57 protein-coding genes and 1 riboswitch (2 of these 58 only partly in view) are annotated in these 57671 nt (G+C 46.5%); of the genes, 7 read left to right on the top strand and 50 right to left on the bottom strand.

Annotation, left to right across the window (positions count from 1 at the left end; all coding sequences use genetic code 11):
• From GT1_RS06710 to GT1_RS06630, 18 genes are all read right to left on the bottom strand, one after another.
• Positions 1-527 carry the 5' portion of a DUF3662 and FHA domain-containing protein gene (locus GT1_RS06710; protein ID WP_188398072.1) on the bottom strand. 241 nt of this gene lie to the left of the window's left edge, so the window shows 527 of its 768 coding nt (coding positions 1-527); its start codon is at positions 525-527; its stop codon lies off the left edge, out of view.
• 120 nt (positions 528-647) lie between these two features.
• Positions 648-1706, bottom strand: a complete 1059-nt coding sequence (rlmN, locus tag GT1_RS06705; RefSeq protein WP_188398071.1) for a 23S rRNA (adenine(2503)-C(2))-methyltransferase RlmN — start codon at positions 1704-1706, stop codon at positions 648-650.
• Positions 1707-1719: 13 nt separating this feature from the next.
• Positions 1720-3063 (bottom strand): 16S rRNA (cytosine(967)-C(5))-methyltransferase RsmB, encoded by a 1344-nt coding sequence (gene rsmB, locus GT1_RS06700; protein WP_188398177.1) that lies wholly within the window; start codon positions 3061-3063, stop codon positions 1720-1722.
• A gap of 36 nt (positions 3064-3099) precedes the next feature.
• Positions 3100-3876: a DUF116 domain-containing protein gene (locus GT1_RS06695; RefSeq protein WP_188398070.1), complete on the bottom strand. Its 777-nt coding sequence runs from the start codon at positions 3874-3876 to the stop codon at positions 3100-3102.
• Between the two features lie 11 nt (positions 3877-3887).
• Complete coding sequence (gene fmt / locus GT1_RS06690) at positions 3888-4829, bottom strand: methionyl-tRNA formyltransferase (RefSeq protein ID WP_188398069.1); 942 nt, start codon at positions 4827-4829, stop codon at positions 3888-3890.
• Between the two features lie 5 nt (positions 4830-4834).
• Complete coding sequence (gene def, locus GT1_RS06685) at positions 4835-5287, bottom strand: peptide deformylase (protein ID WP_188398068.1); 453 nt, start codon at positions 5285-5287, stop codon at positions 4835-4837.
• A gap of 116 nt (positions 5288-5403) precedes the next feature.
• Complete coding sequence (gene priA / locus GT1_RS06680) at positions 5404-7824, bottom strand: primosomal protein N' (RefSeq protein ID WP_188398067.1); 2421 nt, start codon at positions 7822-7824, stop codon at positions 5404-5406.
• 99 nt (positions 7825-7923) lie between these two features.
• Positions 7924-8052: a hypothetical protein gene (locus GT1_RS22510; RefSeq protein WP_255430413.1), complete on the bottom strand. Its 129-nt coding sequence runs from the start codon at positions 8050-8052 to the stop codon at positions 7924-7926.
• A 12-nt stretch (positions 8053-8064) separates the two neighbouring features.
• Positions 8065-8292 (bottom strand): heavy-metal-associated domain-containing protein, encoded by a 228-nt coding sequence (locus tag GT1_RS06675; protein WP_188398066.1) that lies wholly within the window; start codon positions 8290-8292, stop codon positions 8065-8067.
• Positions 8293-8490: 198 nt separating this feature from the next.
• Positions 8491-9678 carry a methionine adenosyltransferase gene (metK, locus tag GT1_RS06670; protein WP_075755676.1) on the bottom strand — a complete coding sequence of 396 codons (1188 nt, stop codon included), beginning with the start codon at positions 9676-9678 and terminating at the stop codon, positions 8491-8493.
• A 69-nt stretch (positions 9679-9747) separates the two neighbouring features.
• Positions 9748-9856, bottom strand: a riboswitch (SAM riboswitch).
• 52 nt (positions 9857-9908) lie between these two features.
• Complete coding sequence (coaBC, locus tag GT1_RS06665; protein WP_188398065.1) at positions 9909-11111, bottom strand: bifunctional phosphopantothenoylcysteine decarboxylase/phosphopantothenate--cysteine ligase CoaBC; 1203 nt, start codon at positions 11109-11111, stop codon at positions 9909-9911.
• Between the two features lie 9 nt (positions 11112-11120).
• On the bottom strand, positions 11121-11327 hold the full coding sequence (gene rpoZ, locus GT1_RS06660) for a DNA-directed RNA polymerase subunit omega (protein WP_075755678.1): 207 nt from the start codon (positions 11325-11327) through the stop codon (positions 11121-11123).
• A 42-nt stretch (positions 11328-11369) separates the two neighbouring features.
• Entirely contained in the window at positions 11370-11987 is a 618-nt protein-coding gene (gmk, locus tag GT1_RS06655; RefSeq protein WP_188398064.1) for a guanylate kinase, read from the bottom strand.
• 18 nt (positions 11988-12005) lie between these two features.
• Entirely contained in the window at positions 12006-12272 is a 267-nt protein-coding gene (remA, locus tag GT1_RS06650; protein WP_075755680.1) for an extracellular matrix/biofilm regulator RemA, read from the bottom strand.
• Between the two features lie 50 nt (positions 12273-12322).
• Positions 12323-13207 carry a YicC/YloC family endoribonuclease gene (locus tag GT1_RS06645; RefSeq protein ID WP_188398063.1) on the bottom strand — a complete coding sequence of 295 codons (885 nt, stop codon included), beginning with the start codon at positions 13205-13207 and terminating at the stop codon, positions 12323-12325.
• A gap of 105 nt (positions 13208-13312) precedes the next feature.
• A complete protein-coding gene (locus GT1_RS06640) occupies positions 13313-13915 on the bottom strand; it encodes a hypothetical protein (RefSeq protein ID WP_188398062.1) in 603 nt (200 codons plus the stop codon).
• Positions 13916-14130: 215 nt separating this feature from the next.
• Positions 14131-14964, bottom strand: a complete 834-nt coding sequence (gene dapF / locus GT1_RS06635; protein ID WP_188398061.1) for a diaminopimelate epimerase — start codon at positions 14962-14964, stop codon at positions 14131-14133.
• A gap of 62 nt (positions 14965-15026) precedes the next feature.
• The gene (locus GT1_RS06630) at positions 15027-17786 is read right to left on the bottom strand and encodes a calcium-transporting P-type ATPase, PMR1-type (RefSeq protein WP_188398060.1); all 2760 of its coding nucleotides are present in this window, start codon (positions 17784-17786) and stop codon (positions 15027-15029) included.
• A 141-nt stretch (positions 17787-17927) separates the two neighbouring features.
• Here GT1_RS06630 and GT1_RS06625 point away from each other — a divergent pair, with 141 nt between their 5' ends.
• Positions 17928-19676 carry an NFACT family protein gene (locus GT1_RS06625; protein ID WP_188398059.1) on the top strand — a complete coding sequence of 583 codons (1749 nt, stop codon included), beginning with the start codon at positions 17928-17930 and terminating at the stop codon, positions 19674-19676.
• Here the strand turns inward: GT1_RS06625 and pyrR are convergent.
• The 31 genes from pyrR to GT1_RS06470 form a co-directional block, all read right to left on the bottom strand.
• Entirely contained in the window at positions 19663-20226 is a 564-nt protein-coding gene (pyrR, locus tag GT1_RS06620) for a bifunctional pyr operon transcriptional regulator/uracil phosphoribosyltransferase PyrR (RefSeq protein WP_304626362.1), read from the bottom strand. The two genes, GT1_RS06625 and pyrR, sit on opposite strands and share 14 nt — an antisense overlap.
• Positions 20227-20230: 4 nt before the next feature.
• Complete coding sequence (locus tag GT1_RS06615; RefSeq protein WP_223226091.1) at positions 20231-21184, bottom strand: RluA family pseudouridine synthase; 954 nt, start codon at positions 21182-21184, stop codon at positions 20231-20233.
• Positions 21185-21360: 176 nt separating this feature from the next.
• On the bottom strand, positions 21361-21825 hold the full coding sequence (lspA, locus tag GT1_RS06610) for a signal peptidase II (RefSeq protein WP_188398058.1): 465 nt from the start codon (positions 21823-21825) through the stop codon (positions 21361-21363).
• A gap of 180 nt (positions 21826-22005) precedes the next feature.
• Positions 22006-22710: a TVP38/TMEM64 family protein gene (locus GT1_RS06605; protein WP_075755688.1), complete on the bottom strand. Its 705-nt coding sequence runs from the start codon at positions 22708-22710 to the stop codon at positions 22006-22008.
• Positions 22711-22833: 123 nt separating this feature from the next.
• Positions 22834-23508, bottom strand: a complete 675-nt coding sequence (locus GT1_RS06600; RefSeq protein ID WP_188398057.1) for a TraR/DksA C4-type zinc finger protein — start codon at positions 23506-23508, stop codon at positions 22834-22836.
• A gap of 15 nt (positions 23509-23523) precedes the next feature.
• A complete protein-coding gene (locus tag GT1_RS06595; RefSeq protein WP_188398056.1) occupies positions 23524-24051 on the bottom strand; it encodes a nitroreductase family protein in 528 nt (175 codons plus the stop codon).
• A gap of 25 nt (positions 24052-24076) precedes the next feature.
• Positions 24077-24403 carry a DUF5665 domain-containing protein gene (locus GT1_RS06590; protein WP_223226090.1) on the bottom strand — a complete coding sequence of 109 codons (327 nt, stop codon included), beginning with the start codon at positions 24401-24403 and terminating at the stop codon, positions 24077-24079.
• 73 nt (positions 24404-24476) lie between these two features.
• Complete coding sequence (gene ileS / locus GT1_RS06585; RefSeq protein ID WP_188398055.1) at positions 24477-27269, bottom strand: isoleucine--tRNA ligase; 2793 nt, start codon at positions 27267-27269, stop codon at positions 24477-24479.
• Between the two features lie 327 nt (positions 27270-27596).
• Complete coding sequence (locus GT1_RS06580) at positions 27597-27920, bottom strand: DUF167 domain-containing protein (RefSeq protein ID WP_188398054.1); 324 nt, start codon at positions 27918-27920, stop codon at positions 27597-27599.
• Positions 27910-28362 (bottom strand): DivIVA domain-containing protein, encoded by a 453-nt coding sequence (locus GT1_RS06575; RefSeq protein WP_075755693.1) that lies wholly within the window; start codon positions 28360-28362, stop codon positions 27910-27912. Before GT1_RS06575 ends, GT1_RS06580 begins: the two co-directional genes overlap by 11 nt.
• 18 nt (positions 28363-28380) lie before the next feature.
• The gene (locus tag GT1_RS06570) at positions 28381-29175 is read right to left on the bottom strand and encodes an RNA-binding protein (RefSeq protein WP_188398053.1); all 795 of its coding nucleotides are present in this window, start codon (positions 29173-29175) and stop codon (positions 28381-28383) included.
• Complete coding sequence (gene proC, locus GT1_RS06565) at positions 29175-29987, bottom strand: pyrroline-5-carboxylate reductase (protein WP_188398052.1); 813 nt, start codon at positions 29985-29987, stop codon at positions 29175-29177. Before proC ends, GT1_RS06570 begins: the two co-directional genes overlap by 1 nt.
• A 23-nt stretch (positions 29988-30010) precedes the next feature.
• Positions 30011-30460, bottom strand: a complete 450-nt coding sequence (locus tag GT1_RS06560) for a cell division protein SepF (protein WP_188398051.1) — start codon at positions 30458-30460, stop codon at positions 30011-30013.
• A 17-nt stretch (positions 30461-30477) separates the two neighbouring features.
• The gene (locus GT1_RS06555; protein WP_188398050.1) at positions 30478-31149 is read right to left on the bottom strand and encodes a YggS family pyridoxal phosphate-dependent enzyme; all 672 of its coding nucleotides are present in this window, start codon (positions 31147-31149) and stop codon (positions 30478-30480) included.
• Between the two features lie 128 nt (positions 31150-31277).
• Complete coding sequence (locus GT1_RS06550; protein ID WP_188398049.1) at positions 31278-32444, bottom strand: ABC transporter substrate-binding protein; 1167 nt, start codon at positions 32442-32444, stop codon at positions 31278-31280.
• Positions 32445-32706: 262 nt separating this feature from the next.
• Positions 32707-34254, bottom strand: a complete 1548-nt coding sequence (gene pruA / locus GT1_RS06545; protein WP_188398048.1) for an L-glutamate gamma-semialdehyde dehydrogenase — start codon at positions 34252-34254, stop codon at positions 32707-32709.
• Between the two features lie 32 nt (positions 34255-34286).
• The gene (locus tag GT1_RS06540; RefSeq protein WP_188398047.1) at positions 34287-35435 is read right to left on the bottom strand and encodes an FAD-binding oxidoreductase; all 1149 of its coding nucleotides are present in this window, start codon (positions 35433-35435) and stop codon (positions 34287-34289) included.
• On the bottom strand, positions 35428-35703 hold the full coding sequence (locus tag GT1_RS06535) for a (2Fe-2S)-binding protein (RefSeq protein WP_188398046.1): 276 nt from the start codon (positions 35701-35703) through the stop codon (positions 35428-35430). Before GT1_RS06535 ends, GT1_RS06540 begins: the two co-directional genes overlap by 8 nt.
• A complete protein-coding gene (locus GT1_RS06530; protein WP_188398045.1) occupies positions 35696-36196 on the bottom strand; it encodes a 4Fe-4S dicluster domain-containing protein in 501 nt (166 codons plus the stop codon). Before GT1_RS06530 ends, GT1_RS06535 begins: the two co-directional genes overlap by 8 nt.
• A gap of 5 nt (positions 36197-36201) precedes the next feature.
• Positions 36202-37305 carry an NAD(P)/FAD-dependent oxidoreductase gene (locus GT1_RS06525; protein WP_188398044.1) on the bottom strand — a complete coding sequence of 368 codons (1104 nt, stop codon included), beginning with the start codon at positions 37303-37305 and terminating at the stop codon, positions 36202-36204.
• Entirely contained in the window at positions 37296-37607 is a 312-nt protein-coding gene (locus GT1_RS06520; protein WP_188398043.1) for a (2Fe-2S)-binding protein, read from the bottom strand. Before GT1_RS06520 ends, GT1_RS06525 begins: the two co-directional genes overlap by 10 nt.
• A 170-nt stretch (positions 37608-37777) precedes the next feature.
• A complete protein-coding gene (locus GT1_RS06515; protein ID WP_223226089.1) occupies positions 37778-39538 on the bottom strand; it encodes a sigma-54-dependent Fis family transcriptional regulator in 1761 nt (586 codons plus the stop codon).
• 257 nt (positions 39539-39795) lie between these two features.
• On the bottom strand, positions 39796-40608 hold the full coding sequence (gene pgeF / locus GT1_RS06510) for a peptidoglycan editing factor PgeF (RefSeq protein WP_188398042.1): 813 nt from the start codon (positions 40606-40608) through the stop codon (positions 39796-39798).
• A gap of 259 nt (positions 40609-40867) precedes the next feature.
• Positions 40868-42949, bottom strand: coding sequence for an elongation factor G (fusA, locus tag GT1_RS06505; protein WP_188398041.1), 2082 nt, complete (start codon positions 42947-42949; stop codon positions 40868-40870).
• 472 nt (positions 42950-43421) lie between these two features.
• Positions 43422-43937 carry a cob(I)yrinic acid a,c-diamide adenosyltransferase gene (locus tag GT1_RS06500; RefSeq protein WP_188398040.1) on the bottom strand — a complete coding sequence of 172 codons (516 nt, stop codon included), beginning with the start codon at positions 43935-43937 and terminating at the stop codon, positions 43422-43424.
• A 16-nt stretch (positions 43938-43953) separates the two neighbouring features.
• Positions 43954-44382 (bottom strand): nucleoside-diphosphate kinase, encoded by a 429-nt coding sequence (ndk, locus tag GT1_RS06495; RefSeq protein ID WP_223226088.1) that lies wholly within the window; start codon positions 44380-44382, stop codon positions 43954-43956.
• Positions 44383-44393: 11 nt separating this feature from the next.
• Positions 44394-44909 (bottom strand): gamma carbonic anhydrase family protein, encoded by a 516-nt coding sequence (locus tag GT1_RS06490; protein ID WP_188398171.1) that lies wholly within the window; start codon positions 44907-44909, stop codon positions 44394-44396.
• A gap of 16 nt (positions 44910-44925) precedes the next feature.
• A complete protein-coding gene (locus tag GT1_RS06485; RefSeq protein ID WP_188398039.1) occupies positions 44926-45690 on the bottom strand; it encodes a fumarylacetoacetate hydrolase family protein in 765 nt (254 codons plus the stop codon).
• Positions 45691-45806: 116 nt separating this feature from the next.
• Positions 45807-46673, bottom strand: coding sequence for a zinc metalloprotease HtpX (locus GT1_RS06480; RefSeq protein WP_075755711.1), 867 nt, complete (start codon positions 46671-46673; stop codon positions 45807-45809).
• Between the two features lie 154 nt (positions 46674-46827).
• Positions 46828-47268 (bottom strand): type II toxin-antitoxin system RatA family toxin, encoded by a 441-nt coding sequence (locus tag GT1_RS06475; protein WP_075755712.1) that lies wholly within the window; start codon positions 47266-47268, stop codon positions 46828-46830.
• A gap of 34 nt (positions 47269-47302) precedes the next feature.
• A complete protein-coding gene (locus GT1_RS06470) occupies positions 47303-48559 on the bottom strand; it encodes an acetylornithine/succinylornithine family transaminase (protein WP_188398038.1) in 1257 nt (418 codons plus the stop codon).
• A 195-nt stretch (positions 48560-48754) separates the two neighbouring features.
• Here GT1_RS06470 and GT1_RS06465 point away from each other — a divergent pair, with 195 nt between their 5' ends.
• The 5 genes from GT1_RS06465 to GT1_RS06445 all read left to right on the top strand — a co-directional run bounded on the left by GT1_RS06465 (position 48755) and on the right by GT1_RS06445 (position 54697).
• The gene (locus GT1_RS06465) at positions 48755-50032 is read left to right on the top strand and encodes a DNA recombination protein RmuC (protein WP_188398037.1); all 1278 of its coding nucleotides are present in this window, start codon (positions 48755-48757) and stop codon (positions 50030-50032) included.
• Positions 50033-50315: 283 nt separating this feature from the next.
• Positions 50316-52193, top strand: a complete 1878-nt coding sequence (locus tag GT1_RS06460) for a spore germination protein (RefSeq protein WP_188398036.1) — start codon at positions 50316-50318, stop codon at positions 52191-52193.
• A complete protein-coding gene (locus GT1_RS06455; RefSeq protein ID WP_188398035.1) occupies positions 52190-53299 on the top strand; it encodes a GerAB/ArcD/ProY family transporter in 1110 nt (369 codons plus the stop codon). Before GT1_RS06460 ends, GT1_RS06455 begins: the two co-directional genes overlap by 4 nt.
• A 35-nt stretch (positions 53300-53334) precedes the next feature.
• Positions 53335-54525 (top strand): Ger(x)C family spore germination protein, encoded by a 1191-nt coding sequence (locus tag GT1_RS06450; RefSeq protein ID WP_188398034.1) that lies wholly within the window; start codon positions 53335-53337, stop codon positions 54523-54525.
• Positions 54526-54532: 7 nt separating this feature from the next.
• On the top strand, positions 54533-54697 hold the full coding sequence (locus GT1_RS06445) for a hypothetical protein (RefSeq protein WP_188398033.1): 165 nt from the start codon (positions 54533-54535) through the stop codon (positions 54695-54697).
• 131 nt (positions 54698-54828) lie between these two features.
• Here GT1_RS06445 and GT1_RS06440 read toward each other — a convergent pair whose 3' ends face one another.
• Entirely contained in the window at positions 54829-55527 is a 699-nt protein-coding gene (locus GT1_RS06440; protein WP_075755718.1) for a TerC family protein, read from the bottom strand.
• A gap of 581 nt (positions 55528-56108) precedes the next feature.
• On the opposite strand from GT1_RS06440, the gene htpG reads away from it, so the two are divergent.
• A protein-coding gene (gene htpG / locus GT1_RS06435) for a molecular chaperone HtpG (protein ID WP_188398032.1) crosses the window boundary here: on the top strand, positions 56109-57671 show its 5' portion. The gene runs 396 nt beyond the window's last position; the window shows 1563 of its 1959 coding nt (coding positions 1-1563); the start codon lies at positions 56109-56111; its stop codon lies off the right edge, out of view.

Below are 57671 nucleotides of genomic sequence, written 5' to 3'. Positions count from 1 at the left end.
ATTTTTAACCCGGCATCCAAGCCGTCAATTACGGTCAATAAGCCATGTAAAAGCTGCTGTGGCGGGCGGGTTAGGAGCATGGGCTCCATTTTGTCGAATATCCTGGTATCGCCGGCATCAGGGATAACGTCAAGCTGGTTGTCACTTTCTTCGGCGGGAGCTTCGGTGAAACTTGACGTAATCCTGAACTCCTGTTTGCTTAATTGTTCATCAGCAAAGAGTTCGATTTGAGGGCAGCCAGCCATAGTATAACCTTTACTGCGGCTTTCTTGGCTCAAATACATCGATAATTCACCACACACGGCTGGCGCACAAGGCTCCAGCCGTTCGTAGTCTTCCTGGTTTATATAGACCGCGTAGTGGTTTGGCACATAAACGCAGGATACGCCAACCGTACGCTCATCTTCCATTTTCCTGGCCAATTGCTTGGCAATTTCAGCCGGTTGCAGGCTGCTGGAAAACTGCTTATTAAAGAACCCTTCGATATATTTTTCAAAAAAATTTTCGATATTGCGAACAATTTTCAAATATAACACTCCTGCTAAGCACTTAAATCTTTCATTCTGCTCCGGCATCCGCTTTTGCTAAAATTCAGCGTACAGGACGCATTTCCTTTATTATACGCGATATTGCTGAGCTAGTCAAAATTAACCATTATTTAAAATTATTTTGTGGCGCAATTGGCCGCAAGCGGCATCAATATCTGTTCCCATCTCGCGTCTGACAGTTACATTAATATGCTGCGCCTTTAACAGTTGCTCAAATCTAACAACCTCAGCCGGCGAAGGACGGAGTAATCCCCGTTCAGGTACCGGGTTAATGGGAATTAGATTGACGTTAGCCAACCTGCCTTTTAACAGAACCGCCAATTCGGCAGCCTGTGACGGCTGGTCATTAATGCCGGCAATCAAAGTATATTCATAAGTGGCACGTCTGCCTGTGGCGGCAGAATAGCGGTCACCTGCCGCCAGCACTTGTTCGAGCGGATAACGCTTATTAATCGGCATAAGTCTGGTTCGCAGTTCATTCGTAGGTGCATGTAATGAGATTGACAGCGTGAGCGGCAATGACTCCTGGGCTAATCTGTCAATTTCAGGAACAAGTCCGGATGTTGACAAGGTTATACTGCGGTAACTCAGATTCAGACAGTAGGCTTCATGGATAAGCCGAATAAAACGCAGCACGTTATCATAATTTGCCAAAGGCTCTCCTGAACCCATAATAACAATAGAGTCTACCTTTTGTTGTTCAAGTGTTAACAGCTCCTGGATGTACAGCACCTGAGCGAGTATTTCTCCGCCGGTAAGGTTTCGGGCTAACCCTCCCAAGGTGGATGCACAAAAAGTACAGCCCATAGCACAGCCAACCTGAGTGGATATACAAACGCTATTGCCATAAGGTTGACGCATGAGAACTGTTTCGACAGCCATATCATCAGGAAAGGCCAGCAAAAACTTGCTTGTCCGGCCATCGCCCGAGTGTTGAACCGCCTTTTGCCGAAGCTGGGTAATGGTAAATTGGTCATCAAGCTTAACTCGCTGGTCTTTGGACAAATTAGTCATGGCACTAAAGTCACGGACATTGTGCTTATACAACCATTCGGCAATTTGCCTGGCGCGGTATGCTTCTAATCCCAAAGGCCGTATGGCCTCTGCAATCTCAGCGGCAAACAGCCCGAACAATTCTAATTTTGCTGTAGTTGTCATATTACTTACCGCCTTACTGTTGACGCGCTATACGAGCGATGAAAAAACCATCAATACTGTCGGTGTGCGGCCAGAGCTGCAGCAGCTTGTCAGGACGCTTCAGGGCCGGCAGGTACTGACCTGTGGGCTCAAGACTAAAGTCAGGATGTGCACGTAAAAAATCACAAACAATATCCTGATTTTCTTCAGGCTCGGTTGTGCAGGTGCTGTATACCAGAACGCCGCCGGGCTTTACACATTGAGCGGCGCTGGCTAAGATAGCAGCTTGTAATTTAGGCAGGTCGCGCAATATTTCGGGTGATTTGCGCCAGCGGGAATCAGGTTTTCGCCGGAGCACCCCCAGACCGGAGCAAGGAGCGTCTACCAGTACTCTATCTGCCTTAAGCGGGAACATGCTGCCTAAATTGACGGCATCCAGTGCCCTGGTTTCTATATTAGTCAATGCCAGACGGGCGGCATTTTCCCGGATAAGTGCCAGTTTATGCTCATAAATATCGGTGGATAATATTTTCCCGGCATTATTCATCAGGGCCGCAATATGTGTAGTTTTGCCGCCAGGTGCGCCACAGGCATCGATGATAAATTCGCCGGGTTTTGGGTCTAAGATGTGCGCGACCAGCATGGAGCTTTCGTCCTGGACCTGAAGCAGACCTTCCTGCAAGGAGGTAAGAGTACCCAGGCCCGGATGTTCCTGACAGACAATTCCTTCAGGCGTCCAGGCTGACGCCTGACAGGCTACGCCTTCGCCGGCTAAGCGCTGCAGGAGTCTGTCGCGATTGATTTTGATAGTATTGGTGCGTAAGGAAAGCGGCGGTATGGTATTGTTAGTCTGGCACAAAGCTTCACAAGCGGTTACACCCAGGCGTTCCACCCACCGTTCAACCAGCCATTCAGGGTGGAAATATTTTAATGCAAGATATTTTACCGGTTGACTGTCCCGGTCGGGATACACAACTTTTTCCGGACTGCGGGCGGCATTGCGCAGCACGCCGTTAACAAATTTAACGGTACCGGCATGACCATATTTCTTTGCTAATTCTACCGACTGGTTGCAAGCGGCGGAAGCCGGTACTTTTTCAAGAAAAAACAGTTGATAGATACCCAGGCGCAGGATGTTTCTAATAACAGGTGCTACTTTGGTGAGTGAACGGTTCAGATAGAGGCCGAGCAGCCAGTCCAAAGTCGCGCCTGCTTTGACAGTACCGTAAACCAGTTCGGTAATAAACCGCCGGTCCTGATCAGAAAGCTGTCCCTGGGCCGTACGCCGGTTTATTTCTTTAGCAAGGGCAATGTTGGCATAGGCGCCGTTAGTTTCAACCTCATTAATTATTTTCAGCGCCACTTCCCTGGCGTCAATTTTTTTTGCGGTCATTGCTGCCACCATCTTTATTTATTATTTATGCTTCTTATTCGCAACAAAGCTTTGGAGCGCTTGTTCGACCTTTTCAAGGTTGACTTGTGTGTTGCAGCAGGGACCATGTGGTCTGCTGTTAAGTACACCAATGACAGGGATGGGAAAAACATCCTGAATGCCGCTTGTCAGGTCGCGTTCACAGGCAATGGCCAGTACGGCGTGCGGGCGGATTGTTTTGATTACTTTTCGCGCCAGAGTACCACCGGTTACCACTGCGATGTGAACCCCATAGTTTTCGGCAAGTGTGGTCAGGTCACCAATGGGACAAAGGCCGCAGCGGCGGCAATTGGCAACATTGCGGGTAATTTTATGCGGGCAGTCTTCATGCTGCAGGCAATGCGGGGTCATAATCAGCAGCTTACCGGACTCTACGACGATGTTCTTGTGTTTGATTAAATGGTTGCTGACCTCAATAAACGAGCGTTCAATACGTTCTTTTTCAACGTCAAAAAGCTTGCCCACACATATGGCAAGAGGAAATAACAGATTAATGGCCGACCAGGCCACTCCCTGGAACATTCCCAGGGTATTAAACCCCAAAATAGCCAGGATGATGCCGATAACACCAAAGGCAGCGGCCAAAATTACCGCAGCCAAAACTACGCCGAGAATCATGGGTAAATAGCTGCTGATGTTAGCCAGACCGGGCAGACTGACGATCCATAAACCATAACTTGAGATGGTTGCAATACATAAACTGATGAGAATAAGTATTAAAAACAGACGTTTGCGAGGACGATGAGCTACTTCAATCATACTTTCACCTTCTACTCCAATAGGTTGCCTACGGTAAGACAATAGCCGCAAACACAGTCGCTTGCTTTCATCCGTCGTTTGGATTCAGGCTGTACTTCCAATAATTCAATTGTCCCTTTACCTGTTTCAACAACCAATCCTGTTTTGGTTATCTGGATAATTTGTCCCGGAACTGAACAGGATTGTGAATCGTCATGTACTCTAGTCTGCCAGATTTTCAGTGATTTATTTTGATAGTTACAATATGCTCCCGGCCAGGGATTCAGGCCTCGTACGAGGTTATGTATGGCTGTTGCCGGCAAATGCCAGTCAATACGTTCCGTAGTTCTGCACAACATCCGGGCATAGGTTGCTTCAGACTCTTGTTGTACTGCGCGCGGTGCGCTGTTTGCCGCTAGTTGCCGGAGAGTATCTGATAATACGTCTGCACCAAGATCCTTTAATTTATCATGCAGGCTGCCGGTCGTATCTGTCGGGAGGATGGGTATTTCGGCTTTGGCAATCATATCCCCGGTATCCATGCCGACATCCATATACATGGTGGTAATACCGGTGGCGGTTTCTCCGTTGATAATAGCCCAGTGAATGGGTGCTGAGCCACGATATTTGGGTAACAGCGAGGCATGTACATTAATACAGCCGTAGGCCGGCAGTTCTAACAGCTTTTTGGGCAAAAGTTGTCCAAAAGCAACAACAATAATAATATCAGGGTTAAGGGCGGCAATCTGGTTGTAGCTGTCATCAGTTTTGATGCTGGCAGGCTGCAGAACAGGCAGATTGTATGCCAGCGCAGCTTCTTTAACCGGTGAGTAGGCCAGTTTCTGACCGCGCCCCTTAGGGCGGTCAGGCTGCGTGATGACCCCGGCTACCGGATAACCTTCTTTTATAAGCATATCCAGACAAGGTACCGCAAAGTCGGGTGTGCCCATAAATACCGTACGCAATTTTCCCATTACAACTACCCCTTATGTATGGTTTTTGCCAGTTCGATAAACAAAATGCCGTTAAGATGGTCTATTTCATGTTGCAGAGCACGTGCCAGCAGGCCGGAACCGGAAATCCGGATTTTTTTGCCGCTGCGATTCAGCGCATCCACCGTTACTGTCCCATACCTTTCTACTTCCCCATACATGCCTGGGACACTCAGACAGCCTTCTGTACCATTTTCACAGCCCTCTTTGTTAATGATTTCCGGATTAATCAGTTCGATAATGCCGTCACCAATGTCGATAACTACCACTCGCATGGATACTCCCACTTGCGGAGCAGCCAGTCCTATCCCGTCGGCGGCATACATGGTTTCAGCCATATCGTCAAGCAATTGTTTAATTTTGCGGTCAATCTTTTCTACAGGCGCAGCAATATCTTTAAGCACTTTGTCGCCTGCCTTTTTAATTTCCATTACTGGCATGGTTTTGTACCTCCCTCTTTCCTTTCAGGCCATTAGACAAATTTTATCACAGTTTAGCAGGTGACGAAAGTGTCAAATACACGAGTCAAGTCTTGACAAAATAATTCAATGTGAGGTTAGATGACATTTACAGGGTCTACGTCAATAACCACATCTTTGCGGCTGCTAATGTGCAAAGATGTGAACAGGCTGGTCACGGCAGCTGGATCCTCTGTTTTGATTAGAATATTAATGCGAAAGACGTCTTTTATTTTATGAACCGATGCCGGAAACGGTCCAATAATGTCGGCAGCTATTCCCGCCATTGCTTGAGCCAGTTCGCCTGCCAATTTGTTAGCACTCTGGTGCACCATGATTTCGTCGGCAGCCTGTACTGTTATTTTTATCAAATTAGCAAACGGTGGATAGTTCAGTTGACGACGGAAGGTAATCTCATGTTCATAAAATGCCGGATAATTATGTTCTGCTCCGGCAGTTATCGCATAGTGCTCGGGATTATATGTCTGCATTACTACCTGCCCGCTCTTTGCGCCGCGTCCCGCTCTCCCTGCCGCTTGCGTCAAGAGCGCAAATGTCCGTTCGGCTGCCCGGAAGTCGGGCAGATTAAGCGCAGTATCTGCCGAGATAATTCCAACTGCCGTTACATTAGGAATGTCGTGACCTTTGGCTACCATTTGTGTGCCTAACAAAATATCATACGTTCCGGCGGCGAAAGCCGCTAATATTTTATCATGTGCCATTTTGCCTCTGGTGGTGTCCTGATCCATACGCACAATTTTTGCCGCCGGAAATAATGCGGTAAGTGCCTCTTCCACCTTCTGGGTACCGGCGCCAAAATAACGGATATACCGGCTGCCGCATTCAGGACAAGTATCAGGCACAGTATGGCGTTCCTGACAGTAATGGCAGCGAAGGCTATTGCCGGGGGTGTGATATACCAGTGAAATATCACAATGTCTGCATTTGAGCACATGGCCGCATTCGCGGCACAGGACAAAGGTAGAATAGCCGCGCCGGTTAAGCAGGATAACGGCTTGCTCCTTTTTTGCCAGGGCTCTGGCTAACATCTCCTGCAGCGGCAGTGAAATGACGCTGCGGCGTCCTTGTGCCAATTCCTGGCGCATATCAACAAGCGTAACTTCCGGCATTGGCACATCATCAACCCGTTTATTCATAGAGATTAATGTATGGGTGCCGTTAAGTGCCTGGAAGTAAGTTTCTATCGCCGGGGTAGCGCTGCCCAGTACCAGGGCTGCACCGGCCAGTCTGGCCCGGATTAAGGCAACCTGCCGGGCATGGTAACGGGGAGATTCTTCCTGTTTGTAAGTAAACTCATGTTCTTCATCGATAATTATTATGCCCAGATCGCGGGCAGGTGCAAATAAGGCCGAACGTGCACCAACAACAATGCCAGCCTGGCCGGACTGGAGGCGGCGCCAGGCATCGTGCCGTTCGCCGACTGATAGTTTGCTGTGGATAACAACAACATCATTACCAAACGCTGCCCGAAAACGGGCGACAAGCTGACTTGTCAAAGCAATTTCCGGCACCAGGACAATGGCTTGGCGATTATGTCGCCGGGCTTCAGCGACAGCCTTGATATAAATAAGAGTCTTGCCGCTGCCGGTAACGCCGTGAATCAAAAAAGATTTATGCGTCCCGGCTTTAATGGCTGGAATTATTAGCTGTAAGGCGTGCTGCTGCGGTTGTGTCAATGATACCTCGGCAGCCTGCTGACAGACGCTGTCATAGCTGTTGCGGAGCACCGGTACACTGCGGCTGGTAATGAGCCCTTGTTCTGCTAATTTTTTCACAGTGGCTTGCGTAATATTAAGGTGGCGCAACTGGGGCAAGGCAAGTTCATTATTCTGCAGGAGTGCCTGCAAAAGCCGGCGCTGGGCTGCCCTGGTTTTGGGCAGCATTTGCTCAGCTTGAGCAGCAGTTTCCTTGCTGACAGCCAAGTTAATAATTGTCGTTGTACTGGCTTTGCCGCGTGTATTGACAGTATCTGCATGAATAATTAGTTTATGTTGTAAAAAAAATTTTATCATAGCATCTATGTTACCGGGAAGTTTGGCAAGATCTTTGAGACTAACCGGACCATGAGCATAAATATAGGTGAGTGCCTGGCGGTATTCCTCCGGCTTGTTGGCGAGCAGAATGGCTGCCGCTTCATAATCCATTGCGGCAGATGCCTGATAGGCTTTTTGCGTTTTTACTCCCGACAGGCCGGGAACGAACAGACGCATGGCTTCGGCCAGTGAACTGAGATAATACTGGCTTATCCATTTGGCTGTTTTCAACATATTGTCATCAAACCAGGGGTAATCATCAAGTATAGCAAGGATGGCTTTTAAGCCTTCCGTACATTCGGGTTCCAGACCGACAACGAACCCTTCTACCTTCCTGTTGCCGAACGGAACTAGTACGCGCCAGCCGATAGTGATCTCAGGTAAGTGAGCTGGAATAATGTAGGAAAAAGGCTTAGTAATGCTGCGGGCAGGGATATTTACAATAATTTGAGCGGTGTTTGCCATTTTTTCTACACCTGGCTTTCTTTTCTTAAGGATAAAGAGAAGGGGACTATGCAGTCCCCTTTGTTAGCTAACATATATATTTATATTCGCTTTTCAGTGTCAAATACCTGCTACCGGTTTTTCGGGATCATGAGCGGCCATTTCCCAATCTAGCCCGGTGTCCATTGGCAAACGTTTAAAAAAACGCTTAATCCGGCGCTTTTTCAGCGGTGAAAAATGGAGCTTCATATGTCAGACTCCTCAACCTTGAATTGAATAACCGAGTGATTGTAAGGTTTCTTCAATATATCCGCTAGAAGTCACCGATGCATCATGGCTGACAGCAATTTGCTTAGAAGCTAAGTCTACTTTTACGGAAGAAACACCATGAAGGTGGGACAACGTATGCTCAATACGGTTCCGGCAATGGTCGCCTTTGAGGCCCCCAACACGGTAAACGGATTGTGTGGTATTTTTCTGTGTGGCCAATGGAATACCTCCCTTTTTACTGAATTGAGTCTCCAGCAATATTAGTATTACCATTGGCCACTAATTAATTAATATTTATCCGATGACTAAGATTCAGATGGGGTTAAAACTTCATCTGAATCAAGTCTCCATTTATCCGCTGACTGCCCTGTCTAAGATTCTCAACCTCTTTTAGTTGAATCCCAAGAACGGTTACTCTTATATATTGGCTTCTTTGCGAAGCATATCGGCTTTATCGGTACGCTCCCAGGGCAAATCTATGTCAGTGCGGCCAAAGTGACCGTATGCCGCTGTTTGACGGTAAATGGGGCGTCTCAGATCCAGGGACTTGATAATGCCGGCAGGTCTTAAATCAAAGTGCTTGTTGATCAGTTCGACAATTTTGCTCTCGTCAATTTTCGCGGTACCAAAGGTTTCTACCATGACCGATACCGGCCGGGCAATACCGATGGCATAGGCTAATTGTATTTCGCACTTATCGGCCAAGCCTGCTGCGACGACATTTTTGGCTACATAGCGGGCAGCATAGGCAGCAGAACGGTCCACTTTTGTGGGATCTTTGCCGGAGAAAGCGCCACCGCCGTGGCGAGCCATGCCACCGTAGGTATCGACGATAATTTTGCGTCCTGTCAGTCCGGAGTCACCTTGCGGGCCGCCTACAACAAACCGGCCGGTAGGATTGATATAGTATTTGGTTTGCGCATCTAACAGTTCGCCGGGAACCATCGGAATGATAACTTTGGCGATAAGATCTTTTTCAATGGTTTCTCTGTCGACTTCCGGGCTATGCTGGGTTGAAATTACGATAGTATCAATGCGTAACGGTTTACCATCCTCATATTCAACAGTTACCTGGGTTTTTCCGTCCGGACGGAGATATGGCAGCTCGCCGTTCTTACGAATTTCAGAGAGGCGGCGGGCTGTTTTGTGAGCCAGGGCGATGGGCAATGGCATATATTCCGGAGTCTCGTTGGTAGCATAACCGAACATCATACCCTGGTCACCGGCACCAATCGCTTCAATGGCATCCATATTGCCTAACTTGGCTTCGAGAGCTTTATCAACGCCTAAAGCAATATCTGCAGACTGTTCGTCAATAGAAATTAACACACCGCAGGTTTCACCGTCAAAACCATATTTGGCACGGGTATAACCAATACTTTTAATGGTTTCACGAACAATTTTGGGAATATCTACATAGCAGTTGGTCGTGATTTCACCTACCACATGCACAATACCGGTGGTAACCAATGTTTCACAAGCTACCCGGGCATTGGGATCATGAGCCAGAATTGCGTCAAGTACGCTGTCGGAAATTTGATCGGCAATCTTATCTGGATGGCCTTCGGTTACAGATTCAGATGTAAAAAGTACACGTTTTACCATAGTGCTGTCCCTCCTAAATTCTATATTGCAAAAAGAAAAGCCTCCGCAAGGGAGGCGTGATTGTTCTCACTCCCATCTTGCGGTTTATCCGCCGGAATTGGCACCGTTTTTAGTAAAACTACTAAAATGGTTGCCGCGGTTTCATCGGGCCAGTCCCTCCACCAACTCTTGATGAGTATAGCATATGCAATTTAACAACAAAAAGATTTTAATCTAAATACAAAAAAAAATCAAGTATAATTTGTCAACATTACACAAATTTTGTCAATCAGAATTTCAGCCACCTGGCGTTTAGTAAGCTGCGGCAGTTCTTCAATCAGGCCATTTTTATGTATGACTCTGACAATATTTGTGTCTGTATTAAAGCCGGCTCCCGGTAAAGTAACATCATTGGCAACAATCATATCAAGATTCTTCTTAATTAGTTTCTCTTGTGCATGACTTAAAAGCTCTTGCGTTTCGGCTGCAAAACCGATTAAGAGCTGATGCTTTTTACGCTCGCCTAATTCGCGCAAAATATCAGGATTTTTGACCAGGGATAAGGTTAGAGTATTGCCGGTTTTTTTTATTTTTTGGTCTGCTGCCGTCTCAGGCCGATAATCAGCCACAGCGGCGGCTTTGATTACAACATCGACAGTATCAAACTCCGCAAGAACAGCTTCACGCATTTGCGCGGCAGTTTCAACTTTTTTGACAGTTATCCCCGCCGGACAGGCAAGACTTGACGGACCGGAAACAAGAATAACTTCTGCGCCGCGCGCTGCGGCGGCTTCGGCAAGAGCATATCCCATTTTGCCACTCGAATGGTTGCCAATATATCTCACCGGATCAATGGGTTCACGCGTGCCGGCAGCCGTAACCAGTACCCGCTTACCGGCTAAATCCCGGTTGCCTTGCAGCAGGGATTTAACTTTTTTTACAATATCCGCCGGTTCAGGCAAGCGGCCGGGGCCATCCACACCACAGGCTAACATGCCGGAGGCCGGTTCTACTATATGATAGCCAAGTCCTGCCAGTTTGTTTAAGTTTTGCTGGGTAATTGGGTTTAGATACATGTTGGTATTCATGGCTGGAGCCAAAATTATCGGTGCTTTGGTAGCCATGACGGTGGTTGTAAGCATGTCGTCGGCTATGCCGTTTGCTATTTTGCCGATAATATTGGCTGTTGCCGGCGCAATGAGGAATAGATCAGCGCGGCTGGCCAGTGCAATATGCTGCACATTCCAGGTTTTAGGCTCTTCCCACATGTCGGCAACCACCGGGTTGCCGCTAATTTCGCGAAAAGTGAGCGGTGTGACAAATTCTGTAGCCGCTTTTGTCATGATAACATAGACCGTATGCCCGGCTTTCTTTAACCGGCTGACAATTTCAACTGCTTTATAGGCGGCAATGCCGCCGGCAACTCCGATAACGATAGTTTGGCCTGATGACATTGCTGACTCCTATTTAATGCCGGTTTTGGTGCGTTCGTAGGTAATTTTACCTTGAGCCACCTCTTCCAGGGCAATTGTCACCGGCTTATTGGATTTAGACTCCACCAGTGGCTGTTGGGCATCCATAATTTCCCGAGCCCGTTTGGCAGCTAAGACAACCAGTGTATATTTGCTGTCAACCTTTTTCACTAATGTATCTAAAGACGGATTAATCATAGCATATCCCCTTGCCTAATTTATTTGCTGTGCCAAGTTTCGTTAGTTACAACGTGCCTGGCAAAGACTATCAATTAAATCGGTATTGCGTTCTGCCCGATGCTTTTCGGCGGCAATGATTGTTTCCACTCTTTGCACAGCTGCCGCTACTTGATCATTTACTACAATATAATGATAGTTATGCGCCTGAGCAAGTTCGGCGCTGGCACAATGCAGGCGTTTTTTGATGACTTCCAGGCTGTCAGTACCGCGTTTATGAATTCTGTCAGCAAGCTCATCCAATGAGGGCGGGATTATATATATATATACACCTTCCGGAAATTTTTCTTTTATTTTCATAGCTCCCTGGGTATCTATTTCCAGTACGACATCATATCCGTTTTTTAACTGTTCAAGCACATAGTGGCGTGGCGTCCCGTAAAAATTGCCGTAGACTTCGGCCCACTCCAGCAGGTCGTCGTTTTCAATCATGGTTTGAAAATGATCTTTGGCAACAAAAAGATAATTTACTCCGTCAGCCTCTCCCGTCCTGGGTTGGCGGGTAGTAGCCGATATAGAGTATTTTAACTGGGGATTGCTACGCAGCAGCTCGCGGCAAATGGTGCCTTTGCCGGTACCCGAAGGACCGGATACAACTAGTAGTATTCCTTGCTGCGGCATGGCTCTAACTCCTTTCCCTTATTCGGCAGTGTCATCGCTGGTGTCTTTGCTTGTTAACCGGTGAGCTACTGTTTCAGGCTGTACTGCCGATAAAATAACATGATCACTGTCGGTAATGATTACAGCGCGGGTCCGGCGTCCATATGTAGCGTCGATAAGCATACCCCGGTCGCGCGCTTCCTGAATAATGCGTTTGATGGGAGCTGATTCAGGGCTAACTATGGATATGATCCGGTTAGCCGACACAATATTGCCAAAACCGATATTAATTAATTTTATGTCCATTAAGACTCCTCCTATAAATTTATAGGCCACTTAGACGTAATTCTCCTATATTACTCTATGTTTTGGATTTGCTCTCTGACCTTCTCAATTTCACTTTTAATTTCAACAACAATATTGGCGATGGCAGAGTCATTTGCTTTGGAAGCAATTGTGTTGGTTTCCCGGTTTATTTCCTGAACAATAAAATCCAGCTTGCGCCCTACGGCGTCAGGCGAGTTTACAGTTGCCCGGAACTGGGATAAATGGCTTTTGAGCCTGACAATTTCTTCAGTGAAATTAGTTCTGTCAGCAAATATAGCCGATTCTTGCAGCAGTCTGGTTTCGTCAGGTTCTGCCCCTACTGCGGCCAGCAACTCCCGCATACGGTTTAATAGCTTTTCCCGGTAATCTACAAGAATCTGCGGTGCTCTCTCCTCTACAGCCGCAATATAGCTGCTGAGCTTGTCTACCCGCTCCAAGAGGTCGCGCTCAATATTTGCGCCCTCGGCTTCACGCATTTTCATCAGATTGGCCACTGCCGCCTCAATAGCCGCCGCCAGCTTGGGCCATAACTGTTCTACATCTTCGGCGATTTCTTCCACTTTGAAAACTTCAGGATATTTGGATAAGTGGTAGATGTTATCAGTTGCCGGTATTTCCAACAGACCGGCTAATTCTCTCATTGCATTATGGTAAGCCATCGCCAATTCTTTGTCAACCCTTACCGTACGTTTCTTTTCGCCATATTCATCAACCGTAATAAAAGCGTCCACCCGGCCACGTAAAATGGTACTGGCAATGCTGCGGCGGATCTTATCTTCCAGACTGCCCAGATTTTTCGGCATACGGATAACAATTTCGTTGTAGCGGTGATTTACCGCTTTGATCTCAATGATAATGCGATGGCTTGAATCAATGTATTCCCCCCGGCCAAAACCGGTCATGCTTTTAAGCACGGAAACTGCACCTTCCTTTGCGTATGTTATTATTCACTGTTCATGCGATTTTAACCGTAGATTTTTACAGTTCCTCCTGCTTTGTTGGTTGTCCATCGCAATGAGTTATTTGAAATTAGACAAATCAAAATAAAAGCGGCGTTCCTTTTTGTCTTTAGTGGTTAACACCACTGTCACAGGCTTGTTTAACTGTACTTCTCTGTTATTGAAGTAAAAATATGTATGGGTTGTGAACTTTGGTTCGCCTGGGAACCAAGGGGTTTTTACCGGAGAATTAATAACAGCATGATATGGCTTGAGCGTCTTCTTGTCTTGTTTAATCGTGGCTTGAATACCGTTACTGAAATTCTCGGTGCTGCCATTAATTGTTATACTGAAGACAAGACATCCGGCATAATCGGCCAGAATCTTTTCACTGTCGGCAAGCTGAACCGTTTTTTTGCTTCTTGCTTTGTCACGGGCATCATTTGCCAATAACAAAAATGGAGTATACAAATAAGCCCGTTCGGTTGTTTCATTAAGGATAGCTGCTTGTTCTTCGTAGACAATCCAAGGATGAAGAAACTCAGTAAGCGGCAGCTGTTTGCGTTTTATACCATACTCTTGCGCTTCCAGGATGACATCCCGATTGACCAAAGCTATGGCACTGGCAGCAAGCGGCATAGATAGCAAGAAGAACAAGCTGAAAATAGCGGCAACAAGCTTCACCTTAACACCTCCGATGGCAAATTGTCCTGCTGTATACATATTATACTTACGACCAAAAAAAACCTTTTTTTCAGAATTTAAAAAATAATTAAAGTAGCCGGCTCAGCCAAAGCCGACTACTTTATCCTAACAGAAAGTATAACTTTCTTAAAAACAGGATAAGGGCAACATCGGCTTCCGCCGTCGTCACAGGCTCGACCCAAGCCGTGTTTTCTTTACAGCAGATATTCTCCACGAAATACTTCCACGGCCGGTCCTGATTTATAAATGTGGTTATTGTCGGCCCATTCAAGCCAGAGGTTACCGCCATCCAGTCTGACGGTAGCCTGGCGATCTGTATAACCGTTTAACACCGCAGCAACCAACGCAGCGCTGGCACCTGTGCCACAGGCTTGCGTTATCCCGGCACCACGCTCCCAGACACGCATTCTTACGGTTTGCCTGTCAATTATCTGGATAAATTCAACATTAGTCTTTTTGGGAAATTGAGGGTGGTTTTCAATTTTGGGGCCAATAGCTGACAAATTGACTTTAGCCACATCATCGACAAAGATGACACAATGAGGGTTTCCCATGGAGACACAGGTAATGTGATACAGTTCGCCGTCTACTTCCAGCGGTGCATGGATTACCTGCTCTTGTGCATCGCCAACAAGTGGGATTTCACTGCGTTTGAGCCTGGGTTCACCCATATCGACTTTGACAGTTGCCAGTACCCCGTCTTGAAAAATGAGTTCCGGTGTAATAATCCCGGCTAATGTGTCAAGGGTGATGACTGTTTTATTTGTTATTTTATTTTCATAAAGATAGCGGGCTACACAGCGGGTGGCGTTGCCGCACATATCGGCCTCACTGCCATCTGAATTAAATATCCGCATCCTAAAGTCGGCAATATCTGACTGAAGCAGCACAACAAGGCCATCGGCACCAATACCAAAATTACGGTCACAAACAGCAACCGCCTGCTTGTGGTAATCAGCGATGTGCTCTTTCATGCCGTTGACAATTACAAAATCATTGCCCAATCCATGCCATTTAGTAAATTGCATACTATTCCTCCTAAATTATTATGAATATAAAATAAAGATTTCTTTTTTTGATTTGTGCAGGTTTAGCGGTTGTGTGGTACCGCAGCGCGGCGTGCCGGCCGCCGTCCGAATAATACATGCTTGAAAGCGTTAAGTATCAGTGTCCAGCCGGAAACTGTCAGGACAAGCGCCCATTCACTTAAAGACAGTGGTACTGTGGAAAAGATGGAACTTAACAAAGGTATGTACATAACCGCCAACTGCATGCTGGTCGAGAAGGCAACAGCTGCCAGCAAGTACTTGTTGCTGGTAAACCCGAGTTCGAAAATAGTATAGGTTTCAGACCGGCAATCAAACACATGAAACATCTGGCAGTATACCAGTGTGGCAAAGGCTGCTGTCCGGGCCAGCGCTAAATCATTCTGGGAATAGTATACCACACTAAAGACGAAAAGTGTGCTTAAACCAATCTGAATGCCGCGGCCAACAATTTTTTTAATTAAACCGCGGGAAAATACGCTTTCTTTCGGATGCCGGGGCGGACGGCGCATACTGTTAGGATCATTAGGATCAATGCCCAGCGCCATGGCCGGCAGACCATCTGTAACAAGGTTTACCCACAATATCTGTACCGGCAAGAGGGGAATGGGTAATCCCAGCAATGCGGCCAGAAACATGGTAAGAACTTCGCCAATATTGCAGGACAACAGGTACCGGATGAACTTTCTGATATTATCATAAATCCCCCGCCCTTCTTCGACGGCTGCGACAATGGTAGCAAAGTTATCATCAGCTAAAACCATGGCAGAAGCCTCTTTGGTGACGTCAGTGCCGGTAAGCCCCATAGCCACGCCAATATCGGCTTCCTTTATTGCTGGTGCATCATTAACACCATCCCCTGTCATGGCTACAATATGTCCTTTACGTTTGAGCGACTGGACAATTCTCAGCTTATGGGCAGGTGAAACCCGGGCATAGACCGAGACAGTATTTACGATAGAATCAAGTTCAGCTTCCCCCATGGCGTCAAGCTCTTTACCTGTGAGCGCCTTATGCTGGCTTTCTTTATAAATATTTAATTCCTGAGCAATGGCTACCGCTGTACTTTTATGGTCACCGGTAATCATGACTGTTTTAATTCCGGCTTCCCGGCATAAAGCAATAGATGCTTTGACTTCTTCCCGCGGCGGGTCAATCATACCCACCAGCCCGGCGAATACTAAATTTGTTTCCAGGGATTCGTCCGGATTTTGCGCCTGAGCCGGTGTCAGGCGGCGATAGGCGACAGCCAGCACTCTGAGAGCCCGGGAGGACATTTGTTCATTTATGCTGTTAATTTTATCAATATGTTCCTGGGTAAGCGAGGTCGGCCCTGCCGCGGTGTGGTAATACCGGCACAATTCTAAAATCGTGTCAGGCGCGCCTTTGCTATATAAGCTGCTATTGCCGTCGGTCTCCCGGTATATCACTGACATGCGGCGGCGTTCTGATTCAAAGGGAATCTCAGCAATTCTCTTTTTGGTTTTTTCCAGCTTAGCCTGCCAAATGTCGGCTTTGGCGGCCGCGACGACGATAGCGCCTTCTGTAGGGTCACCTTCAATGGACCAGCCGGTTTCGTTCTTGTTGCGCCAGATGCCGGTAATGGTAACATTGTTTTGTTTCAGCGAACTGTTATTACAAAGTGCTCCGATGACAAGACATTGCTCAAGAGCTTTATCTTTGGCATAGTCAAACTCTTGGTGGTTAAGTAAAATACTGCCTTTAATATCATAACCTGAGCCGGTAATTTCATAAATTTGACTGCCGGCAAATATCTGCCGTACGGTCATGGCATTTTGTGTCAGGGTACCGGTTTTGTCCGAACAAATGACGGTTGTGCAGCCAAGCGTTTCCACCGCCGGCAGTTTCCTGATAATTGCCCGTTGTTTAATCATGCGCTGAACACCAAGGGCCAGGGCTACGGTTACAATAGCCGGCAATCCTTCGGGAATGGCAGCTACTGCCAGGCTGATGCCAGCCATACACATAAGAAACAGTGATTCCCCTTTGATTATACCGGTGACTACAACAATGCAGCAAATAACCAGGCAACCCCAGACAAGCCACTTACCGAGAGTTTCAAGCCGTCTTTCCAGCGGAGTGGCTTCTTCCGCTGATGCTTGAATCATGCCGGCGATATGTCCGACTTCTGTGGCCATGCCTGAAGCACAAACTACGGCCCGGCCACGCCCGCGGACAATGCTGGTGCCGGCATATACCATATTTTTTCTATCACCTAAGGGTGCATCCTCACTGTACTGGCGGTCAGCCACTTTCCGTACAGGCAAAGATTCACCGGTTAATGCGGCTTCTTCCACTTCCATATTATAAACTTCGATAAGTCGACCGTCGGCAGCCAGCTTGTCACCGGCTTCCAGTGCCAGGATATCGCCTGGTACAAGTTCTTTGGCCGGAACTTGCTGTACCATACTGTTTCTTACGACCCTGGCGGTTGGTGACGCCAGTTGTTTTAAGGCCGCCAGCGATCGTTCGGCCCGGTATTCCTGAATAAAACCTAATATCGCATTCATCAGGACAATGAGTAAAATTGTTATGGCATCGGTATATTCACCTAAAAAGGCCGATATGAGCGTAGCTCCCAGTAATACCAATACCATAAAATCTTGAAACTGGACTAAAAACCGTTTCCACCAAGCCGTTTTTTCTTTTTCGGTCAGTTCGTTAAATCCGAATTTATCCAGCCTGGCCTTTGCTTCAGCAGAAGTTAAGCCGTCCGTAAAATTTGTTTGCCAGAACTTAACTACTTCATCTGGCGTACGTGCATACCATTTTTCTCTGTCCATGCAGCCACCTCGCTAACATGTGTTTTACTAACCATGTTATTCTGGCAGCCGCTTAATTAGACCGGGTTTGACCGTTAATTGCCAAGGGTGTTATACTATTGGCAAATTGTCTCAAGCTTTGTAACTGACGGAGGGTATGCCATGAATGTCGACGGACTGTCTCTTGCGCCGCTGGTAAATGAACTAAATGCCGCATTAGCCGGCGGACGTGTTGATAAAGTATTTCAGCCAGACCCATATTCGCTGCTGCTGTGGGTACGCCAGCCGGGGGAAAATCTTCGGCTTCATATTTCAGCCAATCCTCAGCGGCCTAAAATCTTGATTGCCGCTTCTGCTCCGGAAAATCCGGCAGCAGCTCCTAATTTTTGCATGCTGCTGCGCAAGCATTTGGAAGACGGACGAATTGGCAGTATCGAACAACACAGCCTTGACCGTATCATAAATATCAATATAGATGTACGTGGTGACCGGGGGATAATTATCACCAAGCGGCTGATTATCGAGATTATGGGTAAAAACAGCAATATTATTCTAAGTCAGGATAATATTATTATTGATGCCATTAGAAGGGTGGGCTATCAGCTAAGCCGTCACCGCCAGGTGCTGCCAGGCAAAGAATATGTCTACCCTCCCGGTCAGGATAAGATCAATATTCTGGCTGTCGAACCAGATCTTTTTGCCAAACAGGTACTGGCAGCAGCCGATTTACCGTTAAGTAAAGCCATTATCGCCGCCGGTATCGGCCTGGGGCCGCTCACCGCAAATGAGATTGTCTGGCGTGCCGGTTTTTCTCCTGAAATCAGGTCAGGCACTCTTGATGTCTCGGATATAGATGCATTAGCAGAAGCTGTTGCCAGTATTGCGGTGCCGCTTAACAACAGTCAGATTGTTCCCAGTGTTGTCGAGGGTCAAGGCCGGCCGCTGGCAATTGCCGCTTTTGTTCCTGAACATCTGGGGCAGCATAGTCTTCATAGTTTCTCCACCATGAGTGAGGCTGTTGCGTTTTTTGACAGTTTTAACGGGCGTCCGTCACTGCCTGAAAAAGAAGTACTTGTTAAATTGGTGGCAGCAGAGTTAGCTAAATTAACCCGTAAGCAAGGTGTATTGACTGAGGAGCTTAAACAGGCTGAAAACGCAGACACCTTTCGGATATACGGCGATATTTTAATGGTTAATCTATACCATATCCCGGCAGGCAGCCATGAGCAGGTATTGCAGGATATCTACAGCGAGCAGCCGGACAGCCAGGTAATAATCAGTCTCGATCCGGCACTGACGCCGCTGGAGAATGCACAGCAATATTACGCCAAATATAACAAAGCTAAGCGCTCGGCAGAGCATTTGGCCAATCAGCTTGTCGAGTGCGGGCAGGAAATTGCCTACCTGGAAAGTGTTGCAGTGGCCTTAGAGCATGCCGACCTGAATGCCGAAATAACCGAGATAAAGCAAGAGTTGATAACCGCCGGTTATATGAAAGCAGCAGACAAACGCCGTTTGCCTGCTGCCCAGTCCTCACCGCTGTCAGTCAAGACGACAGACGGCTTTGCTATTATTATTGGTAAAAATAACCGGCAAAATGATATAGTGACATTCAAACAGGCGCAGTCTGAGGATCTTTGGCTGCATGCTAAGGATATACCCGGTTCACATGTTATTATTCGCCGGGATAATAAAGAGATAACAGAACAGGCCATTGTCGAGGCCGCCCTGCTGGCTGCCCATTTTAGCAAAGGCCGTCAATCAGCCAATGTGCCGGTAGACTATACCAGACGCCGTTATGTGCGCAAGCCCTCGGGGGCAAAACCCGGCTTTGTCATTTATGACCACCAAAGTACAATCTATGTAACACCTGACAAAGCCACTATTGCTGCAATACTTACTCCTGAATGAATTCCTTAATGACAACCTGTTCGGCTTCATCGGTCGCAGCCAGTTGAACACTGACTATTTCCTTGCCGGAGGTCGGCACATTTTTACCGACATAGTCGGCTCTGATCGGCAGTTCCCGGTGCCCGCGGTCAATAAGTACCGCCAACTGGATAGACGACGGACGGCCGATATCGATAATGGCGTCCAGCGCCGCCCGCACGGTGCGTCCGGTAAATAATACGTCATCAATAAGTACGACCTTTTTACCATTGATGGAAAACGGAATAAGTGTTTCATGAACAATGGGCTGATACGCCAAAGTCGACAAGTCATCGCGATACAGGGTAATGTCCAGGATGCCGACAGGCACTTCAACACCCTCAATGCGCTTGATTTCCTCGGCTACGCGCTGGGCTAAAGGAACACCACGGGTCCTAATACCGACAAGCGCTATATCGCTTACGCCTTTATTGTGTTCAACGATTTCATGAGCTATCCGGGTGAGTGCGCGTTTAATGGCCTGAGAATCCATAATAATTGCTTTGTCAACCATATTAACATGCTTAGTCATAACTTTACTGCTCCTCTCTTTTTAACGCCTTCAGTTTGGTTAATATATCAGCCATATCTGGCGGTACCGGTGCGGTAAATAGCAATTCTTCGCCAGAAATAGGATGTTTAAGGGAAAGTTCGGCCGAATGCAGTGCCTGGCCGGAAATGGCAAACCTTTTTTTCTCAGGCCCGTATTTCGGGTCCCCTACTACCGGGTGGCTAATATACTGCATGTGTACTCTGATTTGGTGAGTTCTGCCTGTTTGCAGTTTACATTCGACGAGAGTGTAATTAATAAACCGCTCAATGACGCGAAACCGGGTTATAGCTTCCTTGCTGTTACTAAACGTGACAGCCATTTTTTTGCGGTCAGACGGATGTCTGCCAATCGGAGCATTGATTATCCCCTGCTCTTCAGCAATGGTGCCATGCACAATAGCTACATATTTGCGGCTGGCGGTACGGTTCTTAATTTGTTCGGCAAGAGCTATGTGCGCACGGTCATTTTTTGCGGCTACCATAACACCGGAGGTATCTTTGTCCAAACGATGGACAATACCGGGGCGGATTTCGCCGTTAATGCCTGATAGGTCCTGGCAGTGTTCTAACAGGGCGTTTACCAGCGTGCCGGCATAATTGCCGGCAGCCGGATGGACTACCATCCCCCGTGGTTTATTGATAACAATAATATCGGCATCTTCGTAAAGTATATCAAGGGGAATGGCTTCAGCGGCAATTTCAACAGGTTTGGCTTCAGGAAAGATGATCCTGATACTATCCTCAGCCTGGACTTTGTAGTTTGCTTTAATTAGCTTCCCGTTTACTGTCACCAAATCATCGGCAATAAGCTTTTGTAAATGGGAACGGGATAGTTCCGGAAACCGTTTAGCTAAGAGTACATCTATTCTGAGCCCCTGCTCATCGGACATTGTTTCAATTCGTGTTTCAGCTCCGCCTGTTGTGGGAATCTGTTCCATACTATCATCCTATCTTAGTAGTCTACCAAGCCTAAATCCATAGTGTTCTTGTCGCGAGATTTTCCGCCCAACTTCGTTGTCGTCACCTTACATATGTCCGATATGTGCGGCTCCTCCGCCTTGCTGGACGAAAAATCTCGCGCAATTCATCCTATAGCTTTAAACTTGGCAGACTACTAGTTTTCTTGGTATTCTGCCGGAAAGGGTATAAATACAAGGGTATAGATAACACAGCCAACCCCTGTGACAATGGCAATATCGGCCACATTAAACACCGGCCATATGCGAAAATCAAAAAAATCCACCACATACCCGGTCTGTACCCGGTCAATTACATTGCCGAGAGCACCACTTGCCAAGAGGCTGACCCCCAGCCGCATAAGACGGAAGTTATCCGGGATATGGGAAAAAAAGTAGGCAATCAGTCCTAACATAACCAGCGCAATTACAATAAAAAACAACCGCTGGTTTTCCAAAATCCCAAATGCGGCACCTGGATTCAGGACATAGGTAATGTGAAACATATTTTCAATTACCGGTATGGACATTCCCGGCAACATCTGGGACTGAATATAATGCTTTGACCACTGGTCAATTATGACTACTGCCGCAGCAATGGCTGCTAGTAATACTCTAGGCACCAATTCTCTCTCCTATCTTTTACCCAATTATCAATACTATATATTCCACAGCAAAGAATTTGCAGTCGCCGGCCGATGGTGTATTTATCCGCCGGCAGAGCTTTACCTCGCTGTATATGATAACATGATACCGGAATTTTTCCCAAACGTAAAGAAGCACGGTGATAATACCGCACTTCTTTACTTATTTTTCGGGGGAATTATATACCGGTCGATGGTATCACGGAAATAGTAAACGATAAGTCCGGCAACTACCAGTACTGTAGTAATGGCTGCTACTAATGTAAGATTATGTGAGAGATTTTGACCAAGTATGGAATAAAGCACAATGGCCGGCGTTTGTCCGATTGCTGTAGCGGCAATAAACTTCCATACGGTTAGTTTGGTCAGGCCTGCTCCATAACTGATTACCTTAAAGGGAATGATTGGAATAAGCCTGGTAATAAGTACAGCTATTATGCCATGGCGTTTAAAAAATTTGTCTGTTAGTGTGAGGTATTTAATACCGATAAAGCGTTCTACCACCGGACGTCCATACCAGCGGGCAATCCCAAAGTCCAGGGCGGCGCCCAGCAGTGCGCCGGTCCAGGAGTATAGCGCTCCGGCCTGCCAGCCGAATATCCAGGCATTTGTAATGGTAATGATGATCCCCGGCACCAGGGGGACCATGGACTGCAAGGTCATAAGGGCAATACTGGTTACAGGTGCCCATATACCATAGGATAAAATAAACTGGCGCAGACCTTCGAAGTTGTGGGAGCGCAGATAAGAAATTCCTTCACCGGTAAATTGCTGTACTCCGGGCAAATAAAAATAGATGGCTACAACCAGTCCTAAAACGCCAGTTTTGGCCAAGGATATGAGCTTGACTTTCGGACAAATCATTACACCATCACCTGCAAATCGTTAACATCATAAATTTTAGCAACCTAAATAGTATGTCCTGACAATGATTATATGATTACACACTTCCCAATAAAATCCTGCAAAGAAAAACAAACCGGGCGTTTACTGCCTGGTTTGTTTTTCGTATTTCTGCCGCTTGATTGCATGTCTCCCGGTACTTCCCGGTTCAGTGGGAATGGCATCAGTCGGCTCAACAATACCATGGTGCTCGTCACTATTGAGGAATACGGATTCATAGTCTTTTGCACCGGAAACATCCTGGGGGGTGTCAGAGCTGCCATAGCGCATAACGTCTTGCAGGGCATCTTCACCGTCATAGCCGACACATTCACAACTGGACGAACCCAGGAAATTTTTTTTGAATGGCGGGGTGAGGATTACTTCTTCTAAGGGGCGGGGGGTAACGGCATTCTGATCTACCCTCTGTTGGCACTCAATACATTGGCTGGCCCAAGGCAGCGCCTCCAGTCTTTCCTGCGATATCTGAGAGCCGCAACGATCACAACGGCCATAAGTACCCTGGTGAATTTTTTCTAAGGCATGTTCGACATTGCTTAGTAATACACGCTCATTGTCCCGCAGCCCGACGTCTTTACTCCGCTCAAAGGTTTCACTGCCTAAGTCGGCCGGATGATTGTCATAGCTGCTCAATTCGCCTGTAGTATTAGCTAAGGCTGAGCGCAGACCATTATCCTCAAGCTGCAAAATAGTCTCAATCAGCTCCTGCTTTTTTGCTATTAACCGGGCTTTGGATTTTGCCAGTCGTTTTGAGTGCAAGCTAAAGCCCCCTTCTTAGTGAATAAATTTAGCGACTTCAGCCAGACGCAGGCGTTCCTTATATTCTTTTGGCTGCTCGTTGCTGTATCCCAGACAAATTATGGCTACCGCTCTGAGACGTGGCGGGGCTTTGATTGCTTCTTCAACTTTTGTTTCATTAAAAGCGCCAACCCAGCAGGCGGCAACACCAAGTCCTTCGGCACCCAGCAGGATATTTTGTGCCGCTGCTGCCGTGTCTTGAATACAATACAATTGTGCTCCGCGTTCGCCATAGAGTTCATTCGAACGGGCCGGGTCGGCAGCAATTACAATTACCGTGGGAGCCTCGTTAATTTGCTCCTGATCAAAAGCCGCTGCCGCAATTTTTTCCTTTACCGAAACATCCTGTACCACATAAAAGTACCAAGGCTGCAAATTACCGGCACTTGGTGCCATATTGCCGGCTTCAAGAATCCGGGTTAAGGTAGCATCAGGGATTTGCTCAGACTTAAAGTTGCGAATACTATGGCTTTGGCGGATGCAATCAAAAATATCCTTTGTCATGTGTCAGCCTCCCTGTAATGATGATCTAGAAAGTACCGTTCTTGGCTTCGACAAACCGTACGATATCGGCAATAAAGCCGCCGATACCCGGAATGTTGAGCACTATCAGCTGCTTGAGGAATGCGAGCAACAAAGCAAACACCAAGCTGGCACCAATGGCAATACCTAATCCACGGGCAATGCCGGCCACAAAGTTAGTGAGGATCAGCCTGACAGGGCGTTCTAATGTCTCCATATAATCGGCAATCCGCATGGATTCCAACCGGTCGACCAGCCGTTCCAGCTGTCTGGCAATAAATTCAGGCTGCTGATCATCACTCTTATTAGTATTGACTGGATTTTTATTGTCCATACAAACAGACCCCCATTGGTATTATTCCCTGCTTAATAAAAATAAACCGGGATTAGCTCCCGGTTTATCCTGCTTACATATTTTTTACTACAGTAGCGCACCGTTGACAAAGAGCCGGATGCTCATTATCTTGGTCCACCGTTGGGCTGTAAATCCAGCAGCGTTCGCATTTGCCTCCTTGCGCCGGAGCTATAGCAACTGCCATTTGCATGTTTTCAGCGCGGTAGGCTTCACCTGGAGCTTGGTTAAGCTGATCAGATAAAGTTACATCAGATACAATAAGCAATGTGGCTAAATCATCCTTAATGGCTGAGAGTGCCGTCAATTCTTCACCGGCAGCATAAAGACTAACCGCAGCATCTAACGAGTGGCCGATTACTTTGTTACGCCGGGCGGTTTCCAACGCTTTGGTAATTTCGCTGCGCATGGCAAGAATTTTATCCCATTTGGTCTCTAAGGCTGCATCAAGGTACTCAGGCCGGGCAGTCGGCCAGGAAGCTAATTGCACACTTTCGGGCCGGCCCTGTTGTTTAGGCATATACTGCCATACTTCTTCCGAGGTAAAGGTTAGTACCGGAGCAACCATCACTACCAGGGTATTGAGGATTTCGTACATAGCCGTTTGTGCGGCGCGACGTTCAATGGAACCGGGAAGTGCAGTGTAAACGCGGTCCTTGAGGATATCAAGATAAAAGGCGCTTAGTTCAACGGCACAAAAATTATGAACTGTGTGGTAGAGCAGATGGAACTCATACTCTTCATAGGCTTCGGTAACTTTATCCCGCACTTGCTCCAACCGCATCAGCGCCCAGCGGTCAATCTCCATGAGCTGGTTATAATTCACTTTGTCAGTATCTGGGTTAAAGTCCTGCAAGTTGCCCAGAATATAACGGAAAGTATTGCGGATTTTGCGGTATACTTCGGCTAATTGCTTCAAAATAGGATTGGAAATGCGGATATCGGCTTTGTAATCGGCCGATGCTACCCAGAGGCGAAGAATATCGGCACCGTATTGTTTAATGACTTCCTGCGGGTAAATGGTATTGCCAACAGATTTGGACATTTTACGCCCTTCACCGTCGACAACAAAGCCATGGGTCAATACTCCCTTATAGGGTGCTGCACCGCGAGTAGCTACCGAGGTTAACAGCGAGGACTGGAACCAGCCGCGATGCTGGTCGCTGCCTTCCAGATAAAGGTCGGCAGGCCACTGCAATTCTTCGCGTTGTTCTAATACTGCAGCATGGCTGGAACCACTGTCAAACCATACATCCATAATATCGGTTTCTTTGCGGAATTCATTATGCCCGCAGTGAGGGCAGGCAAAATCGTCAGGCAGTATTTCTTTCGCTGTTCTCGCCCACCAGGCATCAGAGCCTTCCTTACGGAAGATTTCTTTAACGGCGTCAATGGTTGTATCATTAATGATATGTTCATTACATTTGGTACAATAAAAAATCGGAATAGGCACACCCCATACACGCTGCCGCGAAATGCACCAGTCGTTACGGTCGGCTACCATGTTACGAATCCGGTCCTCACCCCAAGCCGGGATCCACTGAACATCATTCTCGATGGTCTTGAGCGTCTCGGCGCGGAATCCGTCAATAGAAGCAAACCATTGCTCGGTAGCACGGTAAATAATAGGATTTTTGCAGCGCCAGCAATGTGCATACTGATGTTTTATGGAGCTTTTGCCAAGCAGCAGGCTCCGGGCAGCCAATTCTTTGATAACAGGTACATTGGCATCATTCACCAGCAGACCTTCAAACTGACCTGCTTCAGCAGTAAATTTACCGGCAGGATCAACTGGGTTGATAACCGGCAATTCGTATTTCATGCCAACCTCAAAGTCTTCCTGACCATGGCCGGGAGCTGTATGCACACATCCGGTACCTGCCTCAAGTGTAACATGCTCTCCGAGGATGATGGGTGATTCACGGTCAAAGAACGGATGGCTAAAGACCATGCCTTCAATGGCGGCACCTTTCATTGTTGATAAAACAGTATATTCACCAAGATTGTTAGACTTGACAACTGTTTCGATCAAATCACTGGCCAGCAGATATATTTCATCACCGATTTGCACCCAGGCATATTCAATCTCCGGATGAACACAAACAGCCACATTGGCAGGTATGGTCCATGGCGTGGTTGTCCAGATAACAGCATAGACCTGCTCGCTGCTGACTCCTACCGGCAAATTGCCTTTGTCATCGATAAGCGGGAATTTAACATAAATCGAATGAGATTTTTTCTCCGCATATTCAATCTCGGCCTCAGCCAGAGCCGTTTCACAGGAAATGCACCAGTAAACGGATTTTAAGCCTTTGTAGATATGTCCCTTTTTCGCCATTTCGCCGAAGACTTCAATTTGTTTGGCTTCATATTCAGGGTACAGGGTCACATAAGGATTTTCCCAGTCACCCGCAACACCCAGACGTTTGAAATCTTCCCGTTGGAGATCCAGGCATTTAAAGGCATATTGCTTACACTCCCGGCGCAGCTCCAGTGGATCGAGTTCATGACGGTTTAAGCCCAGGATTTTGATGGCCGCATGTTCAATTGGCAGGCCATGGGTATCCCAGCCTGGAACATAGGGAGCATCGAAGCCGCGTAATGACCTGTATTTGACAATAATATCTTTCAGTATCTTGTTTAATGCGGTTCCAATGTGAATATTGCCATTGGCATATGGCGGGCCATCATGCAGGATAAATTTAGTTTTGCCCTTGCTTTGGGCAACCTTTTTTTCATAAATTTGCTCTTTGCGCCAGTATTCCAGCATTTCCGGCTCACGTTCAGGGAGATTGGCGCGCATAGGGAAATCTGTCTGCGGTAAATTAAGTGTTTTGCTATAATCCAAAAGTGAACACCTCCATAAGATAAAAACCCTCAGAAAATAAAGAAACTCTCATCCCGTAAAGGGACGAGAGCGTTAATTCCCGTGGTACCACCCTAATTGGCTTAGTTAAGCCACTTACAACGCGATAACGGGCGTTAAACGGCGGAGCCTACTTTAGTACCTGACCTTGTTCAGTCCGCAGTTCAGGAGTGATAGCGAGCCATGACTTTGGTTACCAGGCTTACACCATGTCCTGGTTCGCTGCAAACCGCCACCTAGGCTAATCTCCGTCATTACTGATGAAATATTAGTATATACGCATATATTATACATGATTGACGAACAAAGTCAAATACCGCCAGATAGATTGTTCAAAAAAATATTTTTATCAACACCGGTAATTTTAATGATTTTTGACCGATTCTTCTGTCCGCCAATAATACTGACAGCGCTTTTGGGCAGACCCATATAGGCTGCAAAAAAAGCCAGACAGGCAGCATTGGCTTCGCCGTCAACCGGTGGCGAAGTCAGGTTGATTTTTAAACTATCACCCATAATTCCCGTAATGGCATTTTTGCTTGAACGCGGCTGGACACGCACTTTAAAGGCGATGCCGTCCGGTAATTCCCTAATATCAAGCTCGCTCGCATTAACTGTACGACTAGTTTTCATCTTCTTCGGCACTGTTGAGCATTTCCATCTGAGCCTGCAGCAGGGTACGCAGCCTGGTGCGGAAAATCTGCGATTGTTTTTGCAGTTCTTCCGATTCGCCAGTTAGTTTGCGAACTTTGCTAATGGCCTCATCAACCAGTTTTTGTGCACGAATCTCAGCTTCTTTAATTATAAGTTCAGTTTCCTTTTTAGCATTGAGCTTGACTTCTTCGGCAGTTTCCTGGGCAATGACCAGTGTGCTGTGAAGAGTGTTCTCCATATGCTGATAATGTTCAAGTTTGCTGTTAAGGCGATCAATAGTTTCTTTCAAATCCATGTTATCACGGTACAATGTTTCGTAATCTTTTATTACCCTGTCAAGAAACTCATCTACTTCTTCTTCATTATAGCCGCGAAAGCCGCGTTTAAACTCTTTGTTATGGATTTCCAACGGTGTAAGCATAGACTCCCCACCCTCATTTTAAATAAATCGTCTAAGTAAAATGCTGTAACGTCCTTTTTTGGTCTGACCGGGAATTTCGACGACCTCAACGCGGCCACGGCCACGCATGGAGATAACATCGCCCACTTTTACGGCTTGAGAAGGACTTTTGGCTTCCTGCCAGTTAATTTTCACTTTTGCTGCGACAATATCATCTGCCATACGCGTTCGCGACATGCCATAGCCTGCAGCCGCTATGGCATCCAGCCGCAAAGAGGCCACTGTTGCCCGGATTTCTTTTACTTTTTCCTCTTTTGCAGGAATATCATCAAACGAAGCAAAGGCTGCAGATACGGAGGCCTGTCCAATCTCTGCCAGATTTTGCACAATATAAGCGGCCATTGAATCGTCAGCCACTACATAACACTCTTCGCCGGCCATAATAATATCGCCCAGCACTTCCCGCTTGATTCCCAGCCCTGTTAATGCCCCTAGTACATCGCGATGCGTCAGGCGGCTGTAACGGCTATCCCACTTTATTACAATTACGGCCAGCGCAAAATCCAGTGAACTGGCATAATCGAGAAAATCGGAATCGACAAAAGCCACTTTCACCCGTTCAGCGCCTGCATATCCGCCCCAGGCTTCCATTGTCAGCCGCTCATAGTGGGCAGTTATTGTTTCAGCAATACTTTGCCCATAAGGATCAAGGATTTCGCTTACTTTATATTTGCGGTTTTTGAGCGTTGCCTCAGCTAAGTCCAGGAGTTTTGCCGCCAGCTCGGCATCGCCTGACGACCGGTAATACCGTAAAATTTTGTCCCGTTCGCTCATTACCGTCTCCCCATCTCACGGGAACGGTTAGTGGCAGCCACCACTGCATCAATGAGCGCGGCACGCACACCATTTTGTTCTAATACATGAACCCCGGTAATGGCAGTACCCCCGGGAGAAGTCACCATATCACGCAGTTTAGCCGGATGTTCGCCGGTTTCCAGTACCATCTTGGCAGCGCCCATAAGTGTCTGGGCAGCAAGCAGCACTGCCGTTTGACGGGAAAAACCGACACGAACCCCGGCATCTGTCAGTGCATCAATCAGAACAAACGCGTAAGCCGGACCGCTGCCGGACAGGCCGGTAACAGCATCCATAGTATCTTCAGTGACAGTGACCACTTTACCCACAGCGCCAAATATTTGAGCAACAGGCTCACTTACTGTGGTTGTTACATATTTCCCCAGTGCCATAGCAGACATGCCTGCCCCTACGGCAACCGGGGTATTGGGCATAACGCGGATTATTGGCACACCGGGCATTTTCCCCTGAAAGGCGGCAATTGTTATTCCTGCGGCTACAGATACTACCACAGTGCTTTTGGCTACCACCGGTGCGATACTTTCAATAACACCGCTGATTACTTGCGGTTTAACTGTTAAAAATAATATATCCGACTGTTTAGCTATTTCCTGGCTATCATGAGTAGTTGACACCATAAAAGTGCTACGCAGATAATCCAGACGTTCCTTGGAAACATCACTTACTGTTAATTGGGACGGTGTCACTAACCGGGCCTCTAATATGCCGCGAATAAGCGCTTCCGCCATTGCACCGCCGCCAATAAAACCGACTTGTTTATTTGTTAGCATAATTCCTCCGTCTGGTAATCGACTTATTTGTTAACCCATGGCATAAGTGTCCGGTCACCGGTATCTTCCCGCGGGCTGTAAGCTACATCAACATTGGTGGGCGCACAAAGAAATATATTATTGCCGACTCTTTGGATCTGCCCATTGAGGGCGTAGGTCGTGCCGCTGATGAAATCAATCATCCGTTTGGAAATTTCAGGGTCTGTATTCTCGAGATTGACAACCACCGGCTTGCGGCCTTTGAGATAATCGGCAATATGCTGCGCGTCATCGAAAGAAAAGGGCTCAACCACCATAACCTTGACTTGTTTGCTTTGCTGCTGATTCTGCGAAGTCATTGGCAGTGATACCACATTGCTGCTATTTTTTTGTTTGGTTTTAACATCTGTCTCTTCTAATTTTGGGCGTTCGTCTTCTTGGTCGGCTGTTTCAAACAGACCCAAGCTTCCCCAAACTTTTTCCATGAACTTCATAACTTTCTCTCTCCTCCTTAATATTGACGAGAACCAAATATTCCAGTGCCGATACGTACCAAGTTTGCTCCTTCTTCGACAGCTACCATATAGTCGTTTGTCATACCCATAGATAACCATTTAATGTCGGTATTGGTCAGGTTTAATGCCTTTAATTCACTGAACAGCTGATAAAATTCTTTAAATACCGGACGCACTGTTTCTGCGTTTTCGGTGTAAGGCGCGATTGTCATAAGACCGCACAATCTCACATGTTCAAGCTGAGTGATTTGTTTGGCCAGTACCAGGGCTTGTCCCAACTCTACGCCAAACTTACTTTCCTCATCAGCAACATTGACTTGTAACAGCACATCCTGGCGCTTACCCAGTTTGCCGGCAGTTTTATCAATCTCAATGGCCAGACGCTGGCTGTCAACTGAGTGAATAAGATCTGCCAGTGGCACAGCCTGGCGCACCTTGTTTGTTTGCAAATGCCCGATGAGATGCCACTCGACCTGCTTGCCTGCAGCCTGAATATCAGGATGTTTGGCTAGCATTTCCTGAACCCGGTTTTCCCCCACAGCCATTATGCCGGCAGCAATGGCTTCCAACATGGCTGTGGCGCTATGATTTTTGGTAACAGCCACAAGTTTTACTTTGGTTGTATCAATATTCCGTTTTATTTCAGCAATATTCTGCGCTATAGACATGGTAAATCCTCCATTCTAATAATTTATTCGCCCACGAACAAAATTTTCCTTTAAATATTACTTATATTATTCTATATTTCTAATAAAAAAATCGCCGTCAGGCAAAGCCGAACGGCGATTTTTCGCTGCTAAGGTTTTACAGTTTCTTTATACACCTGTTTACCATCTTGTAGCTCAATGATTACTGCACTTCTAATTGCGTCATGGGTGGAAGTTAAATTCATATCACCGCTCACGCTCTTAAAGCCTTGGGTTGCAACTAACGCCTCGCGGATTTTTTCTCCTTCAGTACTGTTGGCGCGCTTGATGGCATCAACCAATAAATAAGCGGCATCATAGCCCATTGCGGCCATGGAATCAGGCACTTGGTTATATTCTTTTTTGTAAGCTTCAACAAAAGCTCTGGAGGCAGGGCTGGTATCTTCGTTGGAATAAAAATTAGTAAAATGAGTGTTATTCAAAGGTGCAGGACCGGCGATTTCCGCTAATTTAGGTGAATCCCAGGCATCACCGCCCAGAAACGGTACCGTGATACCCATTTCCCTGGCTTGTTTTATAATCTTGCCTACCTCCTCGTAATATCCAGGAAGATATATGAGTTCTGGATTGAGTGCTTTAATTTTGGTAAGAATTGCTTTAAAATCCTGGTCTTTCTGCAAGTAGGCTTCTTCGGCAAGAATCTGTCCGCCGCCTTTTGTATAGGAAGCTTTGAAGAACTGGGACAAGCCCTTGCTGTAATCACTGGAGTTATCAATTAAGACAACGGCTGTTTTTACGTTTAAGCTGTTGAGGGCAAAGTTGGCTGCCACGGTCCCTTGAAAGGGATCAATAAAACAAGCCCTGAATACATAATCTTTGGCTTTACCGCTCTTTTCGTCAAGAGTCACCTTAGGATTGGTGGTTGCAGCAGCTACAAAAGGGGTTTTATTAACCTCGGCAACCGTCGATCCCGCAATACCGCAAGAACTGACAGTAAACCCGGTTACTGCCACTACTTTATCCTGGGTAATGACTTTGGTCATGGCATTGGTTGATTCGGCCGGTTCGCCCTTGTTATCGGCTATAACCGGCTGGATTTGTTTGCCTAGAACACCTCCTTTGGCATTAATTTCTTTAAACGCCAGTTTAGCACCGTTAGCTGCAGCCGTACCAAAAGTTGCGGTGTTGCCGGTTAGTTCGTAAACTACTCCGATTTTAATGTCTTTGCTGGCGGTGTCACCACACCCAGTTACCAGCCCTGACAACATGATAAGTATTGTTAATAAGCCAGCCATTTTTAATCTGAATTTACTCATAGTCCCATCTCCTATTCCTATAAAATTTATAAGGTTGTCCCTAAATGTGTTTTTCATCCCTCCTTAAACGCCAGCTTTTGCTAAAACCAAGTTTAGATAAAAAAGCTTTTTGGAAAGAAAAGTTAAATATATCTCTCCAAAAAGCATCTTTGCTTACAAATATATATATATTAAATAAAATTACACTTTTGTATTGTATGATTATACATTGTATTACGTTTTTGTGAAATTTACAATACCAATTTCGCAAAACTTAAATAAGTTACAGTTTTTCCGCTACTGACTTAGCTTGCAGGAAAAGAAGCAGATAATCGCTTCCGCCAGCCTTTGAATTAGTACCAGACATGTTGAAACCACCAAAGGGGTGAACACCAACCAGTGCGCCGGTGCATTTCCGGTTAAGATATAGGTTGCCGACATGGAATTCGCGGCGAGCTTTTTCGAGTTTGGCACGGTTCTGAGAATATACAGCCCCGGTTAAGCCATACTCAGTGTCATTGGCAATGGCAATGGCCTGCTCAAAATCCTCGGCCTTAATAAGGGCAACAACCGGACCGAAGATCTCTTCCTGAGCAATGCGAGCATTGGGCACGACATCGGCAATGACTGTGGGTTCAATAAAATAGCCCGTCTCGGCCCCTTTAGCACCACCGGCCACTATGCGGCCTTCCTTTCTGCCGATTTCTATGTATTCAAGAATTTTATCATAGGCATTCTTGTCAATGACTGGTCCCAGGTTAACGGCGGGATCACTGGCTGGGCCTAATGTCAGAGCTTTGGTTTTGGCAATGACTTTAGCGACAATTTCCTCATACACATCTTTGACAATGATAACCCGGGAGCATGCCGAACATTTTTGTCCCTGAAAGCCAAAGGCTGAGTTTACAATACCGTTGGCAGCTTCTTCAAGTTCTGCCTCGCTGTCAACAATGATAGCATCTTTGCCGCCCATTTCGGCCACGACACGTTTAATCCATTTCTGCCCTGGTGAAACACCGGCGGCTAATTTATTAATCCGGAGTCCAACCTCTTTAGATCCGGTGAAGTTAATAAACCGAATTTTAGGATGGCTGACAAGATAATCACCGATAACACCGCCACTGCCAGGCAGAAAATTGACAACACCAGGCGGCAGGCTTGCTTCTTCCCATAACTCCATGAGTTTGGCGGCAATAACCGGCGTAGTGCTGGCCGGCTTCATGATTACGGTATTGCCAGTAACAATGGCGGCTGCCGTCATTCCAGTCAAAATGGCCAATGGAAAATTCCAAGGTGGTACAATAAGCCCGACACCTAACGGAATGTAAAAGCATTCATTTTGCTCGCCAGCACTGGGTACTACCGTCATACCAGCGGCGAATTTGGGCATTTGCTGTGCGTAGTATTCTAAAAAATCGATGGCTTCGGCGGTATCAGCATCTGCCTCGGCCCAATTTTTCCCTGCTTCTTCTACCAGCCAAGCTGAAAACTCAAATTTCTTGCGGCGCATGATAGCGGCGGCTTTAAATAGATAGCGAGCACGTTCTTGCGGACTGACATACTGCCAATCGGCAAAAGCAGCAAGAGCGGCTTGGACGGCTTTTTCGGCCAACTCCACATTGGCGCTGGCGGTAGTGCCAATAATTTCTTTAAAGTCTGACGGATTGACTGAGGTGATAAAGGATTGGGTATTAATTTTTTCACCGCCAATGACCAAGGGATAATGTCCGCCTTTTTGTGATGAAATACGGACTAGCGCCGTTTCCATTGCCTTTGTGTTTTCAGGTAAGGAAAAGTTAATAAACGCTTCGTTTTTAAATTCTGCTATCATGAATATAACCCCCTAATATGATATTGGGACAATTAGACAACTGAAGGTTCGACATATAGTTGACCACGAACAAATCGTTCGGCACTGAAGGCGTTAATGGGGATATCGGTTGGCAAGCCAATAATTGTTTGGGCTATCAGCTTACCTACCATTGGAGCAATCATGAAACCGTGACCACTAAAACCAGCAGCAGTATAGAACCCCTGAACATTCGAATCTTCTCCCAGGATAGGTGTTCGGTCTGGACACATATCATAAAGACCTGCCCATTGCCTAATGACATTGAGATTAGCCAGAGGCGGCAGAATTTTAGTGATGCGCTCAGCCATCTCGGCCAAAAAGCGCCAACTTGCCTGAGTATTAAAGCTTTCTGGTTCATCCGGATGCCCAATACCCATAATGAAACTGCCATGTGGTGTTTGCTGGCAGTAGAGGTTGTGATAAAAGGACATTACCATGGGTGTTTGCAGAGGATCAACCGGCTCGGTAACAAGTATTTCATGGCGTTCCGGAAAAATAGGAAGTTCGATCCCAGCCATGCGACCTATGGTTTTGGCATAACCACCAGCCGCATTAATCACAGTATTGGTAGCAATATCTCCTTTGGTGGTGTGGACGATACTAACTTTACCGGCTTTGACCGTTAGTCCGGTGACTTCGGTATAGGTATAGAACTTAACCCCCAGTCGTGCAGCAGCCTTGGCGTACAGACTGGTAACCTTGAACGGGTTGGCATGCCCGTCTTTGGGGCAGAAAGTTGCTCCAAGAAGTCCTTGTATGTTTAAATATGGCACAATCTCTTTGGCTTGTTCCGGTGATACCCAGCGGGCCGGGATATCAAGAGAAGTTTGTAGTTTGAGATTCTTTTTGAATTGTTCTACCATTTTGCTGGTATAAGCAAGCAAAAGATATCCGCCCTGTTTAAATTCAATATCGCCTTCTAGTTCCAGCATCGTCGGCAGGTTTTCCAAGATTTTGACGCTTTCGCGTGCCAGCAGGCAATTGGTTTCAGTACCCCACTGCATCCGGACGCCAGCGCCGCAACGTCCTGTAGCGCCACTAGCAAGGTAGCCGCGCTCGAGCACAACAACCTGTCCGGCTCCGGCCTTAGCTAGATTATAGGCTATGGAACAACCAACAACGCCACCGCCGATAATGATGATATCTGCGTGTTTAATCATGGTCATCACCTGGCGCCAGCGCACCTAATGATATGGGTGCTGCCGGTGGACGGAAAGTCGGTACCGCAATGCCGGCAATACTTGTTTTTAGGGTTGTAGCAAGTTCTTGGGCGATGAGGGGCGTACACGTCCGGCCCTGGCAGGGCCCCATGCCACAACGGCATTCACGTTTGAGTTCTTCCAGTGTATATGTTCCTTGTTTGATAAATTCTTGTATTTCCTTGAGCGTGATATCTTCGCAGCGGCAAATGATAACAGGTTCACTCATACTGGCAATCCTCCTTCGCGATAGCTATGCCCCGGACAACCATGGCAAGTGCCTTGGGAACAGCAAGCCACACTACTGCTGTTTTATTTTTGTTTAGCTGGACTCGTTTTACTTGGACGCCAGCAACTGTTTCCCCCTGACGGTTAAGAGCATTAACTATCTGTCCGTTCTCCGGCAAAGGCGAATACTCATAAGGAAGTTTGACCATAGCATGACTCTCGCTAAAGGCGTAATCAACTACAAAAATAGCGATTCCCGGGCAAGAAGTCAAACAGACGCCGCAACCGTTACACTTAGTTTCATCAAGTATCGGACGCTGGTTGATATCGTTACCGATAGAAATGGCACCCTGAGGACAGGCATCGGCACAAGGATTGCAAGGAATGTTTTGGAAACACTCAAGAATTGCTATAGGTCCCTGGGTCAGACGCACGGGTGAAGGAAGTACGGCGTTCACATCACTCATAGTAGGAATCCCGGTTTGCTCAAGCATTTATATCACCTCACAGAATACTCGGCCTGCTCACTCATGGTTACTTTGGCTAGACCGGAGCGAATTTTGGCGCTGATACTACCGGCTCTAAGTGCAGCCAGTTGGGCATACGCATCGTTATAGATTTCTTCCCCATTACTTGCTATTAGTCCCAGGTCGGCGACGGCTGCCAAAGCAGCCAGCTTACCTTCAACCATAGCGACTGAGGCTTCTTCCACTCCGGCTGCATCACCAGCGGCATATATATTGTGCTGCGTGGTCCGCATATTACTGCTGCGATGCGGTACATAGCCGCCCAGTTCAGGTATATAGTCCATTTGGCAGCCAGCCTGCCACAACAGCTCTGTTAACGGTGTAAGGCCGACAGCCAGGCAAAGGCCGTCTGCTTGAATATCAAACTCTGTACCAGTAACTGTCTGCCAAGTATTATCAACTTGGCAGACAGTTACACCAGTTAATCCGGGTGAACCATAAGCAGCTTTGACGGTATGCGAAGTGTAGATGGGGATACCGGCCCGACGGATTTTGGCAGCATGCACCAGGTAACCACCGATTTTGGCAGCTGCTTCGACAATTCCGGCAACCTCAACACCGGCTTGCAGCAGTTGGTAAGCTACAATGAGGCCGATGTTGCCAGAACCTAGTATTAAAAAGCGTTTACCTGGCAGAACACCATAGACATTCATGAGGGTTTGTACTGCACCGGCGCCACTAACCCCCGGCAGGTCGTTACCAGGGAAGGCTAATATTTTTTCCGCCGCACCGGTAGCGACTATGATTTTTTTTGCTTTAACGGTGACGAATTTCCCCAGATGTTTAGCTGTCAGCATACTGTCTTCCGGATAATAACCAAGCACAGTGGTGTTATTCCAAGCCGTTACAGTAGGTAATGCAAGTGCCTCTTTGATCAGAAGCTCAGCGATGTCTATGCCCCGTTCACCGGCGTACTCACTTTTGGAACCGAAAAACTTATGTGTTTGCTTAATAAGCTGACCGCCAAACTGTCCGGCACGTTCCATAAGCAGCACACGGGCACCTGCTTTGCCGGCATGGATAGCCGCCATGAGACCAGCCGGTCCGCCGCCAATTATTGCGATATCTATATGCATTGCAGCTTCCCTCTCCCAGATTGTGTTTCAACACTCATCCCTTGTCGAAGCGGCTCAATACATATCCGCACATTAGGAACTCCGTTGACTATCATTAAACAGGATGAACAATTGCCAATCGCACAGAACAGCCCGCGCGGGCGATGAAGTTTGTGACTGTGTCCAAGTACGGTGATACCAGCGGCGTGTAGAGCGGCAGCAATAGGTTCACCGGCATAACCTTCAAGTGGTTGCTTGTTAAAGGTGAAATTCACTTTGTTTTTTTCAGGGAATTGTAAAATTGGATGATTAGTAATCCTCATACTAGCACCTCCTCATACAGCTTGTTATTGCAAGTATCGTGCCAACCGTCAGAGGCATAAAAAAAGACTGCCGCAATACAGCATGCTGCACTCGCAATGACTGGCAGGATTTAACCCCTTCAGCGTTGTGAATGCAACAGCAGTGCATGGCAATCTTATTCTTCGTTGTGTCATTTTTTTGACGCTGCCGTCAGATTACTGACACCTCCTGGCTCCAGGCTCAGTTGCTGTATTTTATAATACAGCGTACTTCTAGGAATACCGAGTCTTTTGGCTGCAGCAGCCTTGTTAAAGTTAGTTTCCTGTAAAGCTTGCTTAATTAGCGCCCGCTCAAACGTCATCAGTTCCGAGAGTGCTGTCACGGTAAGCGGAGGCGTTTGGTAAGTCGTTTTATTATGTGTATTTCCCGCCTTAACATTAGCAGGTAAACAGGCTGTTGTCAGTATATCGCCGTCAGCGAGAATAACCAGCCTCTCTAAAATGTTATTAAGTTCCCTAACATTACCCGGCCAATCATATTCTAACAACGCTGCCATGAGAGCCGGTTCCACTTTGCAGTTGTCAGCACCAGATTTGTGAATACTACAAAAATGTTTAAGTCCCCGATACACCAATTCAGGAATATCCTCGCGTCTGCCCCGAAGCGGCGGCAGGTGCAAGGTTACGACGTTGAGCCGGTAGTATAAGTCCTCACGGAACTCACCGTTGGCAATCATTTTTTCCAGTTCGCGGTGCGTAGCAGCAATAATCCGTACATCGACCTGAACAGGGATATTGCCGCCCACCCGGTAAAAATTTTTTTCCTGCAGTACTCGCAGTAATTTTACTTGCATCTCCCGGGGCATTTCCCCAATTTCATCAAGAAAAAGCGTGCCGCCGTCAGCGAGTTCAAAAAGACCGGCTTTGCCTTTGTGGTCAGCTCCGGTAAAGGCGCCTGATTGATAACCAAATAATTCACTTTCAATTAAATTCGCAGGAAGGGCACCGCAATTAATCTCAATAAACCGGCCTTTGCGATTACTGGCAGTATGTACAGCCCGGGCGAAAACTTCTTTTCCAGTACCACTTTCGCCTCTGAGAAGCAGTGGTGCCGTGGTGGCTGCCACCCGTCTAGCTATATTAACAGCAGCAATAATACCGGGACTGTGACCGTAGACAGTAGCAAAAGCATCCGCTTTGGCGCTGATTTTATCAATTTCTTTTTCCAGGGATTGTACCTTACGGCTGGTACGCGTAAGCTCCTGATTGAGGTTTATTACTTCGGTAATATCACGTTCAGCACACACGCCGCCAACAACCTGAGAATTCATTAGAATAGGTGCAGCATTTATAAGTACATGTGTTTTCGAACAGGGGTTATGGTATTGATCTTTGACAGTGATGCGCTCAGCCGCAGCCTTTTTTACCAATAAGTTTGAAAAAAAGCTGTCAATCGGATTTCCTAAAATGCTCCCGGCCGCAATACCGTATAGTCTTTCGGCGCTTTTATTCCAGCTAACCACCTTGCTGGCTTGATCAATCACGCAGACTGACTCGCCGACAGTATCTAATATAGCTTCCAGCTGCAACCGCTGTAATTCGTACCGGGAAAACAGTGCAGCAAATAATAACTCCGGGGTACTGAAAGCAGTAATTCTACCAGCAGATTCGAAGAGAACAGCACTTTTTATAAGTTCTGACGACAAATGGTCCATTGCAGCTGATAATAAACTGGCTGGTTTTATAACTGCGTCAAAACAGGCAATTTCCCATGCACATGTCCCCGCAAGGGTTAGCTGGTTTGTAGTGATATACCCCCATTTTCCATCAGTTTGCAGGATGGCTGCCGTTTCATTATCACAGACACTGGCGGCAGCAACTGCTGTTGACGCGAATGGGTCAAGGGTCACCAAACTGGTTATAACAAGATCTCTCAAGTGCAGCTGCTGCATAAAGCACACCCTCCTTTTATAAAGAAAAAATGGCTTGCGCCTGGCCTTGTACCCGGAATCTTTATTTTATAAGGCCTCAGCGACGCAAGACTTATACTCACTGTTAAGATGAAAAAAAACGCTCCGTCCCCAGAGAAGGAAACAGCAGCGTCTTTGCTGGTGTCAATTATTTGACATTTATTCTATTATACCTAGCTGATATGACATTTTCAAGAACAAATATTCTTTGGATATAAACTAAATAGTTACATTTATCATTATAGCGAAATTGCGGCACCAATACGCCCGGTACGCCCATTTTCAGCGCGATGTGAGAAAAAAACGGGAGTATTTTCAGCTGTGCAGATACCGCTGACTGTAACATTTCTGTCCCGCACACCTATTTCCAAAAGCTGCTGGCGGTTGGCTTCCCATAGGTTAAGCTGCCAGCGATCGGCACACGGTGCTGCCAGTTCGTTCCACTTGCTAAAGCCGCTCCTAAGTTTGCCGATAACCATCTCATCCACCTCATAACAGCAGGGACCGATGGACGGGCCAATACCCACAAGACAGTCTGCCGGTTTGGTATTGTAGCTTTGCTGCATAGCCATCACTGTTTTTTGCGCAATTTTGGCAACCGTTCCCTTCCACCCGGCATGGCTTATGCCAATGGCCTTGGCAACAGGATCAACGATAAGCACAGGCACACAGTCGGCGAAAAACAACATGAGCGGCAAATCCGGCACATTGGTTATTAACGCGTCGGTACCACCGATAGCTTCCTGATAGTGCCGGGCACCACGTCCGGCGTCTGTTTCGGTGACCAATCGCACGACATCGCCATGCACTTGTTCGGCGGTAACTGCTTTATCGGCCGTCAAGCCTAGCGCCTGGCAGAAGGCCTGCCGGTTATGCCACACGGTTTCGGCATCATCGCCGGTATGCAGCCCCAGATTAAGACTGGTAAACGGTTGAACACTCCTGCCGCCCAGCCGTGTGGAAACACCGTGCTTAATGCCTCTGGTGGCGAATTCGGTAAACAGTCCGTACCAAACGCCATTTTCGCTGTGTTTCAAAACAAATTCACCCATTGTTAAACCTCCCATGAATTAAGGAAAATACGGCTTACACTGAGCTTTTGACAAAAGCATAAGCCGCTGCTGCTCTTATCCTGTTTGTAAGCAAGGTATGCTTTTTGTCAAAGCAAGGAAAGCTGCAGGCTTTTATTATAATAATACTCGCATTCGGCCTTAAATATCTATAACAAACCTTAAATTCATTCTTTCAACCTGTTAGAATAAAAAAAGCCTAGACAGGCTGCTTGGCGCAGCCTGTCTAGGCTTCTATTTACTACGCTTCTTCCATCTTATCTTTCTTGGCGCTGGCAATTATATTCTCGGCAATGCGTGCAGGTACGTCTTCATAATGAGAGAAACTCATATCGAAGTTTCCGCGTCCCTGGGTAATCGAACGTAAGTCAATACTATAACGGAACATTTCTGCCATCGGCACCTGGGCTTTAATTTTTCCCAGACCGCCGCCAATGGGTTCCATCCCCTGAATCCGTCCCCGTTTGGTATTAAGATCGCCGATTACATCACCCATATATGATTCAGGCACAATGACTTCGACGGCATAGATAGGTTCAAGCAATACTGGTTTAGCTTGCAGCGCGCCTTTCCTGAGGGCCATAGTGCTGGCAATTTTAAAGGCCATTTCCGATGAGTCAACCGTGTGATAGGAGCCGTCGGTTAGGGTTACTTTGACATCGACCATCGGATAACCGGCTAAAACACCACCGTTTAAAGCATCACGCACCCCTTTTTCAACTGCCGGAATATATTGACGCGGTACTGAACCGCCAAAAATGGAATCGACAAATTCAAATTGCGCGCCCGGCGCCAACGGGTCCAGTTGCAGCCACACATGTCCATACTGCCCATGTCCGCCGCTTTGTTTTTTATGTTTGCCTTCAACCTTAGCCGAGCCACGGATAGTTTCACGATAGGGAATCCTGGGGTTAGTCAGCAGCGTTTCAACGCCAAATTTACGTTTCATGCGTTCGGTCATAATATCAAGATGCAATTCGCCCATACCATAAACGAGTAACTGATGGGTTTCTACATCTTTGCGAACCTTAAAGGTCGGGTCCTCATCCATCAGTCTGGCTAGTGCCTGGCCGATTTTGTCTTCATCACCTTTGTTCTTAGCTTCAATGGCCCGTACGAACATAGGTTTTGGATAGGATATAGTTTCAAATAATATGGGTTTATCTTTGTCGCAAAGCGAATCTCCCGTACCGGTTTCCTGCAGCTTGGCGACTACTACAATATCACCGGCATGAACAGCGGTGACCGGATCTTGCTGTTTACCGCGCAGCGTAAAGAGGGTACCAATGCGTTCGGCTTTATCCTTGGTAGCGTTGTAAAGCGTGCTGTCCGGCTTTATCGAACCGGAGTATAAGCGAATATAGCTGAGCCGGCCAACAAAGGGGTCGGCTGTAGTTTTGAATACAATGCCGGAAAATGGGTCACCAACACTTCTTTCCACAGGTTCTTTGGTAACCGGGTGATAACCGATGACCGGACTAATACCAGGAGCGGGCAGATATTTAACAATAGAATCCAGCGCCTGTTGGATTCCGATATTTTTGACGGCCGAGCCGCACAGCACCGGAAATACCTTGGCCTGAGAAATACCGGTTAACAGGCCTGATGCCACTTCGTCATCTGTTAATTCTTCCCCTTCCAGGTATTTTGTCAGCAGCTCGTCATTACCTTCGGCAGCTGCTTCGATCAGAACCATGCGCGCTGCTTCAGCCTGCTCAAGAATATCGGCCGGAATATCGGATTCAATGTATTCTTTACCATTCTTCTCAGCCAGATAGGCTTTCATTGTAATCAAATCAACGATACCTTTAAATGTATCTTGAGCGCCTATAGGCAATTGAACCGGGACAACGCCATTGCCGAATTTTTCTTTCATACTGTCGACAACACTGTAAAAGTCAGCGTTTTCCCGGTCCATTTTATTAATAAAACCAATTCGCGGCAAACCTAATTCACTTGCATAGTTCCATACTTTTTCAGTTTCCACCTCAACACCGGAGGCGGCACACAACACAATAAGCGTGCTGTCAACAGCCCGTAGAGCACTTTTAACTTCAGCTACAAAATCAGCGTAACCAGGTGTATCAATAAAGTTTATTTTATGATCGCGCCACTCGCAAGGAGCCAAAGCTGTATTAATAGTAACTTTCCGTTTTACCTCTTCAGGTTCAAAATCAGTTGTTGCCGAACCATCATCAACACGCCCTAAACGGTTAACCGCGCCAGAATTAAATAACATGGCTTCGGTCAAGGATGTCTTACCAGATCCTCCGTGGGCTACAATTCCAACATTTCTTAACTTGTCGCTCTTGTACTCTTTCATGGCTAGTTCCCTCCTGTTGTGGTATGGTTAATTTCAGACACATTAAATTTTTTATTCTCTGTTTACTGTAAATATTCCTGCTTTTCTGTCTACTTTGCTTAAGTTAAATTAAACAGTTTTATCACTATTTATTCCATACTTATAATTTTTTTCCAGTTTTTAATCAAGCTATGTATTTTGTTGGAATAACAAAACGAGCTATTGTGCCAGCAATAGCTCGTTTTGGGTGGAGGGAATCATGCTTTTATCCTTTCAAGAACATACGCATCAATTTACGCAGCGGTCCTGGCAGTAACATTACATAACAACGAAAATTCACCATACTCGCCCCCTTGTTTAAACTATTATCTATTACTAAACCATCCTTAGCTATCGATATAGTTTATGCGAGTCGAATAAAGGTGTGCAACATCTGCCGGTTTCAGTAAAATTATTTAGAGATATTGCTGCTTTGGCTGCGTATTGCCGGCCACTACTTGCTAGTTTCGGATTCCAAACGGGACAATACAAAACACAAATCTGACAGACGGTTTAAGCCAATAAGCAGTTGTTCATTAACAGCGTCTGCTTCCTCCGCCTGGAGCCGTAATGTCTGACGCTCGGCTCGTCTGGTGACAGTTCGCGCCAAGTCAAGAGCAGCCGCTCCCGGGGTATCGCCAGGCACGATAAAGCTTTTCAGCGGTGGCAGCTTAGCGTCAAACTCATCAATCATTTGTTCCAGTGCTGTCACATGCTCGGCTGTAATATAGCGTTCCTGGTTACCGGCGCTGGCTAAATCAGCCATAACCAGCATTAACAATTTTTGCAGTTTAAATACGGCTTCTTTAACTTCCGGCTTGGTACAAGCCGCTCTTGCCAAACCTAGCGCTGAGGTAACTTCATCAACAGTACCATAGGCCTCTACTCTGGCGCTTGTTTTATTGATTCGCTCACCGGTTAACAGCCCGGTAGTGCCTTTGTCCCCCGTTTTTGTATAAACTTTACTCATTATCTTCCTCCAATGGCTACTGAACCAGTTCTTGTTCAGTAAAATATATGGCAATTTCCCGTTGTGCGCTGACAATGCTATCTGATCCATGCACAATATTGCTGGACATAACTGTGGCATAATCGCCACGGATGGTTCCGGGCATTGCATCAACAGGATTCGTCGTACCCATCATGGTTCTGACTACTTTTACGGCATTGGGGCCTGAGAGCACCATTGCCACTATGGGACCGGATGTTATAAACTCAATAAGCGCCGGATAAAAGGATTTACCCAGATGTTCTTCATAATGTTTGGCAGCAGTTTCCGGCGGCAATGCCAATAATTTAAGGGCAGTCAGTGCAAGGCCTTTTCGTTCAAATCGGCTGATGATTTCGCCGCAAATTTTTCTTTGAACTGCGTCAGGTTTTAATAGCACCAGCGTGCGTTCAATTGTGTCCCCCATAGCTACACCGCCTATACCATATAATTCTTTGCATCTTGAGCATAGACTAACGCCGATTGGCGAATAGTTTCAATTTCTTCCATACTGACCTGACGGATAACTTTGCCGGGTGAGCCCATAACCAATGAATTTGGCGGGATTTTTTTTCGTTCAGGGATGAGTGCACCTGCACCAATAATGCAGTTCTCACCAATTTCAGCATAGTTTAGAATGATGGCCCCCATGCCGATAAGACAGTTGCTGGCAATAGTACAACCATGGAGAATGGCTCCATGGCCCACCGTGACATAGTTGCCAATTACGGTGGGGAATTCATACCAGACATGTACGGTACAATTATCTTGTATGTTGGTATACCGGCCAATCCGAATCGGCTGTACATCACCGCGCAGCACGGTGTTAAACCAGATGCTTGCGTGGGCTTCAATGGAAACATCGCCAATAACTCTGGCTCCTTCGGCAATAAACACGTTATTATCAATTGTAGGCTGCAAACCTTTGAAAGGAATTACCGAACCCAATAGCATCTTCTCCTTTTTCGTGTCAACCGCGCGCAACCGTATTGGTAAGGCGTCCAATTCCCTCTATTTCAACAGTCACTGTATCGCCTACCTGCATGGCCCCCACTCCGGCAGGTGTGCCTGTCAGGATTACGTCGCCGGGGTATAAAGTCATAACCTGGCTGATGAAAGCCACCATTTCCGGTACTTTGAATATTAAGTTAGCCGTGTTTGATGCCTGTTTTACTTCGCCATTTAATAAAAGTTTAATGCCAATGTCATGGGGGTTTAATTGAGTTTCAATCCAGGGACCAAGCGGTAAAAATGTGTCAAAGGATTTACCTCGCGTCCATTGACCGTCATGCATTTGAATATCCCGCGCCGTTACGTCATTGGCGCAAGTGTAACCCAAAACATATTCCCCCGCCTGTTCTACCGGTATCTTATGTGCTGTTTTTTTGATAACGATAGCCAATTCGCCTTCATAATGCAAGTTTTTGGAAATGGAGGGAAACTCAATCTCTCCATCAGGTTTGTTTAAGGCGGACGACGGTTTAATAAAAATTAACGGTTCTTCCGGCAGCTTAAGGTTCATTTCCCTTGCATGATCATGATAATTAAGGCCAATACAAACGGCTTTCGTCGGCTGGCATGGCGCAAGCAGCGAAACCTGGTCTAACGCTACTTTTTTATTGCTTTCCTGGTAGGGACCGCAAAAAATATCACCATCAATAACTGTGATTTGGTTGTCTGCTGCTAACAGGCCATAAGTAATTTTGCCTTCAAACTCGAATCGGACTATTTTCATGTTATCCTCCTATTATGGCTGACTATTGGTATATTTTTTCCATACTTACCGGCTCATATCCTGCAAAAAAATCCCTCTGAAAGTAATTTTCAGAGGGATTTTTACCAAAAACGATATTAACGCATTTTTTTTGCCTGTGCTTCCAGTTTAGCCACCCGATCGGTTGTGGACGGATGGGTGCTGAACAGGCTGACAAGCATACCGCCTGCGCCGCTGAGGGGATTGATGATAAACAGATGCGAGGTTGCCGGGGTAGCTGAAGGCATAACCCGATGTTTCGCATAGTACTCAATCTTCTGCAAGGCACTCGCCAGGGCCAGCGGATTACCAGACATCGTGCCGCCTGTTTGGTCGGCCATGTATTCGCGTGAACGCGATACACCAAGCTGGATAAGAGTGGCTGTCAACGGTGCCACCACTACCAGAAACACAAATTCGACAATGCCGCCGATGCCGCCTTCTTCGTCATCTCCACGACCAAGACCAAAAATCGCGGACCATTGGGCAATGCTGCCAATCATCGCAATAACACCGGCTATACTGGCGACAATGGTGCTAATCAGAGTGTCGCGGTTTTTGATATGCGCAAGTTCGTGGGCAACAACGCCTTCAAGCTCTTCGTAGTTGAGCGCCCGCATGATACCGGTAGTTACAGCCACCACGCCATGCTCAGGGTCGCGTCCGGTAGCAAAAGCATTGGGTACTTCAGTATTGATAATATACACCTTCGGCATAGGCATTTTGGCCTTCTGGGCCAAACCGCTCACCATCCGGACTAAATCAGGTGCGTCCTGTGGTGTAACTTCTTGTGCCCCATACATTTTAAGGACAATTTTATCACTGAACCAGTAGCTGCCAAAATTCATTAGAATTGAGATAACAAACATAAACATCATGCCTTGCGTACCGCCGAAGAAAGCACCTACAGCCATCAGTAACCCTGTCAGCGCAGCAAGCAAAACTGTAGTTTTAAGTGTGTTCATCACAACACCTCCATAGTTTATAATATTGTACAGTCTTGTTCGTAACGTATGTCAGTGAAAGATGACATCGCTCCCCCATTCTCTTGCTCCATCTAATCTCTTTTCTGAAGTTATTTTAATTATAAGTGATTTACTTATAATTAACAACCCTTGTTTATGCTCGATTTTCCATGCGTTCCTTGATGGCGGTCAACATATTCAAACTATTGTCCCGTACCTTCTTTTTAAGAATTGGATTTAAGAGTCCCGCTATCATCGGGATACCAAATTCAAAATCTACCGTCAGCTTTATCTCAGTTCCATCTGCTACCGGGGTCAATATCCACTCTCCCTCAAACTTTTTGAGGTCACCATCTATCTGTTTGTAACTAATATGCATATTTGCATCATCAAATAGGTCTACTTCTGTCCACTTGATGATGCGCCCGTCGACATTGGACACCCATTTTGTTATTGTGGAATTTTCTTTGCGTTCCACAACCTCAACGCTCACCAAATCGGCCATAAATTCCGGATATTTCTCCATCTCTTTCAAGATAGGATATATTTCGCTGCGTTCAGCCCGAACCGGCAAACTTACTTCTACATATGGCATAGTATCTTTTCCTCCTGTCCTATTATAGTATATGTTATAAGTCTTCCAGCATATCCTGCGCTTTTGCTAAAGCGTCTGCCAATGCTGCAATCACATAATCAATTTGTTGGTGTTCAATAATCAGAGGCGGTTCAATGCGGATTACTTTCGGATTGTTCAGTGTATAAGCAATCAGTACGCCTTTATCAATCATTTCTGACAGGATAAGACCGCCAATACCCTCTTTGGTTAATTCTACACCAATCATCAGACCTTGCCCGCGCACTTCTTTGACGACCTCTGGATATGTATGCGCCAACTCGGTTAATTTGCCGATAAAATAAGCACCGCTTTGTTCGGCCTTGGCGACAAGCCCTTCTTCTTTAATGACATTGATGGCAGCGATGGCGGCAGCACAAGCCAGCGGATTGCCGCCAAAGGTCGAGGTATGCAAAAACGGGCTGGTAATATACTTATCCCAAATTGCAGGCCTGGCAGTAAAGGCACCAATGGGCATAACGCCACCGCCTAAAGCCTTGGCGGTAGTAATAATATCAGGTATTACACCATAGTGTTCGACAGCGAACATTTTACCGGTGCGTCCCAGTCCTGATTGTACTTCATCACAAATTAACAGCGCTCCCGTTTTGTCGCAAATGTCACGAACCGCAGACAGATACCCGGCAGGCGGAACAATGATACCGCCCTCGCCCTGGACCGGTTCAAGTATGACGGCTGCTGTTTCCTCATCCACAGCTTGACGCAATGCATCGATGTCACCGAATGGCACATGGCTAAAACCGGTAAGCAGTGGCTGGAACGGATCGCGAAACAAATCGCGTCCGGTGGCGCTCAGTGCTCCCAGGGTTTTGCCGTGAAAGGAATTAACGGTGGCGATAATTTTATTTCTTCCGGTATGTACCTTGGCTAACTTCAGACTGCCTTCTACCGCCTCGGTACCACTATTTACAAAAAAGCTATATGTAAGGTCACCTGGTGTAATTTCAGCCATAAGTGCCGCCAAATCGGCCATAGGTTTATCAAACAGTACCTTGCTGGACATCGGCATTAAGTCAAGCTGCCGTTTGACGGCCTCCACTACTTTAGGATGCCTGTGTCCCAGGCTGAATACCCCATAGCCGCCCAGACAATCAATATATTCTTTGCCATCAATATCACGAATGATATTGCCCTGAGCCTCCCACTCAATGGTGGAAAGTCCCATGAAACGGAACAGTTTGGCAACAGCCGGATTAATATATTGCTCATATTTTTCAATAGTTTCGTCGATGATTTGTTGGTTGTCAGACATATTTCAGATCCTCCTTGCAAATTTAATGCTGGTGTTTATGAAATCTCATGGTATTATTTTCTATTACTATCAAAAGAAATCCTTCTTTATTCCATTATGCCCAATAAGTACTGCAATTTTATTCATAACAAAAGGAATTAACCTGGTTTGTCTTGAATAACAATGCCTATTAAAATAAACCTTAGGAGTGTAGCCATGAATGAAATACTACCTGTAGCCGGCATAGTGTTACTTATCAGCAACCTGTTTCTCTTACTGCTGCTGCTAATGAAAGCAAGCAAACCCGGACAAATCGATATAACTCCCCTTAAGCAATTGACCTATAATCAGGAACGCCTGGAAACGGCTTTGCGGGATGAATTGGGGAAAAACCGTCAGGAGCTTACCTTCAACGTCAAAGTATTGCGCGAAGAACTTGCGTTGCAGTTGCATAACTTTACTAACAGTAATGATCAAAAATTTATGCGCCTCACCCAACTCAATGAGCAAAAGCTGGACAAACTGCGTGAAACTGTTGAAGCCAAGCTGATTGCCCTCCAGGATGACAATAGCAAAAAATTAGAGGAAATGCGCGCCACTGTCGATGAAAAACTGCATGCCACTCTGGAAAAGCGCCTGGGTGAATCTTTCCAGCTTGTGAGCGAACGGCTGGAGCAAGTGCATAAAGGACTGGGAGAAATGCAACAACTGGCTGTCGGCGTCGGTGATCTCAAAAAAGTACTGTCCAATGTCAAGACCCGCGGAATATGGGGCGAGATGCAGCTGGCTTCTTTGCTGGAGCAAGTCTTAACCCCGGAACAATATGCCGTCAATGTGGCTACCAAACGCGGCAGTCAGGACCGGGTAGAGTTCGCTGTCCGCCTGCCTGGCAGAGATAGCAGCGAGACCACTGTCTGGCTCCCCATTGACGCCAAGTTCCCCCAGGAGGACTACCAGCGCCTGCTGGAAGCCCAGGAGGCGGCTAACGCTGAACTGGCGGCAGCTGCTGCGGCCGGCCTGGAGACGCGTATCCGGCAAGAAGCAAAAACCATCAGGGAAAAGTATATTGATCCGCCTAATACCACCGATTTTGCCATTCTCTTTCTGCCTGTTGAAGGTCTGTATGCCGAAGTACTGCGCCGCCCAGGCTTATGTGACAGTTTGCAGCGGGAATACCGCATCAATGTGACCGGCCCGACTACTCTGGCAGCGCTCCTGAACAGTCTGCAAATGGGTTTCCGGACATTGGCCATTGAAAAGCGTTCCAGTGAAGTATGGACCATCCTTGGCGCAGTTAAAACCGAATTTGGTAAATTTGGCGATGTCCTGATGAAAACAAAAGAAAAATTGGATCAGGCCAGCCGGCAGATCGATGCGGCCGCGGTACGTACCCGAGCTATTGAACGCAAACTGAAAAACGTGGAACAATTGCCTGTGCCAACAGCAGTGGAAGTGTTGGGACAATATGACAATGATGAAGCTGAAACCGGCTGAACTTTTGAGTTTGGCCGGTTTTTTCGTTTAACAGGTATAAGTTTTGTGTGCCACTGGATCTTATAAAAGAAAAGATGCCGAGCCAAGGACCGGCGCGGGCGGCCGTCATACAAGCTGTAAATAAAGAAAACACGGCTTGCGCCGAAAGCAAAAGCCGATGTTGCCCTTATCCTGTTCTTAAGAAAGTTATACCTTCTGTTGGGATAAAAAATAATGTTAAAAAAATGGTACTCTGGTAATAATAACCACGAGTTGCGATTTATTGGTAAATGGGGTGAATAGTATGGGGGATAACATTATTGTTAAAATCTATCGCTATCTGCAAGACATGCTTGTTTATAAACCATCGCGCACTCCTCCTACCTTTTTTTTGGAAGAACTGCCTAATGAAGATGAAACATTGCCCATAACCCCGGCATCGGCCTTGCAAGGTTCGGCTGAGGAACTCAACATGCTCTTAAGACATGCCAAATCGCTCCAGGACAGCATGGAGAAAATAACAGAAACACTGAAGGACGGAAAAATATCGTCTATCGACGAGTTCAGAGCCGAGTATAAGAAACTGAGTCAACTGCAAACCGAAATATCACCAGCGCGTTTGGCCTATGATGCAGTGAGTACGCCGAGTGAGCGCCAGGTTAGCGCTAATTTGGAAGAAAACCGGTCAATTGTAGAAAAACTGTATCGGCTGCCCGAGAACAAGGATGCCGTTATTCGGCATCTGACAATTCCCTTATCCCCGCCTGTCAGAGCTATGATGGTATTTCTGGAAGGTATGGTTGATAGTAAAACCTTGAATTTGGCGATACTGCAGCCACTTATGTTATTTTCTGCTGACCGGGCTGTTAACAATACTGCCAACAGTCTTACTGATCAAATTATTGAAGAATGCTTGCCAGCCAACCAAGTCAAGAAAGCCGTTGATTTTCAATCAGTTCAAAATAGCATTAATAGCGGTGATACCGCGCTGTTTATTAATGGTGTGCCGGAAGCCGTGCTGATCGACACTAAGGGCATGGCACAGCGGAGTGTCGGCAGGCCTGTTACCGAACAAACCATTCGGGGTTCACAGGCTGCTTTTAGTGAGGGTCTGCGTATCAATACCGGTCTTATCCGCTCTACATTGAAAAGCTCTGATCTGGTTACTGAATTTGTAACAGTCGGTAAACGCACAAATACCAATTGCGCCATTATGTATTTGGCCTCTGTAGCCAATCCATCACTGGTAAAGGAAATTAAACGGCGCATTGAAGGGATTTCTACCAGTTATGTCGGCGATATAGGCACGCTCCAGCAATTTATTGAGGATCACCCGGGTATCCTTTTCCCGCAGGCATTATCTACCGAACGCCCTGACCGGGTAGCCTCACATCTGAGTGAGGGCCGGGTAGCTTTTATCCTGGAAGGCGTTCCTTTTGCCCATATTGTACCGGTTAGCTTCTTTACTTTTTTTCATTCTGCCGAAGATTTTTCTTTTAAGGGGCCTAGCAGTTCTTTTTTGCGGATTCTGCGTCTGATAGCCGGCTTCACTACTTTATTGCTGCCCTCTTTCTATCTGGCTATTTACTATTTTCACCCGGAAGCACTGCCAACTGAAATTGTGCTGGCCATTGCCGGTGCCAGAGAACGTGTGCCGTTTCCGGCATTGGTGGAAGTTATCCTGATGGAATTTTCTTTTGAGCTTATCCGGGAAGGCGGGCTAAGAATTCCCGGTGTCCTGGGGTCAACCATTGGCATTGTCGGTGCTCTCATTTTAGGACAGGCCGCCGTTACGGCTAATATTGTCAGCCCCATTGTTGTTATTATTATTGCTCTTACCGGCTTGGCTTCTTTTGCAATACCTGATTTTCAAATGGCTATGGCCTTTCGGATGCTGCGGTTTGTTATGCTGCTGCTGGCCGCCACGCTGGGGCTTGTCGGCGTAGCTTCCGGGCTGCTGATTATGGTGCTGCTGTTATGCAGTATGAAGTCATTCGGCGTGCCTTACATGGTGCCTGTAGCCCCAAAAGCCAAAGCAAATTTGGATGTGGTGATACGCGGACCTGTTTTTCGTCAAGAGCAGCGTCCGGATGCGCTTAACACTATAGACAGACGGCGGCAGCCACACATCAGCCGGAAATGGATGATGGAAAAACCAGCCGGGGAGGAAGACAAATCATGAGCTACCATCCTGGACGTATGGGTCTGGCAGAAGGAACTGCCCTGGTTTTTATTATATTGTTCCCGCGCGTTTTTCTTACAGCACCGGCCAATATGGTGACCATTGCCGCCAGCGCCGGCTGGTGGGTGGATATTCTAGCGGCCATTCCGGCTATAATTGCTGTGCTGATCATTCGTTATGTTTATCAATATGTGCAAGGAGACATTGTTAATGTTGCCGAGCGTTTGTTCGGGCGCATGGGGGCCTGGCTTTTCAGCATTCTGGGTATTATTGTTTTTTTTACCAATGCAGCCATACTGCTCAGACAATTTGCCGAGAATACACTGCTTACGGCACTGCCGCAAATAGAATTTAGTTTTATTGTCGGTTGGTATGCTGTTGTAGTGGCATTGGCGGCTTGGTTTGGTCTTGAAACCCTGGCGCGTGGAACATATTTATTAATGCCTATGAGTATTTTCAGCCTGTTAGCCGTTTTATTGCTGTTAGTGCCCTATTATGATATATATAATCTCACTCCCTGGGTAGGCAAAGGCATTTTGCCTTCACTTAAACAAACTGTTTTAACTGCAGGTATTAATACCGGGGGGCTGATCCTTATGGTAGTGGCTCCTGCCCTGCAGAACCTCAGGACCTTTACATGGGCCAGCATCTTTGGTATTGTCAGCAGCGTGTCGATTAAAGGCCTGTCGATCATGGTATTTACTATGGTATTTGGCGTAAATGGCGCAACCGAAAAGATATTGCCATTCTTTGAAATGGCACGTTTGGTATATTTGAGCCGTTATGTGCAGCGGATCGAATCTTTGTTTATTATCCTATGGGTTGTTGTCGGGGTACTGGGTATTGCTATCAGCATCTACATGGGTACTTACTTTATTACCAGGATGCTGCTTCTGCCTACTATGCGCCCGCTTATTCCCCTGTCAGCTTACCTTATTGCCCAATTAGCCATGATGCCGCCGGATATTGCTACTGTCATCCGTTTGGATTCCCTGTTTGTCGTAACCGTTTTTAATGCCGGGTTATATCTCATGCCAACAGCAATGCTGCTTGCCGTCCTTTGGCACAAACGAAAAGGGAGAGTTCACTCATGTTCCACAGGGTAAAGTTATTATCGGCATTGCTGCTTTTCTGCCTCCTTATGTCAGGTTGCAATGGCGCGCGGGAAACTGATGCGGTGGCTTACGTATTGGCTGTTGGCGTTGACGCCGCCGCAGATAATCAATTGAACGTAACCTACCTCATTGCTATTCCCAGGGCATTGGGCAGTGGCGGCGAGAGTGGCGGCGGCGAAAAAGTGGTGGAGAAAGTTACGGTAAAAGCACCTTCGCTGGTTGAGGCTCAGACTTTATTAAATGCCTCTGTCGGCCGTGCACCCAATCTTTCTCATGTCAAGATCTGGGTTGTTGGTGAAAAACTGGCCCGGCAAGGATTAGCCAATTTAATCGGGCCGTTGACTCGTTTCCGGGAATTTCGTGGTTCCATGTACCTAGTGGTCGCCAGAGGTACTGCCAAAGAGTTCATCGATATGAACAATCCGGAACTTGAATTGCTGCCATCACGCTGGGCAGAAGGAGTTTTGGGCATATCATCGGAAAGCGGCTATTATCTATCCAGCCAACTGCATGATTTTTATGTCAGGCTGAAGGAGCCGGGCGGCGCTCCCTGCACCGTTCTGGCAGGAATTAATCCTGATACGGGTAAAGATAAACCAAGTGCTGCACCGACACTTCCTGACCGGGCACCGGGGTATCTTCCCGGCGATATTGCGCGTGAAGGCGGTAATCCGGCCGCCCTTGCGGGCACAGCCATATTTAAAGGTGATAAAATGATAGGTATGCTGACAAATGTAGAAACCCGGATGTTGGCCATTCTTATGGGAAATTTCCCTAAAGGATTTTTAACCTTGGCCGACCCGCGTGTGCCGGAACAGAATGTCTATCTTCTGATGCGGTTGGGGAGCGCTCCGAAAATTGAGGTCAGCCTGATTGACGATGTACCGGAAATCAATATTGAAGTGCTGATAGAATGTGAATTAAGCAGTATTTCCAGCGGTACTAACTATGAGGCTGATGAGCTGCGGCCGGAGATAGAGCAGCAGGTATCTAAAGCCATTTCTCAGGAGATGAAAAACATGCTGGTCAAAACTCAGGAACTTGAAGCCGATGTTGTAAACTTTGGCAAATATTTGCGGCCTAAAGTCAAAAATTATGACGAGTTTAGCGCAATTGACTGGAACCGTCTTTATCCACAGGCCCAAATACATATCAAAGTAGATGCCAAGCTGCGCCGTACCGGCCTTATGTATAAAACTATGCCAATCAGGGAGTGATTTTTGCGTGGATTACATACACCTGGGCATTGGCGCCGTCATCGGTTTTCACGCCATAACCTATGCTTATTGGCTTATGCGGCATGATAACCGGTCTGGAGCCATTGGTATCTTTATCCTGGTACTGGCTGCGCTGGTACTGCCGATATTGCGTATAGTTGAGAGAATGTAACCAAGACACGGCTTGTGCCGGTCTTTTGACGATTACACCTGCACTGCTGTCCGCCGCGAGGGTAAAACAAAACCGCCGACGGCAATTGCCCGTCGGCGGTTTTCATCCTGGCAAAAAACAAATTAAATTAATTAACCCTCGGCTTCAGTGGGGGCATCAGGTTTGTTTCTCCTCACATACCCGATACCAACTACTGCCAATGTCAAGGCAATTTTGAGGAATAACGCATAATCGCTGACATATTGTCCGACCGCACTATCGGCAACGATCATTGCAGCGGCTGCATACCCAAGTATACCTGCTCCGATATAGATAATGATCGGGAAACGATCCATAAGTTTCATCAAAAGTTGGGCGCCAAACACCACTAGCGGAATGCTGGTTGCAAGACCAATCGTAATCAAACCGTATTTACCGGAAGGAACGGTTTGGGCAATAGCGGCCAAAGCAAGAACATTGTCCAGGCTCATGATAAGGTCGGCAAACAGAATAATTTTAATGGCTTCGAAGTAGGAATTAGCTTGACCTACATTGCCTTCACCCTCATCTTTTTTCAACAGGCTAATGGCAATATAAAGCAAGGCCAAACCGCCAAAAAATTGGAGATACGGGATATCCAACAGATAAGCTGCTACGAAGGTAAGAATGATCCTGAGAACAACCGCCCCCACACTTCCCCACATAATTGCTTTGTTTCTTTGATCAGGTGGCAGGTTTTTACTGGCAAGTGCAATAATAACAGCATTATCACCGCTTAATACCAAGTTAACCAAAAGGATGCTTCCCAAAGCCATAAACCATTCAGGACCAATAGTACCGAAAAAATCCATAAATTATTCCTCCTATTTTCTGTTCTTACTAGTGTGGTGTTTTCCAACACTATTCTATACCAATGCAAAAGCTATTTTGCTTCCTTGGTGGCTCCTCCTCTCAAACTAAAAAGACCTTAGGTACGCAATTAATACATACCGAAGGTCTCACTATTGGTAATATACCAATGATAATGCCAGATGCCTCAGGCACCGTATGTTGACAATTATCCGAAAAGCTACTCCCCTTACGATGAAGGTCATATTCAATTGATTGCATTTGAATTATAACGAATAGCAGCCAGTATTGTCAAGGGGGATGTCATGCTTTTCTTGGTATTATATTTTAGAATACCAACAAGTTGCCACATAATGATTATCTCCCGCCAAAAAAACGTTGCTATTTGCAAACAAATAAAATTTGCGCGAAAAATACCGTAATATAACGAAAATCACAGCTATAAGCAGCAGTATTATAGCAATTTGGACTAATTTATCTGTTGCAACATTTGATTTTACCTGGTAATTTAGCTATTATTTAGATATATTTAGCACTCAAAGACAAAGAGTGCTAACAGAGTAATAAAATATCGGAGGTTTCTATGGTTCAAGAAGCAATTACTAAAGAAACAAGGGAATTTCAAGCAGAGACTAAACAATTGTTGGATTTGATGGTTCACTCTATTTATACTAACCGGGAAATTTTTTTGCGGGAACTTATCTCGAATGCCTCAGACGCCATCGACAAAATTCGGTTTGAGTCATTAACCAATCATGCGCTTTTAGAAAACGAGACTGATTTTGAAATCTTTCTTATTCCCGACGAAACTACTCATACTCTGACTATTGCCGACAATGGCATGGGCATGACGCTTGATGAAGTAGTTGAGAACATCGGCACTATCGCTAAATCAGGTACAAAATCCTTCCTTGAAAAAGTAAAAGAGGCTGGTTCGGTCGCTGATACGGAATTAATTGGTCAGTTCGGGGTCGGTTTTTACTCAGCCTTTATGGTGGCTGAAAAAGTAACTTTATTAACCCGTGCACCTGGACAAAGCAAAGGCATTAAGTGGGAGTCAACCGGTGATGGCACTTATACCATCGAAGAGTGTGACAAGGATACGCGCGGCACCACGATTGTGCTGACTTTAAAGCAAGAGTACCATTCACCTGAGCATCAGGAAGAAAACTTTTTAAACCGCTATATTCTTCAAAACCTGGTAAAAAAATATTCTGATTACATCCGCTATCCCATTAAAATGAATTTTGTCAAAGAAGAACAGCCGTTAGATGCGGAGGGCAAAGCAATAGCTGGTGCGCCTCCTTCCCAAACAGTAGAAGTACGCACCCTTAACTCCATGACGCCGCTGTGGACGCGTAACAAGAATGATATCTCAAAAGATGAGTACAATCAGCTATATAAAACCCTTTTCCACGATTGGGAAGATGCTTTGGAGATCATTCACTCGAAAGTAGAAGGTGCTGTAGAATATACTACCCTGCTCTTCGTTCCCGCTCATGCTCCTTTTGATTTTTACCAGCGTGAGGCCACAACCGGTATCAGACTATACTCTAAAAATGTATTTATCATGGACAATTGCCAGGAATTGCTTCCTGAGTATTTGCGCTTTGTCAAAGGCCTGGTCGACTCTCCCGACTTTTCCCTTAATATCTCCCGGGAGCTTCTCCAACACAGTCAACAGCTAAAACTGGTTGGTAAAAACCTGGAAAAGAGCATCCTGAAAACACTGGAAAACATGCTGAGCAAAGACCGGTCTAAATATGAAAAGTTCTGGAATGAGTATGGCAAAGCCATAAAAACGGGAGTTTATGCGGATTATCACAGTCGCGACAAGTTAAAAGATCTGCTGCTTTTCTCCTCTTCCCAGTCTGAAGAGCTTACTACATTGCAAGAGTATACAGACCGGATGCCTGAGCAACAAAAAGTTATTTATTACGCCACCGGCAAAGATCGTTCTGCCGTAGAGCGTCTGCCGCAGATGGAACTTCTCAAAGAAAAAGGTATTGAAGTCCTCTACCTCTTTGACCGGGTGGACGAATTTAGTATTGATGCTCTGGGTGAGTACAAGGATAAAAAATTCCAGTCAGTCAGCCGCGGCAATTTAGACTTGCAAGATATCGGCTCTTCTGAAATACAAAAAGAG

This window comes from Sporomusa sp. GT1 (genome assembly GCF_014634905.1).
Taxonomy (GTDB): Bacteria; Bacillota; Negativicutes; order Sporomusales; family Sporomusaceae; genus Sporomusa; species Sporomusa sphaeroides.
This window is presented reverse-complemented; position numbering and strand designations above follow the sequence as displayed.

Excerpts from the sequence above, each read along its gene's own strand:
- GT1_RS06550 (WP_188398049.1), bottom strand. The coding sequence starts at position 32,444 with ATGAGTAAATTCAGATTAAAAATGGCTGGCTTATTAACAATACTTATC.
- GT1_RS06520 (WP_188398043.1), bottom strand. The coding sequence starts at position 37,607 with ATGAGGATTACTAATCATCCAATTTTACAATTCCCTGAAAAAAACAAA.
- GT1_RS06605 (WP_075755688.1), bottom strand. The coding sequence starts at position 22,710 with ATGATTTGTCCGAAAGTCAAGCTCATATCCTTGGCCAAAACTGGCGTT.
- pyrR (WP_304626362.1), bottom strand. The coding sequence starts at position 20,226 with ATGACTAAGCATGTTAATATGGTTGACAAAGCAATTATTATGGATTCT.
- GT1_RS06540 (WP_188398047.1), bottom strand. The coding sequence starts at position 35,435 with ATGATTAAACACGCAGATATCATCATTATCGGCGGTGGCGTTGTTGGT.
- remA (WP_075755680.1), bottom strand. The coding sequence starts at position 12,272 with ATGGACATAAAATTAATTAATATCGGTTTTGGCAATATTGTGTCGGCT.
- GT1_RS06465 (WP_188398037.1), top strand. The coding sequence starts at position 48,755 with ATGAATGAAATACTACCTGTAGCCGGCATAGTGTTACTTATCAGCAAC.
- GT1_RS06450 (WP_188398034.1), top strand. The coding sequence starts at position 53,335 with ATGTCAGGTTGCAATGGCGCGCGGGAAACTGATGCGGTGGCTTACGTA.
- GT1_RS06530 (WP_188398045.1), bottom strand. The coding sequence starts at position 36,196 with ATGCTTGAGCAAACCGGGATTCCTACTATGAGTGATGTGAACGCCGTA.
- GT1_RS06695 (WP_188398070.1), bottom strand. The coding sequence starts at position 3,876 with ATGATTGAAGTAGCTCATCGTCCTCGCAAACGTCTGTTTTTAATACTT.
- dapF (WP_188398061.1), bottom strand. The coding sequence starts at position 14,964 with ATGCAATTTACTAAATGGCATGGATTGGGCAATGATTTTGTAATTGTC.
- coaBC (WP_188398065.1), bottom strand. The coding sequence starts at position 11,111 with ATGTCATCAGGCCAAACTATCGTTATCGGAGTTGCCGGCGGCATTGCC.
- def (WP_188398068.1), bottom strand. The coding sequence starts at position 5,287 with ATGCCAGTAATGGAAATTAAAAAGGCAGGCGACAAAGTGCTTAAAGAT.
- GT1_RS06625 (WP_188398059.1), top strand. The coding sequence starts at position 17,928 with ATGAATGTCGACGGACTGTCTCTTGCGCCGCTGGTAAATGAACTAAAT.
- GT1_RS06630 (WP_188398060.1), bottom strand. The coding sequence starts at position 17,786 with ATGGACAGAGAAAAATGGTATGCACGTACGCCAGATGAAGTAGTTAAG.
- GT1_RS06570 (WP_188398053.1), bottom strand. The coding sequence starts at position 29,175 with ATGAGCGAACGGGACAAAATTTTACGGTATTACCGGTCGTCAGGCGAT.
- GT1_RS06460 (WP_188398036.1), top strand. The coding sequence starts at position 50,316 with ATGGGGGATAACATTATTGTTAAAATCTATCGCTATCTGCAAGACATG.
- GT1_RS06470 (WP_188398038.1), bottom strand. The coding sequence starts at position 48,559 with ATGTCTGACAACCAACAAATCATCGACGAAACTATTGAAAAATATGAG.
- GT1_RS06480 (WP_075755711.1), bottom strand. The coding sequence starts at position 46,673 with ATGAACACACTTAAAACTACAGTTTTGCTTGCTGCGCTGACAGGGTTA.
- GT1_RS06575 (WP_075755693.1), bottom strand. The coding sequence starts at position 28,362 with ATGCTTACACCGTTGGAAATCCATAACAAAGAGTTTAAACGCGGCTTT.
- GT1_RS06595 (WP_188398056.1), bottom strand. The coding sequence starts at position 24,051 with ATGACAAAGGATATTTTTGATTGCATCCGCCAAAGCCATAGTATTCGC.
- rlmN (WP_188398071.1), bottom strand. The coding sequence starts at position 1,706 with ATGACAACTACAGCAAAATTAGAATTGTTCGGGCTGTTTGCCGCTGAG.
- pgeF (WP_188398042.1), bottom strand. The coding sequence starts at position 40,608 with ATGGGTGAATTTGTTTTGAAACACAGCGAAAATGGCGTTTGGTACGGA.
- GT1_RS06455 (WP_188398035.1), top strand. The coding sequence starts at position 52,190 with ATGAGCTACCATCCTGGACGTATGGGTCTGGCAGAAGGAACTGCCCTG.
- GT1_RS06500 (WP_188398040.1), bottom strand. The coding sequence starts at position 43,937 with ATGAGTAAAGTTTATACAAAAACGGGGGACAAAGGCACTACCGGGCTG.
- GT1_RS06525 (WP_188398044.1), bottom strand. The coding sequence starts at position 37,305 with ATGCATATAGATATCGCAATAATTGGCGGCGGACCGGCTGGTCTCATG.
- GT1_RS22510 (WP_255430413.1), bottom strand. The coding sequence starts at position 8,052 with ATGAAGCTCCATTTTTCACCGCTGAAAAAGCGCCGGATTAAGCGTTTT.
- GT1_RS06515 (WP_223226089.1), bottom strand. The coding sequence starts at position 39,538 with ATGCAGCAGCTGCACTTGAGAGATCTTGTTATAACCAGTTTGGTGACC.
- GT1_RS06555 (WP_188398050.1), bottom strand. The coding sequence starts at position 31,149 with ATGTCTATAGCGCAGAATATTGCTGAAATAAAACGGAATATTGATACA.
- GT1_RS06590 (WP_223226090.1), bottom strand. The coding sequence starts at position 24,403 with ATGGACAATAAAAATCCAGTCAATACTAATAAGAGTGATGATCAGCAG.
- fmt (WP_188398069.1), bottom strand. The coding sequence starts at position 4,829 with ATGGGAAAATTGCGTACGGTATTTATGGGCACACCCGACTTTGCGGTA.
- GT1_RS06535 (WP_188398046.1), bottom strand. The coding sequence starts at position 35,703 with ATGAGTGAACCTGTTATCATTTGCCGCTGCGAAGATATCACGCTCAAG.
- gmk (WP_188398064.1), bottom strand. The coding sequence starts at position 11,987 with ATGCCGCAGCAAGGAATACTACTAGTTGTATCCGGTCCTTCGGGTACC.
- GT1_RS06440 (WP_075755718.1), bottom strand. The coding sequence starts at position 55,527 with ATGGATTTTTTCGGTACTATTGGTCCTGAATGGTTTATGGCTTTGGGA.
- proC (WP_188398052.1), bottom strand. The coding sequence starts at position 29,987 with ATGCTAACAAATAAACAAGTCGGTTTTATTGGCGGCGGTGCAATGGCG.
- GT1_RS06580 (WP_188398054.1), bottom strand. The coding sequence starts at position 27,920 with ATGAAAACTAGTCGTACAGTTAATGCGAGCGAGCTTGATATTAGGGAA.
- ndk (WP_223226088.1), bottom strand. The coding sequence starts at position 44,382 with ATGGGGGACACAATTGAACGCACGCTGGTGCTATTAAAACCTGACGCA.
- fusA (WP_188398041.1), bottom strand. The coding sequence starts at position 42,949 with ATGAAAGAGTACAAGAGCGACAAGTTAAGAAATGTTGGAATTGTAGCC.
- GT1_RS06475 (WP_075755712.1), bottom strand. The coding sequence starts at position 47,268 with ATGCCATATGTAGAAGTAAGTTTGCCGGTTCGGGCTGAACGCAGCGAA.
- GT1_RS06490 (WP_188398171.1), bottom strand. The coding sequence starts at position 44,909 with ATGCTATTGGGTTCGGTAATTCCTTTCAAAGGTTTGCAGCCTACAATT.
- GT1_RS06615 (WP_223226091.1), bottom strand. The coding sequence starts at position 21,184 with ATGGAACAGATTCCCACAACAGGCGGAGCTGAAACACGAATTGAAACA.
- rpoZ (WP_075755678.1), bottom strand. The coding sequence starts at position 11,327 with ATGATTAATCCGTCTTTAGATACATTAGTGAAAAAGGTTGACAGCAAA.
- priA (WP_188398067.1), bottom strand. The coding sequence starts at position 7,824 with ATGGCAAACACCGCTCAAATTATTGTAAATATCCCTGCCCGCAGCATT.
- pruA (WP_188398048.1), bottom strand. The coding sequence starts at position 34,254 with ATGATAGCAGAATTTAAAAACGAAGCGTTTATTAACTTTTCCTTACCT.
- GT1_RS06560 (WP_188398051.1), bottom strand. The coding sequence starts at position 30,460 with ATGAAGTTCATGGAAAAAGTTTGGGGAAGCTTGGGTCTGTTTGAAACA.
- metK (WP_075755676.1), bottom strand. The coding sequence starts at position 9,678 with ATGGTAAAACGTGTACTTTTTACATCTGAATCTGTAACCGAAGGCCAT.
- GT1_RS06485 (WP_188398039.1), bottom strand. The coding sequence starts at position 45,690 with ATGAAAATAGTCCGATTCGAGTTTGAAGGCAAAATTACTTATGGCCTG.